Origin of the sequence: Knoellia altitudinis (assembly GCF_042666355.1) — a bacterium.
Classification (GTDB): domain Bacteria; phylum Actinomycetota; class Actinomycetes; order Actinomycetales; family Dermatophilaceae; genus Knoellia; species Knoellia altitudinis.
This window is the reverse complement of record NZ_JBHTDK010000001.1, coordinates 723,710-779,098: the sequence shown is the minus strand read 5'-3', so window position 1 is coordinate 779,098 and position 55,389 is coordinate 723,710. Positions and strand designations below refer to the sequence as shown.

Annotated in this window: 53 protein-coding genes and 1 pseudogene (1 of these 54 running past the window's edge); 23 read left to right on the top strand and 31 right to left on the bottom strand. The window is 69.2% G+C overall.

Going from position 1 to position 55,389, the window contains the following annotated elements:
• The 3 genes from rpsD to rplQ all read left to right on the top strand — a co-directional run.
• Window positions 1–233, top strand: the final stretch of a protein-coding gene (gene rpsD / locus ACFQW8_RS03580; RefSeq protein WP_009775925.1) for a 30S ribosomal protein S4. 376 nt of this gene lie to the left of the window's left edge; only the last 233 of its 609 coding nucleotides appear in the window; its start codon lies off the left edge, out of view; the stop codon is at window positions 231–233.
• A gap of 153 nt (window positions 234–386) precedes the next feature.
• Window positions 387–1,427 (top strand): DNA-directed RNA polymerase subunit alpha, encoded by a 1,041-nt coding sequence (locus ACFQW8_RS03575; RefSeq protein ID WP_380085604.1) that lies wholly within the window; start codon window positions 387–389, stop codon window positions 1,425–1,427.
• 29 nt (window positions 1,428–1,456) lie between these two features.
• Entirely contained in the window at window positions 1,457–2,194 is a 738-nt protein-coding gene (gene rplQ / locus ACFQW8_RS03570) for a 50S ribosomal protein L17, sunset domain variant (protein ID WP_380085603.1), read from the top strand.
• 121 nt (window positions 2,195–2,315) lie between these two features.
• Here the strand turns inward: rplQ and ACFQW8_RS03565 are convergent, their stop codons facing one another.
• Together ACFQW8_RS03565 and ACFQW8_RS03560 are read right to left on the bottom strand one after the other, a co-directional pair.
• Entirely contained in the window at window positions 2,316–2,618 is a 303-nt protein-coding gene (locus tag ACFQW8_RS03565) for a DUF2087 domain-containing protein (RefSeq protein ID WP_380085602.1), read from the bottom strand.
• A 39-nt stretch (window positions 2,619–2,657) separates the two neighbouring features.
• On the bottom strand, window positions 2,658–4,682 hold the full coding sequence (locus ACFQW8_RS03560; RefSeq protein WP_380085601.1) for a PQQ-dependent sugar dehydrogenase: 2,025 nt from the start codon (window positions 4,680–4,682) through the stop codon (window positions 2,658–2,660).
• Between the two features lie 94 nt (window positions 4,683–4,776).
• On the opposite strand from ACFQW8_RS03560, the gene ACFQW8_RS03555 reads away from it, so the two are divergent.
• Entirely contained in the window at window positions 4,777–5,628 is an 852-nt protein-coding gene (locus ACFQW8_RS03555) for a tRNA pseudouridine synthase A (RefSeq protein ID WP_380085600.1), read from the top strand.
• Window positions 5,629–5,637: 9 nt separating this feature from the next.
• On the opposite strand, the gene ACFQW8_RS03550 is transcribed toward ACFQW8_RS03555, so the two are convergent.
• Complete coding sequence (locus ACFQW8_RS03550) at window positions 5,638–6,300, bottom strand: LmeA family phospholipid-binding protein (RefSeq protein WP_380085599.1); 663 nt, start codon at window positions 6,298–6,300, stop codon at window positions 5,638–5,640.
• A gap of 163 nt (window positions 6,301–6,463) precedes the next feature.
• Between ACFQW8_RS03550 and ACFQW8_RS03545 the strand changes: the two genes are divergently transcribed.
• Window positions 6,464–9,565 carry a pullulanase X25 domain-containing protein gene (locus ACFQW8_RS03545; RefSeq protein WP_380085598.1) on the top strand — a complete coding sequence of 1,034 codons (3,102 nt, stop codon included), beginning with the start codon at window positions 6,464–6,466 and terminating at the stop codon, window positions 9,563–9,565.
• A gap of 2 nt (window positions 9,566–9,567) precedes the next feature.
• Here ACFQW8_RS03545 and ACFQW8_RS03540 read toward each other — a convergent pair whose 3' ends face one another.
• A complete protein-coding gene (locus ACFQW8_RS03540; RefSeq protein ID WP_380085597.1) occupies window positions 9,568–10,854 on the bottom strand; it encodes an MFS transporter in 1,287 nt (428 codons plus the stop codon).
• Window positions 10,851–11,462 (bottom strand): ArsR/SmtB family transcription factor, encoded by a 612-nt coding sequence (locus ACFQW8_RS03535; RefSeq protein WP_380085596.1) that lies wholly within the window; start codon window positions 11,460–11,462, stop codon window positions 10,851–10,853. Before ACFQW8_RS03535 ends, ACFQW8_RS03540 begins: the two co-directional genes overlap by 4 nt.
• A gap of 304 nt (window positions 11,463–11,766) precedes the next feature.
• Here ACFQW8_RS03535 and rplM point away from each other — a divergent pair, with 304 nt between their 5' ends.
• The 3 genes from rplM to glmM all read left to right on the top strand — a co-directional run bounded on the left by rplM (window position 11,767) and on the right by glmM (window position 14,228).
• Complete coding sequence (gene rplM, locus ACFQW8_RS03530) at window positions 11,767–12,210, top strand: 50S ribosomal protein L13 (protein ID WP_380085595.1); 444 nt, start codon at window positions 11,767–11,769, stop codon at window positions 12,208–12,210.
• The gene (rpsI, locus tag ACFQW8_RS03525) at window positions 12,210–12,728 is read left to right on the top strand and encodes a 30S ribosomal protein S9 (RefSeq protein ID WP_380085594.1); all 519 of its coding nucleotides are present in this window, start codon (window positions 12,210–12,212) and stop codon (window positions 12,726–12,728) included. The genes rplM and rpsI overlap by 1 nt, the downstream gene beginning before the upstream one ends.
• Before the next feature lie 153 nt (window positions 12,729–12,881).
• Window positions 12,882–14,228, top strand: a complete 1,347-nt coding sequence (gene glmM, locus ACFQW8_RS03520) for a phosphoglucosamine mutase (protein WP_380085593.1) — start codon at window positions 12,882–12,884, stop codon at window positions 14,226–14,228.
• A gap of 83 nt (window positions 14,229–14,311) precedes the next feature.
• Here the strand turns inward: glmM and ACFQW8_RS03515 are convergent, their stop codons facing one another.
• The 4 genes from ACFQW8_RS03515 to ACFQW8_RS03500 form a co-directional block, all read right to left on the bottom strand.
• Window positions 14,312–15,196: an amino acid ABC transporter ATP-binding protein gene (locus ACFQW8_RS03515; protein WP_380085592.1), complete on the bottom strand. Its 885-nt coding sequence runs from the start codon at window positions 15,194–15,196 to the stop codon at window positions 14,312–14,314.
• A gap of 5 nt (window positions 15,197–15,201) precedes the next feature.
• Window positions 15,202–16,026, bottom strand: coding sequence for an amino acid ABC transporter permease (locus ACFQW8_RS03510; RefSeq protein ID WP_380085591.1), 825 nt, complete (start codon window positions 16,024–16,026; stop codon window positions 15,202–15,204).
• A 93-nt stretch (window positions 16,027–16,119) separates the two neighbouring features.
• A complete protein-coding gene (locus tag ACFQW8_RS03505) occupies window positions 16,120–16,953 on the bottom strand; it encodes an ABC transporter substrate-binding protein (protein WP_380085590.1) in 834 nt (277 codons plus the stop codon).
• 142 nt (window positions 16,954–17,095) lie between these two features.
• A complete protein-coding gene (locus ACFQW8_RS03500; RefSeq protein WP_380085589.1) occupies window positions 17,096–18,463 on the bottom strand; it encodes a GH1 family beta-glucosidase in 1,368 nt (455 codons plus the stop codon).
• 45 nt (window positions 18,464–18,508) lie between these two features.
• Here ACFQW8_RS03500 and ACFQW8_RS03495 point away from each other — a divergent pair, with 45 nt between their 5' ends.
• Together ACFQW8_RS03495 and ACFQW8_RS03490 are read left to right on the top strand one after the other, a co-directional pair.
• Window positions 18,509–18,937, top strand: coding sequence for an Ohr family peroxiredoxin (locus tag ACFQW8_RS03495; RefSeq protein WP_380085588.1), 429 nt, complete (start codon window positions 18,509–18,511; stop codon window positions 18,935–18,937).
• A 2-nt stretch (window positions 18,938–18,939) separates the two neighbouring features.
• Window positions 18,940–19,593 carry an SDR family oxidoreductase gene (locus ACFQW8_RS03490; RefSeq protein WP_380085587.1) on the top strand — a complete coding sequence of 218 codons (654 nt, stop codon included), beginning with the start codon at window positions 18,940–18,942 and terminating at the stop codon, window positions 19,591–19,593.
• Window positions 19,594–19,596: 3 nt separating this feature from the next.
• On the opposite strand, the gene ACFQW8_RS03485 is transcribed toward ACFQW8_RS03490, so the two are convergent.
• The 5 genes and pseudogenes from ACFQW8_RS03485 to ACFQW8_RS03465 all read right to left on the bottom strand — a co-directional run.
• Window positions 19,597–20,445: an MOSC domain-containing protein gene (locus ACFQW8_RS03485; RefSeq protein WP_380085586.1), complete on the bottom strand. Its 849-nt coding sequence runs from the start codon at window positions 20,443–20,445 to the stop codon at window positions 19,597–19,599.
• Between the two features lie 10 nt (window positions 20,446–20,455).
• Window positions 20,456–20,971 carry a beta-class carbonic anhydrase gene (locus ACFQW8_RS03480; protein ID WP_380085585.1) on the bottom strand — a complete coding sequence of 172 codons (516 nt, stop codon included), beginning with the start codon at window positions 20,969–20,971 and terminating at the stop codon, window positions 20,456–20,458.
• Window positions 20,968–22,680 carry a fumarate hydratase gene (locus ACFQW8_RS03475; RefSeq protein WP_380085584.1) on the bottom strand — a complete coding sequence of 571 codons (1,713 nt, stop codon included), beginning with the start codon at window positions 22,678–22,680 and terminating at the stop codon, window positions 20,968–20,970. The genes ACFQW8_RS03480 and ACFQW8_RS03475 overlap by 4 nt, the downstream gene beginning before the upstream one ends.
• A 5-nt stretch (window positions 22,681–22,685) precedes the next feature.
• The gene (locus ACFQW8_RS03470) at window positions 22,686–23,621 is read right to left on the bottom strand and encodes a carbohydrate kinase family protein (RefSeq protein WP_380085583.1); all 936 of its coding nucleotides are present in this window, start codon (window positions 23,619–23,621) and stop codon (window positions 22,686–22,688) included.
• A 79-nt stretch (window positions 23,622–23,700) separates the two neighbouring features.
• Window positions 23,701–23,838, bottom strand: a pseudogene (locus ACFQW8_RS03465) (fructose-bisphosphatase class II); the annotation flags it as partial.
• A 117-nt stretch (window positions 23,839–23,955) separates the two neighbouring features.
• Here ACFQW8_RS03465 and ACFQW8_RS03460 point away from each other — a divergent pair.
• Window positions 23,956–24,510 (top strand): DUF4245 domain-containing protein, encoded by a 555-nt coding sequence (locus tag ACFQW8_RS03460; RefSeq protein WP_380085582.1) that lies wholly within the window; start codon window positions 23,956–23,958, stop codon window positions 24,508–24,510.
• A gap of 24 nt (window positions 24,511–24,534) precedes the next feature.
• On the opposite strand, the gene ACFQW8_RS03455 is transcribed toward ACFQW8_RS03460, so the two are convergent.
• Window positions 24,535–24,786 (bottom strand): exodeoxyribonuclease VII small subunit, encoded by a 252-nt coding sequence (locus ACFQW8_RS03455; protein ID WP_380085581.1) that lies wholly within the window; start codon window positions 24,784–24,786, stop codon window positions 24,535–24,537.
• Window positions 24,787–24,997: 211 nt separating this feature from the next.
• Window positions 24,998–26,242 carry an exodeoxyribonuclease VII large subunit gene (xseA, locus tag ACFQW8_RS03450; RefSeq protein ID WP_380085580.1) on the bottom strand — a complete coding sequence of 415 codons (1,245 nt, stop codon included), beginning with the start codon at window positions 26,240–26,242 and terminating at the stop codon, window positions 24,998–25,000.
• Window positions 26,243–26,436: 194 nt separating this feature from the next.
• Here xseA and ACFQW8_RS03445 point away from each other — a divergent pair, with 194 nt between their 5' ends.
• Complete coding sequence (locus ACFQW8_RS03445; RefSeq protein WP_380085579.1) at window positions 26,437–27,471, top strand: 4-hydroxy-3-methylbut-2-enyl diphosphate reductase; 1,035 nt, start codon at window positions 26,437–26,439, stop codon at window positions 27,469–27,471.
• Between the two features lie 16 nt (window positions 27,472–27,487).
• Here ACFQW8_RS03445 and ACFQW8_RS03440 read toward each other — a convergent pair whose 3' ends face one another.
• A complete protein-coding gene (locus ACFQW8_RS03440) occupies window positions 27,488–28,264 on the bottom strand; it encodes a TetR/AcrR family transcriptional regulator (RefSeq protein ID WP_380085578.1) in 777 nt (258 codons plus the stop codon).
• A gap of 138 nt (window positions 28,265–28,402) precedes the next feature.
• Here ACFQW8_RS03440 and ACFQW8_RS03435 point away from each other — a divergent pair, with 138 nt between their 5' ends.
• Window positions 28,403–28,819 (top strand): VOC family protein, encoded by a 417-nt coding sequence (locus tag ACFQW8_RS03435; protein ID WP_380085577.1) that lies wholly within the window; start codon window positions 28,403–28,405, stop codon window positions 28,817–28,819.
• Window positions 28,820–28,884: 65 nt separating this feature from the next.
• On the opposite strand, the gene ACFQW8_RS03430 is transcribed toward ACFQW8_RS03435, so the two are convergent.
• Together ACFQW8_RS03430 and ACFQW8_RS03425 are read right to left on the bottom strand one after the other, a co-directional pair.
• Entirely contained in the window at window positions 28,885–30,081 is a 1,197-nt protein-coding gene (locus ACFQW8_RS03430; RefSeq protein WP_380085576.1) for a DNA recombination protein RmuC, read from the bottom strand.
• Between the two features lie 41 nt (window positions 30,082–30,122).
• Complete coding sequence (locus ACFQW8_RS03425; protein ID WP_380085575.1) at window positions 30,123–31,049, bottom strand: DUF389 domain-containing protein; 927 nt, start codon at window positions 31,047–31,049, stop codon at window positions 30,123–30,125.
• A gap of 65 nt (window positions 31,050–31,114) precedes the next feature.
• On the opposite strand from ACFQW8_RS03425, the gene ACFQW8_RS03420 reads away from it, so the two are divergent.
• Window positions 31,115–31,660, top strand: coding sequence for an NUDIX domain-containing protein (locus tag ACFQW8_RS03420; protein ID WP_380085574.1), 546 nt, complete (start codon window positions 31,115–31,117; stop codon window positions 31,658–31,660).
• Between the two features lie 59 nt (window positions 31,661–31,719).
• Window positions 31,720–32,811: a redox-regulated ATPase YchF gene (ychF, locus tag ACFQW8_RS03415; RefSeq protein ID WP_380085573.1), complete on the top strand. Its 1,092-nt coding sequence runs from the start codon at window positions 31,720–31,722 to the stop codon at window positions 32,809–32,811.
• A gap of 13 nt (window positions 32,812–32,824) precedes the next feature.
• On the opposite strand, the gene ACFQW8_RS03410 is transcribed toward ychF, so the two are convergent.
• Entirely contained in the window at window positions 32,825–33,664 is an 840-nt protein-coding gene (locus tag ACFQW8_RS03410; protein WP_380085572.1) for a helix-turn-helix transcriptional regulator, read from the bottom strand.
• A gap of 130 nt (window positions 33,665–33,794) precedes the next feature.
• Here ACFQW8_RS03410 and ACFQW8_RS03405 point away from each other — a divergent pair, with 130 nt between their 5' ends.
• On the top strand, window positions 33,795–34,733 hold the full coding sequence (locus ACFQW8_RS03405) for an SDR family oxidoreductase (protein ID WP_380085571.1): 939 nt from the start codon (window positions 33,795–33,797) through the stop codon (window positions 34,731–34,733).
• Between the two features lie 9 nt (window positions 34,734–34,742).
• On the opposite strand, the gene ACFQW8_RS03400 is transcribed toward ACFQW8_RS03405, so the two are convergent.
• On the bottom strand, window positions 34,743–35,087 hold the full coding sequence (locus tag ACFQW8_RS03400) for a VOC family protein (protein WP_380085570.1): 345 nt from the start codon (window positions 35,085–35,087) through the stop codon (window positions 34,743–34,745).
• Window positions 35,088–35,180: 93 nt separating this feature from the next.
• Here ACFQW8_RS03400 and ACFQW8_RS03395 point away from each other — a divergent pair, with 93 nt between their 5' ends.
• Both ACFQW8_RS03395 and ACFQW8_RS03390 read left to right on the top strand, forming a co-directional pair.
• Complete coding sequence (locus tag ACFQW8_RS03395) at window positions 35,181–35,990, top strand: alpha/beta fold hydrolase (protein WP_380085569.1); 810 nt, start codon at window positions 35,181–35,183, stop codon at window positions 35,988–35,990.
• Between the two features lie 2 nt (window positions 35,991–35,992).
• Window positions 35,993–37,162, top strand: a complete 1,170-nt coding sequence (locus tag ACFQW8_RS03390) for a PP2C family protein-serine/threonine phosphatase (RefSeq protein WP_380085568.1) — start codon at window positions 35,993–35,995, stop codon at window positions 37,160–37,162.
• 33 nt (window positions 37,163–37,195) lie between these two features.
• Here the strand turns inward: ACFQW8_RS03390 and ACFQW8_RS03385 are convergent, their stop codons facing one another.
• On the bottom strand, window positions 37,196–37,915 hold the full coding sequence (locus ACFQW8_RS03385) for a PspA/IM30 family protein (RefSeq protein WP_380085567.1): 720 nt from the start codon (window positions 37,913–37,915) through the stop codon (window positions 37,196–37,198).
• A gap of 107 nt (window positions 37,916–38,022) precedes the next feature.
• Window positions 38,023–40,080, bottom strand: coding sequence for a TPM domain-containing protein (locus ACFQW8_RS03380; protein WP_380085566.1), 2,058 nt, complete (start codon window positions 40,078–40,080; stop codon window positions 38,023–38,025).
• A gap of 276 nt (window positions 40,081–40,356) precedes the next feature.
• Here ACFQW8_RS03380 and ACFQW8_RS03375 point away from each other — a divergent pair, with 276 nt between their 5' ends.
• From ACFQW8_RS03375 to malQ, 3 genes are all read left to right on the top strand, one after another.
• On the top strand, window positions 40,357–40,740 hold the full coding sequence (locus ACFQW8_RS03375) for a DUF3311 domain-containing protein (protein ID WP_380085565.1): 384 nt from the start codon (window positions 40,357–40,359) through the stop codon (window positions 40,738–40,740).
• Window positions 40,737–42,419 carry a monocarboxylate uptake permease MctP gene (gene mctP / locus ACFQW8_RS03370; protein ID WP_380085564.1) on the top strand — a complete coding sequence of 561 codons (1,683 nt, stop codon included), beginning with the start codon at window positions 40,737–40,739 and terminating at the stop codon, window positions 42,417–42,419. Before ACFQW8_RS03375 ends, mctP begins: the two co-directional genes overlap by 4 nt.
• 90 nt (window positions 42,420–42,509) lie before the next feature.
• Window positions 42,510–44,642, top strand: coding sequence for a 4-alpha-glucanotransferase (gene malQ, locus ACFQW8_RS03365; protein ID WP_380085563.1), 2,133 nt, complete (start codon window positions 42,510–42,512; stop codon window positions 44,640–44,642).
• A gap of 19 nt (window positions 44,643–44,661) precedes the next feature.
• Here the strand turns inward: malQ and ACFQW8_RS03360 are convergent, their stop codons facing one another.
• The 8 genes from ACFQW8_RS03360 to ACFQW8_RS03325 all read right to left on the bottom strand — a co-directional run bounded on the left by ACFQW8_RS03360 (window position 44,662) and on the right by ACFQW8_RS03325 (window position 52,789).
• On the bottom strand, window positions 44,662–45,384 hold the full coding sequence (locus tag ACFQW8_RS03360; protein ID WP_380085562.1) for a VIT1/CCC1 transporter family protein: 723 nt from the start codon (window positions 45,382–45,384) through the stop codon (window positions 44,662–44,664).
• A complete protein-coding gene (locus ACFQW8_RS03355; protein ID WP_380085561.1) occupies window positions 45,377–45,685 on the bottom strand; it encodes a 4a-hydroxytetrahydrobiopterin dehydratase in 309 nt (102 codons plus the stop codon). The genes ACFQW8_RS03360 and ACFQW8_RS03355 overlap by 8 nt, the downstream gene beginning before the upstream one ends.
• 145 nt (window positions 45,686–45,830) lie before the next feature.
• The gene (locus ACFQW8_RS03350; protein ID WP_380085560.1) at window positions 45,831–46,688 is read right to left on the bottom strand and encodes a trypsin-like serine protease; all 858 of its coding nucleotides are present in this window, start codon (window positions 46,686–46,688) and stop codon (window positions 45,831–45,833) included.
• An 88-nt stretch (window positions 46,689–46,776) separates the two neighbouring features.
• On the bottom strand, window positions 46,777–47,928 hold the full coding sequence (locus ACFQW8_RS03345; protein ID WP_380088578.1) for an ABC transporter ATP-binding protein: 1,152 nt from the start codon (window positions 47,926–47,928) through the stop codon (window positions 46,777–46,779).
• 20 nt (window positions 47,929–47,948) lie between these two features.
• Entirely contained in the window at window positions 47,949–48,986 is a 1,038-nt protein-coding gene (locus ACFQW8_RS03340) for an ABC transporter ATP-binding protein (RefSeq protein WP_380085559.1), read from the bottom strand.
• A gap of 7 nt (window positions 48,987–48,993) precedes the next feature.
• Window positions 48,994–50,004, bottom strand: a complete 1,011-nt coding sequence (locus tag ACFQW8_RS03335; RefSeq protein ID WP_380085558.1) for an ABC transporter permease — start codon at window positions 50,002–50,004, stop codon at window positions 48,994–48,996.
• A 5-nt stretch (window positions 50,005–50,009) separates the two neighbouring features.
• The gene (locus ACFQW8_RS03330; protein WP_380085557.1) at window positions 50,010–51,020 is read right to left on the bottom strand and encodes an ABC transporter permease; all 1,011 of its coding nucleotides are present in this window, start codon (window positions 51,018–51,020) and stop codon (window positions 50,010–50,012) included.
• Between the two features lie 98 nt (window positions 51,021–51,118).
• Window positions 51,119–52,789, bottom strand: coding sequence for an ABC transporter substrate-binding protein (locus ACFQW8_RS03325; RefSeq protein WP_380085556.1), 1,671 nt, complete (start codon window positions 52,787–52,789; stop codon window positions 51,119–51,121).
• 196 nt (window positions 52,790–52,985) lie between these two features.
• Here ACFQW8_RS03325 and ACFQW8_RS03320 point away from each other — a divergent pair, with 196 nt between their 5' ends.
• Window positions 52,986–53,441 carry a (deoxy)nucleoside triphosphate pyrophosphohydrolase gene (locus ACFQW8_RS03320; protein ID WP_380085555.1) on the top strand — a complete coding sequence of 152 codons (456 nt, stop codon included), beginning with the start codon at window positions 52,986–52,988 and terminating at the stop codon, window positions 53,439–53,441.
• A 25-nt stretch (window positions 53,442–53,466) separates the two neighbouring features.
• Window positions 53,467–55,368, top strand: coding sequence for a translational GTPase TypA (typA, locus tag ACFQW8_RS03315; protein ID WP_380085554.1), 1,902 nt, complete (start codon window positions 53,467–53,469; stop codon window positions 55,366–55,368).
• Window positions 55,369–55,389 lie beyond the last annotated feature (21 nt).

Here is a 55,389-nt window from a genome sequence, read left to right as displayed (position 1 = left end):
ACGTCCCGTCCTACCGCGTGGAGCAGTACGACATCATCACCGTGCGCAAGCAGTCGGTGGAGACGTTCCCGCTCCAGCTCGCGCGTGAGACCTTCGGCGACCGCCCGACCCCGGCCTGGCTGCAGGTCGTCCCGGGCTCGCTCCAGATCCTGATCCACTCGCTCCCCATCCGGGCGCAGATCGACTCGATCCTGACCGAGCAGCTCATCGTCGAGTTCTACTCGAAGAACTGATCCACGCAGCGGTATGCCGTGTGCGCACGTCGCGCACACGGCATACCCGCTGTTCGTCCTGACCACAGACAGAGGTGGGCTGGACAGCCGGGTTCGACCCCGGCAGTTTCACGAGGCGTCATATAGCGGTCGCCCGTGGGAAGGAAAATCACCGTGCTCATCGCACAGCGTCCACTCCTCTCCGAGGACGTCATCTCCGAGAACCGGAGCCGATTCGTCATCGAGCCCCTCGAGCCCGGCTTCGGCTACACGCTCGGGAACTCGCTCCGCCGCACCCTGCTCTCGAGCATCCCCGGTGCCGCCGTGACGAGCATCCGGATCGACGGGGTCCTCCACGAGTTCTCCACGATCCCCGGTGTCAAGGAAGACGTCACCGAGATCATCCTCAACATCAAGGGTCTGGTCGTCTCCTCGGAGCACGACGAGCCGGTGGTCATGTACCTGCGCAAGCAGGGCTCCGGCGCCGTCACCGCCGCGGACATCGCTCCGCCGGCCGGTGTCGAGGTCATCAACCCCGACCTGCACATCGCGACGCTCAACGACAAGGGCAGCATCGAGATGGAGCTGACCGTCGAGCGCGGTCGCGGCTACGTCTCGGCGCAGCAGAACAAGTCCGGTGACCAGGAGATCGGCCGCATCCCGGTCGACTCCATCTACAGCCCGGTCCTCAACGTCACCTACAAGGTCGAGCTGACCCGAGTCGAGCAGCGCACCGACTTCAACAGCCTCGTCCTCGACGTCGAGACCAAGCAGGCCGTCACCCCTCGTGACGCGCTCGCCTCTGCCGGCAAGACCCTCGTCGAGCTCTTCGGCCTCGCCCGTGAGCTCAACGTCGAGGCCGAGGGCATCGACATGGGCCCCTCGCCCACCGACGCTGCTCTCGCTGCCGACCTGGCGCTGCCGATCGAGGACCTCGACCTCACGGTCCGCTCCTACAACTGCCTCAAGCGCGAGGGCATCCACACCGTGGGTGAGCTCGTCGGTCGCAGTGAGGCCGACCTGCTCGACATCCGCAACTTCGGTCAGAAGTCCATCGACGAGGTCAAGGCCAAGCTGCACGGCATGAGCCTGGCCCTGAAGGACAGCCCCGCCGGCTTCGACCCGAGCCAGATCGCTTCCTACGACGACGAGTTCAGCTTCGCCGACGCCGACGACGCAGAGGACGCGTCGTTCGCCGAGGACGAGCAGCTCTGACGCTGACTTAACCCCTAGGAGATAAAGACATGCCTACGCCCACCAAGGGTCCCCGTCTCGGAGGCGGACCGGCTCACGAGCGTCACATCCTGGCGAACCTCGCGACGTCGCTGTTCGAGCACGACTCGATCACGACCACCGAGACCAAGGCCAAGCGCCTTCGCCCGCTCGCCGAGCGCCTCGTCACCTTCGCCAAGCGTGGCGACCTGCACGCCCGGCGCCGGGTTATGACGGTCATCCGCGACAAGGGCGTCGTCCACCGCCTCTTCGTCGAGATCGCACCGGACATGGCCGAGCGCCAGGGTGGCTACACCCGGGTCACCAAGATCGGCCCGCGCAAGGGCGACAACGCCCCGATGGCGGTCATCGAGCTCGTCCGCGAGCCCGTCGCCAGGAAGGCCACCGTCAAGGAGGCCGAGGGCGCGACCAAGCGTGCCGTCAAGGAGTCCAAGGCTGCCGAGGCCGAGACTGAGGTCACCCAGGCTGAGGTCACCGAGACCGAGGGCACGGACGCTCCGGCCACCGAGGACGCTGCCGCTGTCGAGCTGCCGAAGGGTGCTGTCGCCTCCAACGAGGACGGCTCCGCACCCGAGGGCTACTCGGTCAAGGGCAACGCCGACTCCGGCAAGTACCACGTCGAGGGTTCGCAGTGGTTCGAGCAGACCGAGGCCGAGTTCTGGTTCGCCTCGGCTGACGACGCCAAGGCTGCCGGCTTCGAGCCGGCTGGTGGCGAGGACAAGCAGCAGGTCGAGGACGACGACGCCTGACCCGCCCTCCACGGCACAGCGCAAAGGGCCGTTCACCTCGACGAGGTGAACGGCCCTTTCGCATGCCATCCGTCCGGGTCGGCTGGGCACGCGAGCCCCTCGATGAGTCGAACTCGGCGACTCAGTCCAGCGTGACGGTCCCGCCGGAGCGCCAGTAGGTCCCGTCGCGACGATCGAGGAAGCCTTCCTCGACGAGGTAGCGGCGCAGTGCCGCGTGATCGGGGTGGCGCCGTCGCAGGATCTCGGTGACGGCCGACTCCGGATAGATCTCGCCCAGGGCGAAGTCCTGCGCGACGAGGTCGAGCACGACGAGCCGCTTGGTGATCCTCGTCGGGATGGTGGCGAGCCGTCCGTCGGCGCCGACGAACGCGCGCAGGACGGCGTCTCGCCGCTCGAGCGCCGAAGTGAGATGGGGCCGGTCCATGGGTGGAAGCCTATGAACCAGACGCTGATCGCGCGACGGTCAGCCGAGTGCGCCGCCGACGCGTGACCACGTGTGCCGCCCGGGACGTCCGTCGTAGGTCCACAGCGCGCCGTCGTTGCCGCGACCGAACGCCACCCAGCTGTCCGTGCCCCGCGAGGCGACCGCCGGGGCGCCGGTCAGCTCGCCGCCGATCGCAGTGACGAACGAGCCGATGGCCACCACCGGGGTCACCCCGTTGCGGGTGAGCACGACGCCCGAGCCCGGTGTGACCGCCGGGGCCGACGAGGTCTGCCGGGAGCCCACGGCGGCCCAGCCGCGGCGGATGCCGGTGCTGGTGAGAATGCTGTCCCACAGGCGGCCGTCACGGCCTCGCACGAGCACGCGCACGGTGCCAGAGGTCCGGTCGGCGGCGGCAGCCGGTGCGCTGCTCACGCCTCCGTGGATCGTCGACCAGGGCGTCCACCGAGTGCCGTCCCAACGGATCCTCCACAGCGCATCGCCGCTGCGGGCCACCGCGTCCAGGGTTCCGGACGACAACGACGCCGCCGTGGGTGCTCCCCGGATCGAGCCGCCCAGGTTGCCCCACGGCGCGAAGGCGCCACCGTTGCTGTAGGTGTGCACGAGCGTGCCTGCTGGGCCACGGGCGAAGAGGTCGACCCGCGAGCCGCCCCAGGTGACTGCCGTCGGGGCCGAGGTGATGGTGCCCTGCACCATCTGCCAGGCGCCGAAGGCCCCGCCGGCGACGGCCTGCGTCGTGTGCATCACCCGCCCGTCGGTCGCCCGCACGAACACCGTCACGGCGCCGTTGCGCACGACCGCCGACACGCCGCTGGGGGAGACGTCGAGCCCGGACGTGAAGGGTTGCGGCGTCGCGGTCGGGTCGAGGCGCAGCACCCGGTCGCCGCTGCCGTTGCTCGTGCTCACGAACATCGAGCCGTTGGCGGCCGACTGCACGGTGCGGATCCGTCCCACAGAGCCGTCCAGTGAGTCCACCTGCTCGTCTCCTCGCACCCGGCCGTCGGGCGTGAGCGACAGCACCCGCACACCGGAGTTCTTCAGCTCCGCCACCGCGAGCGCACCCTCCCAGCGGCCCCACCGGCTGCCGGTGAGGAACGTCGCGCCACTCGTGGCGACAGTCGGGCGGCCGGACCGCCAGCGGGCCAGGACGGCCGAGGGGAACTTCGCCAGGTCGGTCATGGGGACGTTCTGGTTGTAGCCCGGCACGGGGTCCCACCCGTAGTTGCGGCCGGGGACCAGCCGGTTGACCTCGTCGTCGACATCCGGGCCGTGCTCGGCGCTCCACATCTCGCTGGTCCCGGGTCGCAGCGCAAGGCCCTGGACGTTGCGATGGCCGTAGGTCCAGACCTTCGCGGCGTTGCCTCCTCGTGAGGAGAACGGGTTGGAGCTCGGGACGACGCCGGAGCTGCTGACGCGCAAGGTCTTCCCGCCGAGAGAGCCGAGGTCCTGCGGGCTCGTGCCCACGATGGCGTCGCCGGTGCCGACGTGCAGGGTCCGGTCGGCGGCGAAGCGCAACCGGCAACCGCCGTGCTGCCCACTGGTGACCGGGATGCCGGTGACGACTGGTGAGCCGCTGCGGCTGGCCGAGGTGCCGCTGGCCGCAAGCACCCACCGCAGCACGCGGATGTCGACGGCGGAGGTGCCGCTGCCGCGGTAGGCCTGGCAGGTGTAGTATGTGCGGTTCGTGGCGAAGCCGGGATCGATGACGAGCCCCATGAGGCCGGACTCCGACCCGACGAAGAGGTCGCCCTGAGCGGTGCTGACGGTCTGGACGCCTCCGCTGGTGCGGATGATCCTCGTGGCGCCGCCGCGCTGGGTGAACAGCACCTCGCCGGACGGCAGGGGGGCGACGTCCCATGGGAGGGCGAGCCCACTGGCTACCGTGGTGAGGCGGGAGGCTGGCTCGGCCGCCGCAGCCAGCGCCGCAGCCTTCGCTTCCACACTCTGAGGCGACGCACCGGCATACGCCGCTCCGGGGGCCAGGGTCGCTGTAGCGGTCCCGGCAACAAGAGCGCCGACGACAAGGATGCGTGCGTACCGCCCCATGTCGGCAGCGTAACCGTGCACCGGTGCCCGCGCATCCGCTGCACGGCCACAGCAGGGTGTCTGGCCGTGAGCGCGTGGCCTAGGCTGCCGACCCATGACGTCGCTGCGCGTGCGGATCGACCTCGCCTACGACGGGACGGACTTCTCGGGCTGGGCCGCGCAACCGGGCCGGCGGACCGTCGAGGGAGAGCTGTCGACGGCCCTGGCAACTCTGCTCCGTGCGCCGGAACCGTTGCGGCTCACCGTCGCTGGGCGCACGGACGCCGGCGTCCACGCCCGCGGTCAGGTTGCCCACGCCGACGTCGACGCAGCCCTGTATGCCGTCCTGCCGGGTCGGTCGTCCCGCTCACCCGAGGAGGCGGCGAGAACCCGGCTGGCCGGCATACTCCCGTCCGACGTGGTGGTGCGGGCCGTCTCACGTGCGCCGGCCGGCTTCGACGCACGGTTCTCAGCGACGCAGCGGCGTTACCTCTATCGGGTCTGTGACCGCCCCGGCACGCTCGACCCGTTGCGTCGACGGGACACGGTGCTCGTCAAGGACGAGCTCGACGTCGAGGCGATGGACTTGGCGGCGGGGCGCCTCACCGGGCTGCGCGACTTCGCAGCGTTCTGCAGGAAGCGTGAGGGCGCGACGACCGTGCGCACGTTGCTGGACTATTCGTGGGAGCGCACGGCCGACGGCACCGTCGAGGCAACAGTCGTTGCGGATGCGTTCTGCCACAGCATGGTTCGCGCCCTCGTCGGGTCGGTCGTTCCTGTGGGGCAGGGGCGGGCTGAGGTCGGGTTCCCGGCCGAGGTGCTCACCGCGGGTGCACGTGACCCACGCGTCACGGTCATGCCGGCGCATGGGCTTTCGCTCGAAGAGGTGGCCTATCCGGCGGACGCGGACCTCGCCGCTCGGGCGAGCGAGGCCCGGGCCACGCGCACCCTCGACCCCGACCCCTGATCCTCACCCTCAGCGCGTGATGCTGACGTCGTCGCCGCGCAGGTGCGCACGGAACCCTTCGGCCTGGACGGACACTGCCGTGAGCGCCATGCCCTCAGGGACGCCCTGGACCGTGTGCCGGATGGTGACCAGCTGCCGCACGATCGTCGACGCGGCCGAGTCGAGCCAGTCGGGCCCGTCGAGGTCGATCGTCTCGGGCGTGATGACGAGCCGGCCGTCGACGGCACGCACCGCGCCCGTCGCGCGCACCTCGACGTCGCGACCCAGCACATTCACCCGGCGTCGCAGGCCCGCGAGCCCGTCGTCCGCGGCATACAGGGTCACGCCGTCACCGATCTGGGACGCGGCCGACTCGAAGGGAAGCAAGGCATCGATGTCGAGGCGTCCGGCACGTAGACCCTCCCCGTCCAACCTCACGGCCGACCCGATGGCGGTGACGTCACGCAGGCCGCCGTCGCCCGTGACGACCTGGGCGCTGGTCAGGCGCACGTCGCCGAGCCAGGTCTCGCCGCTGGCGAGGTCCGTCGGCGCGGACGGCCGTGGGGCGGCGCTCGCGGTCGGGGCAGGCACGTCGGCTCCCGACCCCGGACTGCCCACGGACCACACGAGCACGAGGGCGGCGACGACCAGGGCCGTGAGCATGGTGACTGCGCCCAGCACGAACTGCTTCACCCACCACATCCTGCCCTGTGTGCCTGAGCCCACGCCCAGACGTGGTCTCGGGCACACAAGGGGTGGTGATGGGCTTCATGTAAAGCGTTTACGCAGATAGCCTCCACACCAGTTCACGTCCGCGCGCCAACGGTGGCGCCGCGGCGACCTCGGAGGAGCAACGATGCCCAGTCCACGCCGCCTGTATGCCGTCCTGGCCGGGGCCGCTGTCGCCCTCACCCCGCTCGTGGGTGCCGCGCTTCCCGCTGCTGCGGAGACGACCTCGGTCGCGCTCGCCGGCTCGCTCCAGACCGAGCTGGGATGCTCCGCCGACTGGCAGCCCGACTGCAGCGCCAGCGAGCTGACCAGGGTCGGGGACACCACGGCATACAGCAAGACGTTCACCCTCCCGGCCGGGAACTACGCGTTCAAGGTCGCGATCAACGACTCGTGGGCCGTCAACTACGGCGCGAACGGTGCGCTCGACGGTGCCGACATCCCGCTCGTCCTCGAGGGACCGGCCACGCTGAAGTTCACCTATGACGACGTGAGTCACCTCGTGAGCGTGACGCCCCAGAACCTCTCCGGCGGCACGACGTCCGCCGACGCCGCGCTGGCCAAGAGCTCGCTGCGCTCCCCGCTCACCAAGGAACGCTTCTACTTCCTCATGGCCGACCGGTTCGCCAACGGCAGCACGGCCAACGACAAGGGTGGGCTCACCGGCGGGCCGCTCACGACCGGGTTCGACCCGACGCACAAGGGCTTCTACCACGGTGGTGACCTCAAGGGCGTGATCAACAAGCTCGACTACATCAAGGGCATGGGCACGACGGCGATCTGGCTCACGCCGAGCTTCAAGAACAAGCCGGTACAGGGCAGGCCGGGCGAGGAGAGCGCCGGCTACCACGGCTACTGGATCACCGACTTCACCCAGATCGACCCGCACCTCGGCACCAACGAGGAGATGAAGACGCTCATCGCGGCGGCGCACAAGAAGGGGATGAAGGTCTTCTTCGACATCATCACCAACCACACCGCCGACGTCATCGACTACGAGGAGCAGCAGTACACCTACCGCTCCAAGAAGAACTTCCCCTACGAGGACGCCTCGGGGACCGCCTTCGACGACCGCGACTACGTCAACAGGACCTTCCCGGAGATGGACCCGGCGACGTCCTTCCCCTACACCCCGGTCCTGCGCAAGGGCGACGAGGACGCCAAGACCCCGGCGTGGCTCAACGACCCGCTGATGTACCACAACCGCGGTGACTCCACCTTCGCGGGCGAGTCCTCGACCTACGGCGACTTCATCGGCCTCGACGACCTGTTCACCGAGCGCCCCGAGGTCGTCGACGGGATGGGCGAGATCTACAAGCAGTGGGTCGACTTCGGCATCGACGGCTTCCGCATCGACACCGTCAAGCACGTCAACCTCGAGTTCTGGCAGAAGTTCATGCCCGACCTGCTCGGCCACGCCGCCAAGAAGAACGAGGACTTCTTCGCGTTCGGCGAGGTCTACGACGGCAACCCCGCCGTCATGTCCGAGTACACGACGCGCGGCAAGCTCCAGGCCACCCTGGACTTCGGCTTCCAGCAGCAGGGCATCGACTTCGCCAAGGGCAAGCCGGCCGGCGCGCTCGCGGACTTCTTCGCCAAGGACGACTGGTACACCGACGCCGACAGCAACGCCTACCAGCTGCCGACGTTCCTCGGGAACCACGACATGGGCCGCGCCGCGATGTTCCTCAAGGAGGGTGTGTCGGGCGAGGCCGAGCACCTCGCCCGCGTGAAGTTCGCGGACTCGCTCATGTTCGCGACCCGAGGCAACCCGGTGACCTACTACGGCGACGAGCAGGGCTTCGTCGGCACCGGTGGCGACCAGCTCGCCCGCGAGGACATGTTCGCGAGCAAGGTCGACGTCTACAACACCGAGGACGTCCTGGCCGGGCCCGAGGGCTCGCGCGACCGCTTCGACACCACGCACCCGCTCTACGCGCACATCCGGGCGCTCTCGGCGGTCCGTGCGAAGCACCCCGCACTCGCGGACGGTGCGCAGGTCAACCGCTACTCCGCCGAAGGCGCCGGCGTCTTCGCCGTCTCCCGGATCGACGCGGGTCAGAAGGTCGAGTACATCGTGGCCGCCAACAACGACGAGAAGGCGGCGTCCGCGACGTTCCCGACCTGGAGCAAGGGCAAGGGCGTCGTGTTCACGCCGGTCTCCGGCACGGACACTGCGGTCAAGCCGGCCGCCGACGGCTCGGTCAGGGTGAGCGTGCCGCCGCTGACGGTCAGCGTCTGGCGGGCCAACAAGGCCATCTCCACGACGGGTGCCGCACCGACGGTCGAGCTGACCGCAGGCGCCGACTCGACGGTGTCGGGTCGGGCCGAGGTGGCCGCCGACGTGTCGGCGAGCACCTTCGCGCAGACGACCTTCCTCTACCGCCCGGTCGGGACGTCCGCGTGGCGTTCCATCGGGACCGACGACAACGCCCCGTTCCGCGTCTTCCATGACGTGGCCGGTATGCCGCTGGGCTCGGTACTTGAGTACCGCGCGGTCGTGCGTGACGCCGCCGGACGGGTGGCTGCGGACAGCACCTGGGCCTCGGTGGTCGCGGAGTCGACAGGCGGTTCGACGGAGGGTGAGATCGGTGACCCGCCGCCGACCCAGCCGACCGCGGTGTCGGTGCCGGGCACGCACAACTCCGAGATGGGCTGCCCGTCCAACCTCGGGGTCAACGGCGACTGGGCGCCCGACTGCGACCAGGCCCAGCTGACCCTGGACCCGGACGACCAGATCTGGAAGAAGACGTTCACCATCGCCCCCGGCCCCTACTCCTACAAGGTGGCGCACGACCGATCCTGGACCGAGTCCTACGGTGACGGTGGTGGCAGCGAGAACATCTCGTACGAGACCCCGGATGGCACGGTGACGTTCTTCTACGACCCGCGCACCCACTGGGGCACCTCGGACGAGCAGACGGAGATCATCACCGCGCCGGGGACCTTCCAGACCGCGCTCGGGTGTCCGGCGATCTGGGCCCCCGACTGCATGCGCCCCTGGTTGCAGGACAAGGACGGCGACGGCGTCTTCACGTGGGCGACCACGCGGATCCCGGCCGGCACCTACTCGTTCAAGATCGCCCATGACCAGTCGTGGGCGGAGAACTACGGCGAGGGCGGCACCCGCGACGGCGCCGAGATGAGCGTGACCGTTCCGAGCGACGGGGCGACGACGAACTTCGTCTACGACTCCTCGACCCACCGCACGACCGTCACGAGCCGCTGACCTCAGGCGGGCGCGGCGTCACCCTCCGCAGGGTCGACGCCGCGTCCGCGCTCGTGGCGCAGTGCCGGGAGGTAGAGGAAGGCCCCGAAGACACTCACCAGCCCGGCCACCACCATGGCGGTCTGCACGGACGTCGTTGCGGCCAACCAGCCGAGGGCAGGCGCCGCCACTGCGCCCCCCGCCTGCATGACCATCGAGTTCATGGACAGGACCGTGGCGCGGTTGCGCGCGCTCGCCTCCCGGTGCAGGAGCGCGGAGTGGGGCGCTCCGCCCGCGCCGTGCAGCATGTAGGTCAACAGATAGGCCCCGACGAGTCCGACCGGCCCCAACATGAGGCCCATGGCTGCCGCGCCGAGTCCGTTGAGGATCCGAGCGGCAATGGCAGCACGAACCACGCCCCAGCTGCGCATGGCCCGCCCGGCCGATGCCGACCCGAGGGCGAACACCGCCCAGCCACCAGCGGCGACCGGTCCAAGAAGGGCCCCCGCCTCAGCCGTGGTGCCAAGCATCTCGGCGAGCCGGATGGGCAACATCGTCTCGAAGACCATCATGCCGATCACCCAGAAGAGCTCGACGCCGACGAGGCCAGCCAGGACTCGGTTGTGGCGCAGGAGCTTCAGGCCGTCGCCAATGACCTTGGGGGTGTCCTTGGCCGAGTCGATGGCCTGGCGCGCTCGGGTGTGCTCTGACAGTTCGACGGGCTCGTGCACCATCGCCATCGTGAGCACGAGGTGAATCAGTGCAAACACGACCGAGACCACGATCGGCACGGCGATGGCGCTGTAGTCGGCAAAGGGGTGCCACAGGATGAGTCCACCGGAGGCCAATGACCCACCGGCGATGGCGACCCCGACGATGGTCCCCTGGGTGGCGAGGGCCTGGTCGACGTCGGCGCCGGGTTCGCTGAGGTGGACGGTGTCGACGAACCAGGCCTCGAGCGGGCCGGAGTCCAGGGCCCGATAGATGCCCAGGAACGCCGCGGCGAGCGCGAACTGCCAGAACGTCGTCGCGGTCAGGTAGAGCACCCCCGCGATGATGTTGACGACACCTGCGGCGACGAGGACTGCCTTGCGCCCGAAGGCGTCGGCGAAACCACTGGTGGGCAGCTCGAGCAGGAGGACCATGACGCCCTGGGCTGCTCCGTAGGTCAGGGTCTGCTGGACCGTCAGGCCGCGCTCAATGGCAAAGAGGGTGAACACCCCGATGACGAAGCCGACGGGCAGCCACCGGGTGGCACTCAGGATGAGGAAGACCCGCTTGGCAGCAGCGGGGGAGAGGTGGTCGCTCACTGGTCTTCCCCACGGGGGATGCGGTCCAGGTCCAGGGGGTAGGACACGGTGTAGACCGCAAGGCGGCGGGCGGCCGGGTTGCCCTGTCCTACACGGCGATAGCGCGCAACCACCTCATCGAGCTCAGCCTTCATCGCCTGCAGCTGTGCCGGGGTCGCGACGACGTAGGAGTCGCTCATACCGGCTGCGTCACGCCACGCGATCGGCCAGGCGGCCTCGACGTCGAGCCACCTCTCGAACTGTTCGGCGAAGTGGCGGGTGTAGTCGCGCACGAGCCAGTTGAGCGCCGTCTCGGAGTCCTCGTCGCCGGCGAAGTCGCTGGGCTCGTAGGTGTGGCTCTCCGTGGCGGCCCGCCACAGGCGTCGCTTGCCCTCGCCCTCACCGGTGTCGGTCACGAGGCCGACGGACTCGAGCCTGCGGAGGTGATAGCTCGTCGCCCCCGAGTTGGTCCCGAGCGAGGTGGCGAGGGTGGTCGCAGTCGCCGGGCCGCCACGACGCAGCGCGGACAGGAGACGGGAGCGGAGCGGGTGGGCGAGCACCTTGAGCGAGGCCGCGTCGAGCCGGAGGCCGGTGAGCTGGTGGTCCGCGGAGGGGGAGTCGGAGGGCATGCTGTGCACAATACCTCTGCACATTTCGTTTGCACAACATTTGTGTATGCCGTCGGTTATCCTTCGTTTGTGCAGGTCAAGGCTACTTTCTGACCCGGACGTGGGCGATTTGGGCGCGAAGCCGGTCGCCCGTAAACTTGAGGACTGTTGTGCCGTGCGCCCTTCCCAGGGTGACCCGAGAGGTCTCATAACCTTGGCGGGAGCACACGGCATACCCCTGAGGTTCTGGTCCGGCACGGACGAAGGCTGTCCCGTCGACACAGACCGCAGGTCATCCCGTTCCATCCACACGTTAGGCAACACCGTGCGTACCTTCACCCCGAAGCCGGGCGACATCACCCGCACGTGGCACATCATCGATGCCACGGACGTCGTGCTCGGTCGCCTCGCCGTCCAGACGGCGACGCTCCTGCGCGGCAAGCACAAGCCGACCTTCGCCCCCCACGTCGACGGTGGCGACTTCGTCATCATCATCAACGCCGACAAGGTGGCCCTCACCGGCGCCAAGCTCGAGCAGAAGCGCGCCTACCGCCACTCGGGCTTCCCGGGTGGTCTGCGCAGCCGCACCTACGTCGAGATGCTCGAGAAGTTCCCCGAGAAGGCGGTCGAGAAGGCCGTCCGTGGGATGCTCCCGCGCACCACGCTGGGCCGTCAGCAGCTCACCAAGCTCAAGGTCTACGCCGGCTCCGAGCACCCCCACGCTGCGCAGCAGCCCAAGCCCTTCGAGATCACCCAGGTGGCCCAGTAATGACCGAGAACATCACCGACGCCACTGAGGCAGAGTTCGGCACCGACACCGAGGACCAGGAGATCACCGAGTACACCTCGGAGTCCTCCGCCGACTCGGCCACCGAGCCGGCCCGTCGTCCCACCGCCTCTGCTCCCGGTGCAGCCACCGGTCGTCGCAAGCAGGCCATCGCCCGCGTGCGCATCGTCCCCGGCACCGGCGAGTGGAAGGTCAACGGCCGCACGCTCGAGGCCTACTTCCCCAACAAGGTCCACCAGCAGATCGTCAACGAGCCCCTGAAGGTGCTCGAGCTCGACGGCGCCTACGACGTGCTCGTGCGCGTCCACGGTGGTGGCCCCTCCGGCCAGGCCGGCGCCGTGCGTCTTGGTGTCGCCCGCTCGCTCAACGGAGTCGACGAGGAGCTGAACCGTCCGACCCTCAAGAAGGCCGGCTTCCTCTCGCGTGACTCCCGCGTCCCGGAGCGCAAGAAGGCCGGTCTCAAGAAGGCTCGTAAGGCACCCCAGTACAGCAAGCGCTGATCCAGCGTTCTTGGCGTGCGCGTCCTCGTGGCGCGCCCCGCATGGAGGCGGCATCCCTCAGGGGGTGCCGCCTTCGGCGTGCGGGGGTAGGTTGACTCGGCGGCCGTCAACACGACCGGCGCCCTGAAGGACGACGAAAGGCACGGCATACGCATGGCACGACTGTTCGGGACCGACGGAGTCAGAGGACTCGCCAACGTCGACATCACTGCCGATCTCGCCATGCGTCTCGCCATGTCGGCCGCCACGGTCCTCGGGCGGGGCGCGCGCGAGGCTGGTCGCAAGCCCAAGGCCGTCGTGGGGCGGGACCCCCGGGCCTCCGGTGAGTTCCTCAGCGCTGCCGTCATCGCCGGACTGGCCTCGTCCGGGGTCGACGTCCACGACGTGGGCGTGCTGCCCACACCGGCGGTCGCCTTCCTCACGGCCGACATGGATGCCCACTTCGGCGTCATGCTCTCGGCCTCACACAACGCCATGCCGGACAACGGCATCAAGTTCTTCGCGCTCGGCGGGCACAAGCTCCCCGACGCGCTCGAGGACGAGATCGAGGCCGGGCTCGACTCGCCCGCGCCGTTGCCGACCGGCGCCCAGATCGGTCGGGTCCACCAGAACCGGGCCGGCCAGGCCCGCTACGTCGCGCATCTCCTGGAGGCCATCCCCAACCGTCTCGACGGGCTCACCGTCGTCATCGACGGAGCCCACGGTGCGGCCTCGTCGGTCTCACCCGAGGTGTTCCGGCTGGCCGGTGCCGAGGTCATCGAGATCGGCACCGAGCCCGACGGCCTCAACATCAACGACGGCTACGGCTCGACCCACCTGACGCACCTCAAGGACGCCGTCATCCGCCGGGGCGCCCACCTCGGCATCGCCCATGACGGTGACGCCGACCGCTGCCTCGCCGTCGACGCCGAGGGCAACGAGGTCGACGGCGACCAGATCATGGGGATCCTGGCGGTCGACATGAAGTCACGTGGCGCGCTGCACGAGGACACCCTCGTCGCGACGGTCATGAGCAACCTCGGCCTCATCCAGGCCATGGAGCGCGAGGGCATCAAGGTCAAGCAGACCGGCGTCGGCGACCGCTACGTGCTCGAGGAGATGCGCCGGTCCGGGCACACGCTCGGGGGCGAGCAGTCCGGCCACGTCATCATGCTCGAGCACGGCACCACGGGCGACGGTGTCCTCACCGGGCTCATGCTGGCCGCTCGCATGGTCGCGACCGGGCGCACCATCGCCGACCTCGGGACGGTCATGACACGCCTGCCGCAGGTGCTCATCAACGTCAAGGGCGTCGACAAGGCACGCGTCGAGAGCGACGAGCACGTGCAGGCGGCCGTGGCCGAGGCGGGGGTGCGGCTCAACGGGTCGGGACGGGTGCTGCTGCGCAAGTCGGGCACCGAGCCGGTCGTGCGGGTCATGGTCGAGGCCGCCACCAAGGACGACGCCCAGCTGGTCGCCGACCGCCTGGTCGAGGTCGTCAAGGAACGCCTCACCCTCTGACTGCACCGCCCCAAGCAGTCGAGAGTAGAGAACGCGCCGCCTCCGAAGTTCCGGAGACGGCGCGTTCTCTACTCTCGACTGGGTCAGCCGAGGCCGCTGCCGCCGGTGTAGCGACCGTGCGTGCCTGGGAGGGATTCGTCGACGCCTCCGGCGGCGTCGGCGACGTGGCGCTTGAGGTAGGCCTCGTCCTCGGCTCCCGGCTCGACATGCGTCGGGTCGAGGACGCGCTGGAGGAAGACCTTGGTCCGCTCCTCGGTGGGGGTGCCGATGACCTGCTCGGGGGAGCCTTCCTCGACGATGTTGCCGCCGTCCATGAAGATCACCCGGTCCGCGACCTCGCGGGCGAAGGCCATCTCGTGGGTGACGACGAACATCGTCATGCCCTCGCTGGCCAGCCGCCTCATGACCGACAACACGTCACCGACGAGCTCGGGGTCGAGCGCCGAGGTGGGCTCGTCGAAGAGCATGAGCTTCGGGTCCATCGAGAGCGCCCGGGCGATGGCGACGCGCTGCTGCTGGCCGCCGGAGAGCTGGGCCGGGAACGCCGACTCCTTCTCGGAGATGCCGACCTTCTCGAGGTTCTCGCGGGCCTTGGCCTGGGCCTCGTCCTTGCTGCGTCCCAGCACCGTGGTCTGCGCGATGGTGCAGTTGTCGAGAACCGACAGGTGCGGGAAGAGGTTGAACTGCTGGAAGACCATCCCCATGTTGCGGCGGATGGCGTCGATGTCGCAGTCCGGGTCGGTGACCTCGTCGCCGCCCACCTTGATCGAGCCGCTCGTGGGCTCCTCGAGGAGGTTGATGCAGCGCAGGAAGGTCGACTTGCCCGATCCGGACGGGCCGATGACACAGACGACCTCACCCTGGCGGATGGTGGCGTTGAGTCCCTGCAGGACGTGGTTGCTGCCGAAGGACTTGTGGAGGTCGACGACCTCGACGACCGTGGAGCCGGCGGTGGTGGACGCAGCCATGGTGCTCAGCGCTCCTTCTTCTGACGGGCTTCCATGCGGCGCACGAGGATGGAGAGCGGGAGGGTGATGATCAGGTAGCAGAACCCCGCGACCATGAGCGGCGTGAGGTTGGCGTTCGAGCTGGCCAGGTCGCGGCCGTACTTCGTCAGCTCGTAGCCCGTGGCCGACAGCCCGAGGACGTAGACGAGCGAGGAGTCCTTGACGAGAAGGATGACCTCGTTGGTGAGCGGCGGGGTGATGATCCGGAAGGCCTGGGGAAGCACGATCTTGCGCGTGGCCGTCCCAGAGGGCATACCCAGGGAACGCGCCGCCTCGATCTGTCCCGGTGGGACCGCCTGGATTCCCGCTCGGATGGTCTCGGCCATGTAGGCCGAGGCCACCAGGCCGAGAGCGACCCAGACCGTGCCGTAGGGGTCGTAGGGGATGATGAGCCCTTCGAACGCCAAGGGCAGAAGGCTGAACGCGAGGAAGACGACGATCGCCGGCAGGCCGCGGAAGAACTCGATCCACACGGTCGCGATCCACCGGTACGGACCGACTGACGACAGTCGCATCAGGGCGAGCACAGTGCCCAGCACGAGACCGATGAGGAACGCACCAGCGGTGTAGACGAGCGTGTTCTTGAAGGCGGTGGGCAGGCCCTCGGTCAGCGTGAGCTTCACGAGGTCTGTGCGGAAGAAGACGTCCTGGAGCTGGCCCCAGTTGGCCGTGAAGAGCACGACGAGGACGATGATCGCCAGCACGGCGTACTGCGCCCACCGGATCCGTTGTGCCCTGCGGCGGGGGGACAGCTTCTTCTTCGGTGCCGTTTCAGTGGTGGTGGTGCTCATGAGTTCTCCTGCCGACCTGCGGGTGCGGGCTCAGATGCGCCGGGGCGGCGGCCCGGTCGAAACCGTACCGCCGCCCCGGCGCCCCGAGAAAGGTCACTTCGGGGCGTCGACTCCGAACCACTTCTTGTAGATCGTGTTGTAGCGGCCGTCCGCCTTCGAGTCCGTGAGGATCTTGTTGGTGAGCTCGGCGAGCTTGGTGCCGTTGGGATCGTCCTTCTTGAACATCAGGCCGTACTGCTCGCCGGTGTCGAACTCCTTGACGACCTCTGCGCCCGGGTTCTCCTTGGCGTAGTCGAGAAGAGGACCGTTGTCGTTGATCGCTCCGTCGACGCGGCCGGACAGGACGGCAGCGAGCTGCGAGGGGAGGTCCTCGAAGACGACCGGGGTGAACCCGTTGGCGGCCTTCTCCTTCTCGCCGAACTCCTGGCCCGTGGTGTCGGTCTGCACGCCGAGCTTCTTGCCCTTGAGGCCGGCAAGATCGGTGATGCCCGAACCCTTCTTGACGATGAGGGCCGCGGTCGAGTCGAAGTAGGGGTCCGAGAAGAGGACGGCCTTCTTGCGCTCGTCGTTGATCGTCGTGGCGCCGTAGCCCATGTCGCACTTCTTGGCGGCGAACGCCGCTCCGGAGGTGATCGTCGCGAACTCGATGTCGACGACCTCCTGCTCGACCTTGAGCTCCTTGGCGACGAGGTCGGCGAGGTCGACGTCGAAGCCGACGACCTTGGAGCCTTCCTTGTGCTCGAACGGCTTGTAGGACAGGTGCGTGCAGGCCTTGAGCTTGCCGTCCGTGATCAGGGTGATGCCGCTGGAGTTCGAGGCAGCGGGCTCGGCGTCCCCGTCACCGGAACCGCAGGCGGCGAGGGCGAGAGTGGACATGAGCGCGGCGGCAGCGAGGGCGCTGGCGCGGCGGGTACGTGAGGTGGTCACCGGGGGACTCCTTGGCGGTAGTGGACGTGGTCGACCCACGTCTGACTAGTCGCTGACCCTACCCAGCGCTGAGCCGGATGCAGCGACTTTGTCGCATGAGACCCCCGAATCGTGACCTGTGTCGTGCCTCGCCGGCCCCCGATCAGGACTGGTGCGAGGCGATGATCCGGGCGTACTCGAGCCCCGAGTCCTTGATGGTGCGCTTCTGGGTGTCGTAGTCCACGTGGACGATGCCGAAGCGCTTGCTGTAGCCGAACGCCCACTCGAAGTTGTCCATGAGGGACCACGCGAAGTAGCCGCGGATGTCGGCGCCGTCGTCGATCGCTTGCTTCGCGGCGTCGAGGTGACCGTGCAGGTATGCCGTCCGCTCCGGATCGTGGACCGCCGCGCCCTCGGGTCCGGTCTCGAGGGTGTCCGGCCAGGCGGAGCCGTTCTCGGTGACATAGATCGGCAGCCCGGACTCCTCCCACGAGCGCATGAGGATGTCGTGATGGCCCTCGGGCGAGATCTCCCAGCCCATGTCGGTGAGTGGTGGGCGTGGCTCGGCGTCCTCGACGCCCTCGCCGCCCGGGAGCGGATGGACGGCACCTTCCGCGTGGCGGACGCGGGTGGGGAAGTAGTTGTTGACGCCGAGGTTGTCGAGGGGGGCGTTGATGACCTCGAGGTCCCCCTCCTGGATGTAGGCGTGGTCGGTGAGGTGGGCCGTGTCCTCGAGCAACGTCGCCGGGTAGGAGCCGTGGAAGAGCGGGCCGAAGAAGACACCGTTGAGGACGTTGTCGGCCCGACGCACGGCATCGAGATCGCGTTCGTCGCCGTCCTCGGGTCCCCAGACCTGGGTGGGGTTCAACGTGATCGACACCTCCGCGTCGGCGCACTTCTCACGGATGACCGGGACCGCGGTGCCGTGGGCGAGCATGAGATGGTGCGCGGACACGAGTCCCTCGACGGGGTCCGTGTGCCCGGGGGCGTGTTGTCCGAGCGAGTAGCTGAGGAAGGACGAGCACCACGGCTCGTTGAGGGTGGTCCAGTTCTTCACGCGGTCACCCAAAGCGTCCACGACGGCCCCGGTGTAGTCGGCGAACCAGTCCTTGATGTCACGGTTCAGCCAGCCACCACGATCGCCGAGGGCCTGCGGCAGATCCCAGTGGTAGAGCGTGACAAAGGGGCGAATCCCGTTGTCGAGCAGCGTGTCCACGAGGCGTGAGTAGAAGTCGATGCCGGCCTGGTTGACCGCGCCCGTGCCGGTCGGGATGACTCGGGGCCAGGCGACGGAGAAGCGGTAGGCACCCAGACCCAGCTCCTTCATGAGCGCGACGTCCTCGGGGACGCGGTGGTAGTGGTCGCACGCCACCTCGCCGGACTCGCCGCCGTGGACCTTGCCGGGCTCGGCGCTGAAGGTGTCCCAGATGGACGGAGAGCGCCCGTCCTCGGCGACGGCCCCCTCGATCTGGTAGCTCGCGGTGGCTGCGCCCCACAGGAATCCGTCGGGGAAGGTCGTCTCGAAGGTCATGGACCCAACGTAGTCCGCACACGAGTGCTGAGGCATGGTGTTCATATGCCATACGAAGCAGTCAACGAGACCCTGTACACGATCGCCGCGACCGCCACGGGTGGGCGTGAAGGCACCGTCAAGAGCGAGGACGGCGTCGTCGACCTTCCTCTGGGCAAGCCGGGCAGCCAGGCCAACCCGAAGGCCAACCCCGAGACCCTCTTCGCCTCCGGATACGCCGCCTGCTTCACCGGTGCCCTCAACCTCGTCGCCAAGAAGGACGGCCTCGACACGAGTGCGTCCGTCGTGACGGCCGACGTGACGTTTGGCAAGACCGACAGTGGGGCCGGCCTCGCGGTCGCGATCGAGGCGGTCATCCCGGGTGTCGACGAGGACAAGGCCCAGGAGCTCGTTGAGAAGGCCCACGAGGTGTGCCCCTACTCCAAGGCCACCCGCGGCAACATCGATGTCACCGTCACGGGACGCGCGGCCTGACCATGGCTGCCGTCACGGTCATCGGTGGCCACGGCAAGATCGCGCTGCGGCTTGCCCAGCAGCTGTCCGACGCGCGCCACGAGGTCACGTCGTGGATCCGCAACGCCGACCAGAGCGCTGACATCGAGGAGGTCGGGGCGACCCCGGCGGTCCTCGATGTCGAGTCGCTGTCGGTCGAGCAGATGACGGAGGCGTTCGCTGGAGCGGACGTCGTCGTGTGGTCCGCCGGTGCCGGCGGTGGCAACCCCGAGCGCACCATCGCTGTGGACCGTGATGCGGCCATCCGCTCGATGGAGGCGGCCGTCGCCGCCGGGGTGCCGCGTTACGTCATGGTGTCCTACATCGGCTCTGGCCCCGATCACGGTGTGCCGCAGGACAACCCGTTCTTCACCTACGCCCAGGCCAAGACCGATGCGGATGCCCACCTCCGCGAGACCTCCCTCGACTGGACGATCCTCGGACCGAGCACGCTGACCGATGACTCGGGCACCGGACGCATCGAGGTCGGTGACGATCTCGAGCCCGGCCATGTCACGCGTGACGACGTGGCGACCGTGGCGGCATACGTCGTCAAGCACGACGTCTTCGCGCGCACCACGGTCCTGTTCAACAACGGAGAGACACCGATCAAGCTGGCGCTCGACGCCATCGTCTGAACCTCAGCCCGGCAGGACCTCATCCCCGACGCGCACCACACCGGTGCTGTCGGGGATGAGCTGCATCGCGAACCAGGTCTTGCCGTTCCAGCGACGGTGCCGGGCCAGGGTGCGGATGGGTTCCTTCGATGTCGCGAGGGTGCCAGGGTCGATGGTCGTCATGACGCACCTGTCGACGGGCTTCGCCACCCGGAAGGTCACCTCGCCCAGCCGGACGGTCGACCACCTGTCCTCGACGAACGCCTCCAGGTCACCGCCGATGACGACGTTGGGCCGGAAGCGCTCGATCGACAACGGCTCGGGCACCGGCTCGCCACGGTCCACAGCGCCCTCGGCGATCCAGTCGTTGAGCCGGCCCAGCGACCGTTGGCTGGCGAGGGTCACGGGATAGCCGTCGGCGTATGCCGTGTGGTCACCTCCCTGGCTGAAGTCGGGGTTGAGCGCCCGACGCGTCGGGTCGACGCATCGCACCAGACGCAGCCCGGGAACACCGGCGACACGGCTCACCCACTCATCGGCCTCGGGCGCCTCGAGAGCGCCGGTGAGGTCATGACGGTGCAGTCGAACCGGGAGCACCTCGGAACCAGTCCCGGGCAGCTGCAGGTCCGGCATACCGGGAGCGCGCAGTCGCAGCGTCGCCGTGACCTCGCTGCTCGTCTCAGGGGTGTCCGCCGAGATGGAGAACAGGCGGGGCAGCTCGCGGGCCGAGACGAGAACTCCCTCGGCGTCGATGACCATCCAACGTCGGTCACCAGCGAACCCCGGCAGCTCGACGGCGGCCGACCTCACCGGCCGAACTGCCGTGCTCTTGACCGGATGCACGTTGAGCCCGACGACGTGGATGGTCGACATCGCTCGACCTTCACGCGCGCTGTTCGAGGAGGCCGGTGTCGACGTCGTAGATGAACCCGCCCACAGCGACGCTGTCGGGGATGAGCGGGTGGGCGCGCACGGCCATGACGTCGGCCTTGAGAGCGGTCTCCTGGTCGGCGATCACGTGGAAGCCCTGCCACGAGGCGTCGGAGCCGGCCTTCTCGCCGATGAGCGCGCGCAGCTCGGTCTCGGAGTACTTCGTCATCGCGCAGCGGGTGTGCGGCACCACGAGCACGCGCTGGACATTGAGCAGGTGCACACCGAGGACGAGCGCCTCGAGTGCCGCGGCCGTCACGCGCCCACCGGGGTTGCGGAAGATCTTGGCGTCACCGGGGGAGAGGCCGAGCATGCCCAGCGGGTCGATGCGCGAGTCCATGCAGGTGACGACGGCGACGCCCCTGTGGGCGATGCCGTCGAAGCCACCGAGGGTGAACTGAGTCGCGAAGGCCTCATTGGCCGCGAGCAGATCATCGAATTCCGGTGTGGGGAAGGGGTTCTCACTCATTTCAGTCCTGGTCGTTTGGGGATGGTCATGGCCAGCGGTTTGGTCACTGAGGCAAAGAAGTCGTTGCCCTTGTCGTCGACGACGATGAAGGCCGGGAAGTCCTCGACCTCGATCTTCCAGATCGCCTCCATGCCGAGCTCGGGGTACTCGAGCACCTCGACGCTCCTGATGCAGTCCTGGGCAAGACGAGCGGCCGGACCTCCGATCGAGCCGAGGTAGAAGCCGCCGTGCTCGTTGCAGGCGTCCGTGACGACCTTGCTCCGGTTGCCCTTGGCGAGCATCACCTTGGATCCGCCAGCGGCCTGGAACTGCCCGACGTAGGAGTCCATGCGACCGGCGGTCGTCGGACCGAAGGAACCGGACGGCATACCCTCGGGGGTCTTTGCGGGACCGGCGTAGTAGACCGGGTGGTCACGCAGGTAGCCCGGCATCTCCTCCCCGGCGTCGAGTCGCTCCTTGATCTTGGCGTGGGCGATGTCGCGGGCGACGACGAGCGGTCCGCTGAGTGAGAGGCGGGTCTTGACGGGGTATGCCGTCAGCTCACCGAGGATCTCGTCCATCGGCCGGTTGAGGTCCACTTCGACGACGGCACCCTGGCCGGTGGAGCCGGCGCCGGTGGCCTCGTCGTGGCTCTCGAGCGCGCCGTGCGTCGTGTCGGGGAGGAACCGGGCCGGGTCGGTCTCGAGCTGCTCGATGAACACACCCTCGGCCGTGATCTTGGCGAGGACCTGGCGGTCCGCCGAGCACGACACGGCGATGGCGACAGGAAGCGAGGCGCCGTGCCGAGGGAGGCGGACGACGCGCACGTCGTGGCAGAAGTACTTGCCGCCGAACTGTGCGCCGATGCCGAACTCGCGGGTCAGGCCGAGCACCTGCTCCTCGAGCGCGGTGTCGCGGAAGCCGCGACCCGTTGCTGCATCGCCCGTCGTGGGGAGGGCGTCGAGGTACTTGGCGCTCGCGTACTTCGCTGTCTTGAGGGCGAACTCGGCGCTCGTGCCACCGATGACGATGGCCAGGTGGTAGGGCGGGCACGCCGCCGTGCCGAGGCTCCGGAGCTTCTCGTCGAGGAAGCGCATCATCGCGGACTCGTTGAGGACGGCCTTGGTCTCCTGGAAGAGGAACGACTTGTTGGCGCTGCCGCCACCCTTGGCCATGAAGAGGAACTTGTAGGTGCTCTCGTGGCCCGGGGTCGTGTCGGCATAGAGCTCGATCTGCGCGGGCAGGTTGTTGCCCGTGTTCCGCTCGTCCCACATGTTCACCGGCGCCATCTGCGAGTAGCGCAGGTTGAGGCGCGTGTAGGCGTCGTGGATGCCGTGGGAGAGGGCCTTCTCGTCGATGCCGTCGGTGAGCACGTGCTGGCCGCGCTTGCCCATGACGATCGCCGTGCCCGTGTCCTGGCACATCGGCAGCACACCACCAGCGGCGATGTTGGCGTTCTTGAGCAGGTCGAGAGCGACGAACTTGTCGTTGCTGCTGGCCTCGGGGTCATCGAGGATGTCGCGCAGCTGCTGCAGGTGAGCCGGCCGCAGGTAGTGCGCGATGTCGTGCATCGCCGTCCCGCTCAGCAGACGCAGCGCCTCGGGTGCGACCTGGAGGAACTGGCGCCCGCCCGGGCCGTCGAGGACCTCGACGCCGTCCGTGGTGAGCAGTCGGTACGCCGTGTCGTCACGACCGACCGGAAGGAGGTCCTCGTAGGCGAACTCGGCCATCGTCGTCAGATCTCCCCTCGCGTCGGTGCATAGGCGCCGGCCCGCCCGACCGTGATCGCGCTCGTCGCCAGCGCCCGGCTGACCGAGCCGGCCACGGCGTCGAGCGTGGCTTCGCGGAGCCGCTGCCGAGCGTCGGCGTCGCCGAGCAGCCCGGCGTCGAGCATCCCGGACACCAGCCCTGCCATGAAGGAGTCGCCGGCGCCCACCGTGTCTGCGACCGTGTCGACTCGGGCGGGAGCCTGCGCGAGCTCGCCGGTGGCTGAGACGCGGTAGGCGACGCCGTCGCCACCGCGGGTGATGACGACGAGTCCCGGTCCCAGCCGACCCCATGCGGCCATGACGTCCGGGAGGGACTCCCCGGCATACAGCCACGCGACGTCGTCCTCGCTGGCCTTGACCACGTCGCTGAGAGCGATGAGCTCCTCGACACGGTCTCGCACCTCGTCGACGGTGCCCATGATCGAGGGGCGGACGTTGGGGTCGTAGGAGATCGTCGCGTGCTCACGGGCTGCGGCGAGGGTCTGGGTGACCACGGCCTCGCCGGGTGTGAGCGTCGCCGCGATGGAGCCGGTGTGGACGTGAGCGACCCTGTCGAGACCGGTGACGGGGCGCAGGTCCCAGTGCAGGTCGAAGTCATACTCAGCCGCGCCGGAGTCGTCGATCGTCGCGAGCGCCGTCGACGTCGGATGCTGGCCGGCGTCGAGGTTCTCGATGGTCACGCCGTGCGAGGTGATCTGCTCGGTGCAGCGCGTGCCGTGGTCGTCATCGCCGAGGGTCGTGGCGAGGACGGTGTCGTGACCGAGCCGAGCGATGCCCATGGCGACGTTGGCGGGGGAGCCGCCGACGTGCTCGGCGACCGCACCGTCAGGGGTGTGGACGATGTCGACGAGGGTCTCGCCGACGACGAGGACGCGCTGCTCCGTGGTGAGGTTGTCAGCCATGTCAGGCATCTCCCTGCGGGAGGCCCGCGGTGCGGCCGACGACGTGGTGGCTCTCGACGACCCGGACGGTGCCCGACTTGACCGCTGCGCCGTCGGCGCGGTTCTTGTCGCCCCTGCCGACCCAGCGGCCACCGGCCATGGCGGCGGCCTCGGTGACGCGGACGAGCTCGAGCGCGAGGTTGCGGTCGGGGACGTTCGCGGACGGGGCGTCGGGCATGGGAGACCTGTCTTCCTTGACGTGGCGCGGTGGCTGAATCGGGCTGGGATCCTGCGCGCCCGACTCTATCGCCGACCCGATACGTCGATCCCCGGGGTTATCGGCGACGATGGAGGTGTGAGCACGACGCCGACCAAGAGCCGCTACTCGATGGGTTCCGCCCCCAACATGCTGCGGTCGCTCCTCGTCATCGGCGCCCTCATGGCCCTCATCTGGTTCATGACCCCTCGCGTCAACACGCTGGGTGGACCGGTCGTGGACGTGCACGGCACGGCCCTGTCCGTCGCGAAGGAGAGCGGGTGGCCGATCTCCGAAGCCGTCGACCTGCCCGCGGACTGGAAGACGACGAGCGCGCGCTACGTCAAGGCGACCGACGGTCTCATGACCTGGCACGCGGGGTACCAGGCGCCCTCGGGCAACTACGTGGCCGTGGAGCAGACCCGGGACGCCACCCAGGGGTGGGTCGATGCCCAGACCAACCGGGCGCGTCGCGTCGGCGAGCTCCAGGCGGCGGACATCACGTGGATCAAGTTCGAACGCGGCGGCAAGGTCCAGAACAGCCTCCTCGACCGGCGCAAGGGGGCCGGCGAGCTGACGACGCTGCTCACGGGCACCGGCACGTTCGAGGAGCTCACCTTCGTCGCCGAGCACCTCGGCCCCGTCACCGAGTGACGGCTGCTCGACCCGCGACGGCGGCTACTCGCTGAGCTTGGCCTCGGCCTCGTCGAGCCACTTCGCGCAGTGCGCGGCCAGGGCCTCGCCGCGCTGCCACAGTCCCATGCTGTCCTCGAGACCGACCTGCCCGTTCTCGAGTCGCGCGACGATGTCGACGAGCTCGTCACGCGCGGCCTCGTAGCTCATCTCCGCCACATCGGCGTTGGCGCCATCGGGGGTCGCGACAACGCTCGCCTCGTCGACGCTCTCGGGCTGCGGGGTGCTGTTGGCCATGCGCAGCACCATAGCCGCGGACGAGGACAAGGCCCCCGTGGAGCAGTGTGGTCGGCGCCTGCACGACGCGGTTCGCGAACCGGGCGCTCACTGGTGGACCGGATCGGTCCGGTTCACGAAGGACCTGATGGTTCACGAACCGCTTCGGGCTTGCAGTGGCGCCGCGCTGCGGGACACGCTCGCCGTGGTGAGGCTTCAAGTCCCGGTCGGCTCAACCCTCGGTGCGGACGCCGAAGTCTCCGCGAGCCACCGTCACGTGGAGCAGCTCCCGGACGCTCAGCTCGGCGGGGTCGTGCACGACGGCTCCGTCGACCTGCTGGACGATCGCGTATCCCCGGTCGAGCGTCGACTGCGGTGAGAGCGTGCGCACCTGGGCCCGGAGGTGTCGGACACCGTCGTGGTGACGGTGCAGCTGGGCCTCGACGCGGTGCCGTGCCCGGGACCGAAGCGCTGTCACCACCTCCCGCTGCACGCGCACGAAGGCTCCCGGATCGGCGAGCACCGGGCGCGACCGCAGCTCGACGAGTCGCCGCCGCTCGTGGTGCAGTCGCCCCTCGAGGGCTCGCCGACCCCGCGTGCGTGCCGCCTCGACGACCTGGTGCTCGCGGTCGGCGTCGGGGACGATCGCCTTGGCCGCGTCGGTCGGCGTGGAGGCGCGGTGGTCGGCGACGAGGTCGAGCAGGGGTGAGTCGACGTCGTGGCCGATGGCGCTCACGACCGGTGTGCGCGTGGCCGCCACAGCGCGCAGAAGCGCCTCGTTGCTGAACGGCAGCAGGTCCTCGACCCCGCCCCCACCGCGCGCGATGACGATGACGTCGACGTCCGGTATGCCGTCCAGCTCGCGGAGTGCCCCCGTCACCTCGGTGACGGCGTTGCCGCCCTGGACGGCCACCTGGCGGATCTCGAACTGCGCCGTCGGCCAGCGGCGCCTGGAGTTCTCGACGACGTCCTTCTCGGCGGCGCTGGCCCGGCCACAGATGAGGCCGATGCGGCGCGGGAGGAAGGGCAGTGCTCGCTTGCGGTCGGAGTCGAAGAGACCCTCGCTCGCGAGGTTGCGCTTGAGGTACTCGATGCGGGCGAGCAGCTCGCCCACGCCGACGGGACGGATCTGCCGACCGTCGAGCATGAGGCTGCCGCGCTGGGTCCAGAACGTCGGCTTGGCCTGGACGACGACCCGCGCACCCTCGACCAGCGGTGTGCCCATCGCGTCGAGGGCATTGACCTGGATCGCCACCGACAGGGACATGTCGACGTCGGGATCGCGCAACGTCACATAGGCCGTGCGCGCACCGGGGCGACGGTTGAGCTGGACCACCTGGCCCTCGACCCAGAGGACCGACATCTTGTCGACGTACTCGGCGATCTTCATCGAGAGCAGGCGGACCGGCCACGGCTGCTCGGCGGTGGTGTCGCCGGCCCGCTCGGGGAGAGCCGGGCGCGCATCGGGGCTGGTCACGGAGCCACTGTAGGAGGTGGGTCCGTCAGCGCTGCCGGCGTCGCCGTCAGGACCGCAGCGTCGCCCGCCGGCGCGAGCGGCTGGCCGTGGTGGGCGACCACGACGCAGGGTCGCGTACGCCGTGTGGTGCGCACCCGGCATACGCGGGCTCGGGCGATTGGGGACGCCACGAACGGCGACCTACCATTGAAGACGTGACCGCCGCATATCTTCCCCATGACCAAGCCACCAAGCGCGTGCTCCTCGCGGCGCCTCGCGGCTACTGCGCCGGAGTCGACCGGGCCGTCGTCACGGTCGAGAAGGCGCTCGACCTCTATGGGGCACCGGTCTATGTGCGCAAGGAGATCGTCCACAACAAGCACGTCGTGACGACGCTCGAGAAGCGCGGCGCGATCTTCGTCGAGGAGACCGACGAGGTGCCCGAGGGCGCGACGGTGATCTTCTCGGCCCACGGCGTCGCCCCGGTCGTCCACGAGGAGGCCAAGGCGCTCGGCCTCAAGACGATCGACGCGACCTGTCCCCTCGTCACCAAGGTGCACCGTGAGGCCGTCCGCTTCGCCAGCGACGACTTCGACATCCTCCTCATCGGCCACGAGGGCCACGAGGAGGTCGTCGGCACCGCCGGTGAGGCACCCGAGCACATCACCCTCGTCGACGGACCCGAGGACGTCGACAACGTCGAGGTGCGCGACCCCGACAAGGTCGTGTGGCTGTCGCAGACCACGCTGTCGGTCGACGAGACCATGGAGACGGTGCGTCGCCTCCGCGAGAAGTTCCCGCTGCTGCAGGACCCGCCCAGTGACGACATCTGCTACGCCACCCAGAACCGCCAGCTCGCCGTCAAGCACATGGCGCCGGACTGCGACCTGATGATCGTCGTCGGCTCCCGCAACTCCTCGAACTCGGTGCGCCTCGTCGAGGTGGCACTCGAGCACGGGTCCAAGGCCGGTCACCTCGTCGACTATGCCGACGAGATCGACGCGTCGTGGCTCGACGGGGTCGCGACGGTGGGTGTCACCTCCGGTGCCTCCGTGCCGGAGCTGCTCGTCCGTGGGGTGCTCGACTACTTGGCTGAGCGGGGCTTCGAGGACGTGCGGCCGGTCGTCGCAGCGCAGGAGTCGCTGATGTTCTCGCTGCCCAACGAGATCCGCCGCGACCTCAAGGCCGCGGGGCTGTCCGACAAGATGGTGCACGACGCCGGGTTCACCGCGGACGGCTCACTCCGCTGACGGGGGCGGCCGCGCCTCAGGCGCGGTCGATGAGGGCGGCCAGGCCGTCCAGGGTGCGAGCGAGTCCGAAGCCCCACGCCGACTCGGCGCTCCACGCGCTGCCCTGCGCCTCGCCGGCTGCTGACCCGATGCGCGCGGCCCGCGGGTAGGCCTCGGCGTCGAAGGCCCTGGCGAGGACGGGCTCGTTGGCGGTCCACCACTGGGCATCGCTCATCGCGGTGTCGGTGGTCGCGCGGGCCGCGTCGTGCGCCGACCTCACGTGTGCCTGCACGAAGCCGAGCAGGTAGGTCAGCGCGGCGTCGGTGTCGACATCGGACAGGCCCGTGTCGTCGAACGCCGCAAGCTCGTGCTCGTACTTGTCCATCACGCCCGGCCCCAGCGGTGGGCGGCTGAGGGCCGCGACCTCGGTCAGCCAGGGGTGCTGGACGAGCAGCTCTCGGTTGGCCTGCGCGACCCTGGTGAGGCGCGTCCGCCAGCCGGATCGGCGCCAGGCCGGCCGGGGCATCCGGAGGTAGAGCGTGTCGACCATGAGGTCGAGCAGCTCGGCCTTGCCGGGGACGTAGGTGTAGACCGACATCGCTGACACCCCGACGGCCTCGGCCACGGCACGCATCGTGACCGCCGCCAGCCCCTGCTCATCTGCCAGTCGAAGTGCCGCATCGACGACCTGCTCGACGGTCACCGACCGACCCGGCCCCCTGCGGCGGGGGGCGGCTGACGGGTCGCCCCAGAGCAGGGCGAGCGTGCGGCTGGGCTCGCCAGCGCCCGTGGCGGTGGGAGGTCTGGTGGCCATGGGAAGAATTCTGCCACGATCGTGTTGTACGCAGTACACCGTACGCCGTATAGTGTAAGGATCCGTACCGCAAAGTCGAGGAGACCAATGACTCAGAGCACCACCGCACGCCCCGCCCACCCATCGACAGGAGCCCCCGTGGAGTTCAGCAGCTTCACCGTGTCACTCAACGTCGTCGACGTCGAGGCCTCGGCCTCGTGGACGAAGCAGCACCTCGGGTTCACGGAGGCGATGGCCGCCGACGGGTTCGTCGCGCTCCAGCACGAGCAGACAGGGACGAGCATCGTCTACCTCCGCGTAGGTCTGTCGACGTTCAAGCCGGCGTCGGCAGCAGGGCCGGCGAACGGTCTGCTCCTCGCCCTCACGGTGGACGACATCGACGCGCAGTACGGCCGTCTGCAGGCCGAGGGCGTCTCGATCGTCACCCCGATCGAGACCGAGCCGTGGGGCGAGCGCTACTTCCAGATGGCCGACCCGAACGGGGTGATCTATCAGCTCGTGCAGTGGGTCGAACCGACCGACCCGCAGTACGCCCCCGTCGACGCGACGGCCTGACCCGTTGATCCGGCTCGCGAGCCACATCTCTCCTCGCGAGCCGGATCAACCAGGCTCGCGAGGACCTACCCGGCTCGCGAGCCCGACCGACCGTCGTCCTCAGGCACGGGCAGGTCGAGCAGCAGGTCCGGACGCTCGTCCTGCGCACCGACGGCCTCGAGGAGCTCGATGGCGGTGAGGACGCGAGGCCCGGTCTCGAGCGGTGCCAGCTCGGGAAGCTCGTCGGTGACGACGTCGAGCTCCTGCATCCGCCGGGCCGTGACGAAGACCCGGGACTCGAGGGCGCCGACGAACTGGTTGTAGCTCTCGACGGTGGCGTGCAGGGAGCGCCCCATCTTGGCCGTGTGGGTCCCGAGCGTCGCGAGCCGCCGGTAGAGCTCCTGCCCGAGGGCCAGCAGCTCGCGAGCACTCGAGCTCAGCGAGTCCTGCTGCCAGCCGAACGCGACCGTGCGCAACAGGGCGAGCAGGGTGCCCGGCCCGACGAGGACGACACGCGAGGCCATCGCCCGCTCGTGCAACCCCGGGTCGGCCGCGAGGGCCGCCCCCAGCATCGCGTCACTGGGCACGAAGCAGACGACCATCTCAGGTGTCGTGTCGAAGGCCGACCAGTAGTCCTTGGCCGCGAGGGCGTGGACGTGCTGCCGCAACGCCCGCGCGTGCTCCCGGAGCAGCTCAGCCCGCTCGTCCTCGGGGAGCTCCTCGGTCTGCGCGTCGAGGAAGGCGGCCATCGGGGCCTTGGCATCGATGACGAGGGAGCGCTCGCCGGGCAGTCGCACGACCACGTCGGGGCGCACCTCGCGGTCGTGCCGGCTGCGCGCGCGGACCTGCTCCTCGAAGTCGCAGCGCGCCAGCATGCCGGAGGCCTCGAGCACCCGCCGCAGCTGCACCTCGCCCCAGGAGCCCCGCACCGACGAGGACCGCAGTGACCCCGCGAGCGACTGGGTCTGGCGCCCCAGCTGCTGGGCCTCGGACTCGACCCGGCCCATGACCGCCCGGATCGCTCCGAACTGCTCCACGCGGTCACGCTCGAGCACACCCACCTGTCGCTCCACCCGGCCCAGGGCATCACGCAGCGGCGCGAGCAGCGATGCCGTCTCGAGGTCCTCGGCCAGCGAGGCCTCGAGGTCGAGCACCCGCTCGCGGAGCAGGTCACGCTCCGTGGCCACGGACGCTGCGCGGACGGAGTACGTCTGCCGGAGAAGCAGGTATGCCGTGAGCGCACCGATGACGATGCCCCCCACCAACGTGATCCACGGGTTCATGGGTGCCACCGTGCCAGTCGGCACCGACAGGGCGCGGGACCTCAGGAGCGAGCGACGGGGCGGAAGGCGCGTTGGAGCCAGACGGTCACGACGCCGGCGACGAGCATCCCGGCGATGTTGACGACGAGCTGGCTCACCGAACCCCTGATCTCGTCAGGCGACCAGAGGGCCAGCGCGAGTGCCAGGTTCCCTGCCGCCGGGACCGTGGTGACGGAGATGAAGACCCCGACCATGGCTGCTGACTTCGCGGTCGTCATCGCCAGGACTCCAGCAGCGCCTGCGACGAGCGCCACGATGAACGACCACCGGTCCGGGTGCCAGATGAAGCCGGTCAGTGGCCACGGACGCGTCACCATCTCCGACGTGATCAACCCGGTCGCCCGGGCGACCAGGGCCAGCAGCATGACCGCGACGATGGCGACGAGGAATGCGGCCACGAGTCGTGACAGCCCTCGCGCCGCCTGACCCCACCGACCGAACGCCATGGCCACGCACGCCCCCGCGATGGACGCGAACTCCGGGCCGACGACCATCGCCCCCACGACGAGGACGGCCGAGTCGGTGATGACCGCGATGGCGGCAAGGATCGTCGCGAGGACGAGGAACGCCAGGTAGGTCGCGCTGGGCCGCGCGCTCGTGCGCGCCCGGTCGAGCACCGCGCCCCAGAGCACGGCATCGTCCGGGTCGCCCGGTGCTGCGCGACCGACCGCAGAGGCCGCGTCGAATCGGGAACCGTCCACATCGCTGAAGGCCAGACCACCACGCGCGGGCAGTCCCGTCGCGCAGATCGCGTCGATGACGTCGCTGGCCGCTTCGCGTGCCACGTCGGCCTCGATCGCATCGCCCACGGGTTGCACCGACACGCCGCGCATGACGACGACGTTGGTGACGCGGTCGTCGGTGACGAGGAGGTCCTCGATCGTGGGGGAGAGGTCCGTTGGAACCGTCATCCTCAGGTGGACGAGCATGACGTGCAGGCTATGCCGCACGGTCGCCTCCGCGCGGTGGCGGACCCGCAAGTTAGCCTCGATGCATGGCAGACCGCGGGCGACCCGACCCATCCTCCAAGGGTGCAGCTGACTCCGGTCGGGGGTCCCATGTGCACTTCCTCAACGCCAAGCTCCCACGCAAGCGCAACATCGCCCAGGGCCTGCTGCGCAACGAGGACGGCGAGATCCTGCTGTGCGAGCTGACCTACAAGTCCGAGTGGGACCTGCCCGGGGGCGTCGTCGACCCCAGGGAGTCGCCGGCCGCGTGTGTCGTCCGTGAGATCACCGAGGAGCTCGGGGTCGCGCTCGGCATCGAGTCCCTCCTTGCCGTCAACTGGCTGCCGCCGTGGCGCGGGTGGGACGACGCGGTCCTGTTCCTCTTCGGAGTGGGCGTGGTCCCGCGCTCGTTCACCGACGACCTGACCCTCCTGCCGCGTGAGATCAAGGGGGTGCACTGGGTGGCTCCCGAGGCGCTCGTCGACCACGTCGCGCCCTACACCGCACGGATGGTGGAGCAGGTCCTCGAAGGTGGACGGCCGGCATACCCGATGTATCTCGAGAACAGCGAAGTCCCCGCGAGCCTGCAGTGACCAGCGCAAGGAGCCGTGTGGTGAAGGCACGCGCCCTGCGCCAGTAGACTCCTGTCCCCGTGGCACTCACCATCGGAATCGTCGGGCTCCCCAACGTCGGCAAGTCGACGATGTTCAACGCCCTGACCAAGAACAACGTCCTCGCCGCGAACTACCCGTTCGCGACCATCGAGCCCAACGTCGGCGTCGTGCCGCTGCCGGACGACCGGCTGGCCAGGCTCGCCGAGATCCACGGGTCCGAGAAGATCCTGCCGGCCACGGTGTCCTTCGTCGACATCGCCGGCATCGTCCGTGGCGCCTCGGAGGGGGAGGGGCTCGGCAACAAGTTCCTCGCCAACATCCGCGAGGCGGACGCGATCTGCCAGGTCGTGCGCGCGTTCGAGGACGGTGACGTCGTCCATGTCGACGGCAAGGTCTCGCCCGAGTCCGACATCGAGACGATCCACACCGAGCTGATCCTCGCCGACCTCCAGACCCTCGAGAAGGCCGTGCCGCGCCTCGAGAAGGAGTCGCGGATCAAGAAGGAGTCCAAGCCGCTCCTCGACAACGCCCTCGTCGCGCAGAAGGTGCTCGAGGAGGGCACGACCCTGTATGCCGTCAAGGACGACACCAAGGTCGGTCTCGACTGGGCTGCCACCACCTCCCTGGGCCTGCTCACGACCAAGCCCTTCATCTATGTCTTCAACCTCGACGAGGACCAGCTCGCGGACGCCGAGCTGCAGGCTTCGCTGCGCGCTCTCGTAACCCCGGCCGACTCCGTCTTCCTCAACGCCAAGCTCGAGATGGACCTCATGGAGATGGACGCGGCCGAGGCGATGGAGCTGCTCGAGTCGTTCGGTGCGACCGAGTCCGGCATCAGCCAGCTCGCGCGCACGGGCTTCCACACCCTCGGGCTGCAGACCTACCTGACCGCCGGGCCCAAGGAGTCGCGGGCGTGGACGATCGGGCAGGGCTGGACCGCGCCCCAGGCTGCCGGTGTCATCCACACCGACTTCCAGCGCGGGTTCATCAAGGCCGAGATCGTGTCCTTCGACGACCTCGACGCCGCTGGGTCGATGGCCTCGGCCAAGGCCGCCGGCAAGGTCCGCATGGAGGGCAAGGAGTACGTCATGTCCGACGGCGACGTGGTCGAGTTCCGCTTCAACGTCTGAGGCCCCGCGCCGGTCAGGTGGCGGGTGCGCTCCCGACCACCGAGAGCAGCTGCAGGCGTTCGTAGCTCTCGCTGCCGGGCGCGGCGGTGTAGACGAGCAGCATGTGCGCCTGCTCGGGGTCGAGCAGGATCTGACAGCTCAGCTCGAGGAGCCCGACTGCCGGGTGCTGGTAGCGCTTGACCTCTCTCGGTCTGATGCCGACCTCGTGCTCCTGCCAGAGGCGCCTGAACTCCTCACTCTGAGGGGCGAGCAGGTCCGCGAGCTGGGCGGCCCTGGAGCCCGGTCCGCGCAGCGCCATGACTCCACGCAGGCCGGAGGCATACATGCGGGAGTAGAACTCGTGGTCCTCGGCGGGGTGCAGCTCGCGGGCGGAGGGGTCGGTGAACCACCGGTAGCCGATGCTGCGCGACGGGCCGGAGTGCCGGCCCAGGTCACCGACGAGGGCAACGCCGAGCGGGGTCTGGCGCAGCGTCTCACCCAGCTCGGTGACGATCTCTGCCGGTGTGTCGCCCAGCCGGTCGAAGATGCGCAGCATCCCGGGACCGATGTGGTCGCCGCCGGGGCGCCGTGCCGGGGGCTGGTGGCCAGCGAGGAGGAAGAGGTGGTCGCGCTCGTCCAACGACAGGTGCAGACCCTGCGCGATCGACGCGATCATCTGCTCGGAGGGCTGCGGACCCCGTTCGCGCTCCAGGCGTGAGTAGTAGTCGGTCGACATGTGGCACAGGACGGCGACCTCCTCACGGCGCAGGCCACTGGTCCGACGTCGGGCACCACGCGGCATACCCACGTCCTCCGGCTGGAGCGACTCCCGGCGGACTCGGAGGAAGCCGGCCAGCCCGGCGCGATCGATCATGCGGACATCCTCTCCCGGGGTGGCCCGCGCAGCCACGGATCGTCAGGCCGTGGCTAACTCCTTCGCCACCGCGGATGGTGGTCAGGTGCACCGATCCAGGGCACCTCACCGACCAGTCCAGGAGCAACGCATGGCAGGCACGAAGTACGACCTCTCCATCCCCGACCTCACCGGGAGGCGGGCGGTCGTCACGGGAGCGAGCGATGGGATCGGCCTCGGCATCGCGAGGGAGCTCGCGGCCTCCGGTGCCGAGCTCGTGCTGCCGGTCCGCAACCGGCGCAAGGGGGAGGCGGCGATCGCCACGATCAGGAAGCGGCATCCCGGCGCTGTCGTGAGCCTCGTCGACATGGACCTGTCCTCGCTCGAGTCCATCGCGACGGCGACGGAGCAGCTGCGCGCAGAGGGTTCGCCCGTCCACCTGCTCATCAACAACGCAGGAGTGATGACGCCACCCGAGCGACAGACCACCTCGGACGGGTTCGAGCTGCAGCTGGGCACGAACCACCTCGGCCACTTCGCCCTCACCGGCGGGCTGCTCCCCCTGCTCAAGGCGGGACGTGCGCGCGTCACGTCGCAGGTGAGCATCGCCGCACGAAGCGGGAAGTTCAACTGGGACGACCTGCAGTGGGAGCGCGAGTACGACGGCATGCGCGCGTACCGCCAGTCCAAGATCGCGGTCGGCCTCTTCGGCCTGGAGCTCAGCCGCCGCAGCGCCGCCGAGGGCTGGGGGCTGGGCAGCAACCTCTCGCACCCCGGCGTGGCTCCGACGAGCCTGCTCGCTGCTCGGCCGGAGCTCGGCCGGACGCAGGACACCCTCCAGGTGCGGATGATTCGCTGGCTCTCTGCACAGGGACTCGTCGCTGGCACCGTCGAGACCGCGAAGCTGCCCGCCCTGCTCGCCGCGACCGGAGCCGACGCGGGGGACGGTGGTTTCTACGGACCGCAGTGGCCCGGCAAGGCCGGTGGTCCTCCCGGTGAGCAGAAGCTCTGGGCCCCGCTGCGCAGCACGGAGGACGCGTCGCGCCTCTGGTCGACATCGACCGACCTGACCGGGGTGGAGTTCGTCTGACGCTCCGGTTCAGGAGTGGGTGCCGACGTTGACGACGCGACGGGAGGCGTCCCGGTAGAAGAACCGCGTCACGCCCCAGGGTTCGTCCGTCAACGGATGGACGACGTCGACAGCGAGAGCCAGCGCCGCGGCATACGCCGCCTGCACGTCGTCCACGAACACCGACACGTCCGGGTTGACAGGTGCGCTCGCATCCGTCGTCAGAAGTCCGAGCTGGTGCCCGGAGTCGTCGGCGAGCACCACGAACCAGCCGAGGTCCATGGCGACGTGCATGCCCAGGACCTCGGTGTGGGTGCGCACCGCCTCGGCCAGATCGTCGACGGTGAGGTCCGGGACGATGCGCTGGATCTTCATGGCGCCCAGTCGATCACGGTCGGGACTCGGAAGGTGCCTCTCGAAGTGGCCGAACAACCTCGGCCGCGAGAGGTGAGGGTTAGGGTTCGGGACATGGATCCGCTCGCCCGGCACAACGTCGTGACCTCAGGGGCGGAGGGCCGGCAGCCGATGCTGTTCGCGCACGGGTTCGGCTGCGACCAGACCATGTGGCGCCACGTCGCACCGGCGTTCGCCGACCGCCACCGGGTCATCACCTTCGACCACGTCGGGGCGGGAGGCTCGCACCTCGCGGCCTACGACCCGCAGAAGTATGCCGACCTGCGCGGCTACGCCTCGGACGTCCTCGACATCGTGCGGGAGCTGGACCTGCACGACGTCGTCTTCGTCGGGCACTCGGTGTCGGCGATGATCGGCGCGCTGGCGGTCATCGAGGCACCGGAGCGGTTCAGCAGCCTGGTCATGGTGGGGCCCTCGCCGCGCTACCTCGACGACGGCGACTACGCGGGGGGCTTCTCCCGTCAGGACATCGACGAGCTGCTCGAGTCACTCGCCTCCAACTTCCTCGGCTGGTCTGCGGCCATGGCGCCGGCCATCGTCGGCAACCCCGACCGGGCCGAGCTGGGCGCCGAGCTGACCGCGAGCTTCTGTCGGATGGACCCGGACATCGCCCGTCAGTTCGCGACGGCGACGTTCCTCTCGGACAACCGCGAGGACCTGGGACGCATCCCCGTCCCCACCCTCGTGCTGCAGTGCGCCGAGGACTTCATCGCGCCGGACTCTGTCGGGGCCTATGTCGCGAACGCCGTGCCCGACGGGACGCTGGTCCGCATGGCGGCCACGGGGCACTGCCCCAACCTCAGCGCGCCCGAGGAGACCATCGCGGTCATCGACGACTTCCTGCGTCGACGCGAGGCGGCCTGACCGTGGAGGACCCGGACCACGCCTTCCCAATGGTCCCGCTCGACGACGACCCTGCGCTGCTCTACGAGCAGGCCCCCTGCGGCTACCTCTCGACGACCGACGACGGCAGCATCGTCAAGGTGAACGCGACCCTGTGCACCTGGCTCGGCCGGGAGCCCAGTGGGCTGCTCGGTCGTCGTTTCGCCGAGCTGCTGACACCGGGGAGCCGGATCTATCACGAGACGCACTACGGCCCCATGCTGCGCATGCAGGGCTTCGTCCGCGAGATCGCCGCAGACATGGTGCGGGCGGACGGCAGCAGGTTGTCCGTCCTCCTCAACGCCTCGACGGCCCCGTCGGCCGACCACTCCACCCACCTCGTCCGTATGGCGATCTTCGATGCGACCGAACGCCGCTCCTACGAACGTGAGCTCGTGCGGGCCCGCGATGCCGCGCGCGAGGCCGAGCTGCGCGCCGAGGCCCTGACCCACACACTGCAGCAGAGCTTCATCCCGCCGACCGCTCCGGAGATACCCGGATTGGCCATCGCGACGGCATACCGGCCCGCTGGTGACGGAACCGAGGTCGGAGGCGACTTCTACGACATCTTCCCGACCGGACCACAGGACTGGGTGGTGGCCCTCGGGGACGTCAGCGGCAAGGGCGTCGAGGCTGCCGTCGTCACGTCGATCGTGAGGCACACGGTTCGTGCCCTGACGGTGCTCGGGCAGGGCCTGCCGGAGGTCCTCGACGGGGTGGACCGGGTCGTCGCCCAGCACGAGACCGACAAGTTCTGCACGCTCGTGGTGCTCCGGCTGCGCCGCGACGGCGACGGCTGGATGAGCACCGTGGCCGTGGGTGGGCACCCGCCGCCGATGCTGCTGCGGCCCGGCTGCGAACCCCGGATGGTCGATGCCCGCGGCCCGGTGCTGGGCCTCCTCCCCGACGTCGCCTTCTCGGAGTGGCCGGTGGACCTTCGGCCCGGCGACACCCTGCTCCTCTACACCGACGGGGTGACCGAGGCCCGGCTGGACGGTGAGTACTTCGGCGAGGAGCAGTTCCTGGCCTGGGCAGCGGCGCGCGAGTCGGATGACCCGTCGGTCCTCGTCGAGTCGCTGCTCGAGGAGGTGCTGCGCTTCCAGTCGGGTGAACCCCGCGACGACATCGCGGTCGTGGCGGTGCGACACACCTGACGGGGAGCACCCCTCGCCGAAGGGTCCGTCTGCTCAGCCCGACTGGTTCTTGAGAGCGGCGAGACGGGCAGTGGCCTCTGCGTCGTCAGCAGAGTCGTCGAGCTCGGCGAACTGGTCCTCGAGAGTCGTGGCCTGGGCCTCGGCGCGACCTTGGACCATGGCCTCCTGCGTGCGGATCCGGTCTTCGAACCGGGACAGCTCACTGGTCGGGTCCATGACGTCGATCGCACTCATGGACTGCTGGACCTGAGCCTGGGCCTGGGCGGCGCGAGAGCGTGCGACCAGCTGCGATCGTCGGTTCTTCAGGTCCTCCAGCTTCGTGTGCATGACGGTGAGCCCGCTCTTGAGCTCGTCGACGGTCGCGTTCTGCTGGGTGATCCTCGGTTCGCCGTCTCGCACCTCGCGCTCGTAGCCGATCTGGCGGGTCAGCGCGACCTTGGCGAGGGCGTCGAACTTGTCCGCACCAGCGGAGTCGCCGGCCGTGCGAAGCTCGTCGGCCTTGTTCGATGCGGCGGCTGCTTTGCGTCCCCACTCCTCTGCCGCCTCACGGTCGATCCGCAGGTCCTCCTCAGCCATTCGTGTGTTCGCGATGGTCTGCGCCACTGCCTCCTCCGCGTCGGCGATCGAGTTCGTGAAGTCCGCGACGAGTTGGTTCAGCATCTTCTCGGGGTCCTCGGCGCGCTCGATCATGGCGTTGATGTTGGCCTTCGCCAGCTGGCTGATGCGGCCGAGGATGCTCGTCTTCTGGGTCATGGTTCTGCCTCCGGTTGGTGTGTGTACGGGTGCCTACAAGCGTGTGCAAGGTGCGCCATGAGTCGCGCTCTGTGGGGCGGGGTGCTGCCTCGAATCGGTGTGGCTGCTCAGAAGCGACCACCTCCTCCAAAACCGCCGCCGCCGCCGCCGCCGAAGCCCCCACCGAAGCCCCCACCCGATCCACCCCAACCCCCGCCGCGGCCTCCCAACCCTCCGCCGAAGCCGCCTGAACCAAGGATTCCGCCGAGAATGAGTGCCGTCGGGTCGAGGCCACGTGGACCGACGACGACCGTGCCGCCTCCCTGGCCGCCCCACGAGTCGAGGTCCTCCTGGGCCAGGGCAAGGGCCTGCTCTCCCTCGGCTTCGGCCTGGTCGAGCAGGGGCGCGGCGTGCCGCGGGTCCGCCTGGGCCGCTGCTGCGGCTTCGTGGAAGAGGCTTCTGGCGGTCGCGATCCGCGTTCGTGCACCCGAGCCAACGGCTCCGCGGCGGCTGGCGATGTAGTCGTCGATGCTGGTCAGGCGGGCGCCGACCTCGTCGAGGCGGCGCTGCAGCAGCTCGGTGGCGCGCTCCCTCTGCGCCTCCTCCTCGCGGTGGCGGCTCAAGGCGTTGTCGAGGTCCTGCTCCGCCCGGGTCAAGGCGCTGAGTGCGGCCAAGGGGTCTCCCGTGTCCCGGGCGACCACGCCGTTCTCGATGGCCGTTCGCGCAGCATCCAGTGCGGTTCGCGCCAGCTGGTCGTCAGCACCCAGCCGCTCGGCATCCGCAACGTCGGACGAGATGGACACGAGTGCTGCGTCAATACGGCTCGCGGCTTCGGCCAGCTCCGTGCGCGCTCGTGCGACCGACATGAGCAGCCCATCCGCCTGACCGACGGCCTCCTCCGCGGCTCGACCGGCGGCCACGGCGGCAGCACGGTCACCCGACTCCACGTGCCCCATGCCCGTCTCGACGAAGGCGTCGACCGAGCTGAGCAGCTCCCGTGCCTGTTCGACGCTCCCCAGCACGGTGCGCAGTGTTCCTGCGGCATACTGCGTCGCCAGACCGGCGAGCTCCTGCTCGGCCACCGGCAGACGACGGCGCACCTCCCCCGCCCGCACCCGGAGCTCCGCCAGGAACTCCGGGACCCTCGCCTGAAGGTCCCGGAGGCGCGTGAACTCCGCTTCCTGCTGGTCGAGGCTCTGGTCGGCCGATGATGCGAGCGAGATGATGCGTTCGAGGTGGTGACGACGTTGTGCCTCATCGAGGCCTCCCATCGCCTCAGCGTCATCCAGCTCTCGTTGCCAGCGGAACGCCTCTGCCGCATTGCGCCGAGCCTCCTCCAGTGCGACCTTGAAGGAGCGGGTCGCCTGCACCCCGAACTGTGCCTCGGCGAACGAGAGCTCGTCGGTCGACGAACGGATGGCATCGTCGACCTCGACCAGGGCCGCCGCAGCCCGCCGGCGGAGCTCCTCGGTCGGCACGACGTCGGGCGCGCCTTCCGGCCCGGTGCCGGCGTGACCACCGGGTGGCTGGCCGCGTCGCGCTGCTCGGCGGATGAGCCCGAACGCCACCAACCCGCCGACCGGCACAAGGAGCAGACCCCACGGAACGCCCGAACCGCCATCCGAGCCCGTGGAAGTGGTTGAACGCCCGCTTGCCGCACGCCCGTAACCCTCGGCGGCACCGCGCACTGCACCGGTCCAGTCGTTGTCCGCAAGGGCCGGCTCGATGTAGCGAGCGCGGACCTGGCTGTCCTCACCCGGCGAGACGCCCGACTCACTGGTGGTCCAGGTGCCGTACCGGCGCTCCTGCGTCGCGACGGCCACGAGGACGTCGTCACCGCCCATCCCCGAGGCGGTGAACGTCGCCTGCGTCCAGTCCTCCCCGGTGCGCCCGTCGAAGCTGGTGACGTAGACGAAGAACAGCTGGACTCCCTCATCGGCGCGCAGCTGCTCGAGCTCGGCGCGCAGCGCAGCAAGATCACCGCCCAGCACCCCGGCCTTGTCAGTGAGCTGGTCCGGGAGGTCGAAAGGTGCATCGGCAGGCGAGAGCTGGGCGATCACAGAGCCCGGTGCCGCCGTGGCGTGCGTGGCCGGAGCGCCGAGGAGCGCAGCCGGAGCGGAGGCGGCGAGGAGGCCGGCTGCCAGCGCGGCCCGCAGACTCCACGTCCGTCCTCTTCCGGTGGGCACTCGAACCTCCAGAACCTTTGCGGTCACGTCGAGGGACAGGGCGCCGACGACACGTGGCGACAGTACCCCCGGCAGCCCATCCTCACTCGGCTACCGCTCGCCGAGGTTGCCGACACCGGGCGGGAAGGAGAACCACGGACCACGGCGACACCCAGCGGGTGCGGATGGGGCGCGCAGAAGGGGCCGCGCGTCGGTGTGGCGCGGACCATGAGCCGGGTCTAGTGTTCGCGGGTGCGCGCAACGGCGCTCGCAACGCAGACGAAAGAGGTTGTTCTCGTGGACGAACCTGAGGTCGTGGACCATGACACGGTCCCTCCCGCCAACAAGAAGCTGCTGGCGGCCGCCGGGGTCCTGCTGCTGCTCCCCATCGTCGCGCTCATGTGGGTGAGCTCCTACGCCAGGGTCGAGCCGAAGCTCTGGGGCTTCCCGTTCTTCATCTGGTACCAGTTCCTCTGGGTGTTCCTGTGCTCCGCCATGACGTATGCCGCGTACCGCCTTGTCCTCGCGGCTCGCCCGCACCGCCCCATGAGTGAGGCCGAGCGTCACTCCCGGCCCCATGGCCATCACGGCCGCCACGAGCGGGGAGCGTCGATCGGTGACACCACCGACGCCGACCTCCACGACGGCCAGCCCTTCGACGCCAAGGACGGCGACCGATGACCACCCTGACCACAGCACTACCCGCGGCGAACCCCGAAGGCGTCAACTACGTCGCCCTCACGATCCTCGTCGTGCTGTTCCTCGTCGTCACCGTCATGGGCTTCCTGGCGACGCGCTGGCGCCGACCGGACAGCATGGAGTCCCTCGACGAGTGGGGCCTCGGCGGACGCTCGTTCGGCACATGGGTCACCTGGTTCCTCCTCGGAGGTGACCTCTACACGGCATACACGTTCGTCGCCGTCCCGGCCGCCATGTTCGCCCTCGGGTCGGTGTCGGGGTTCTTCGCCGTGCCCTACACGATCGTGCTGTACCCGATCATCTTCGTCTTCATGTCCCGCCTCTGGTCGGTGAGCCACCGTCACGGCTACGTCACGCCGGCCGACTTCGTCAAGGGTCGATACGGCAGCCGTGAGCTCTCGCTCGCCGTCGCGGTCACGGGCTTCCTCGCGACGATGCCCTACATCGCCCTGCAGCTCGTCGGCATCCAGGCCGTCCTCGAGGTCGTCGGCGTCGGTGGCGGCGACAACTGGGTCGCCAAGGACGCGCCGCTCTTCATCGCGTTCGCCCTGCTCGCGGCCTACACCTACAGCAGCGGCCTGCGCGCGCCGGCCATGATCGCGTTCGTCAAGGACACGCTCATCTACCTCGTCATCATCGTGGCGATCATCTACCTGCCGTCCAAGGTCGGTGGCTGGGAGGCGGTCTTCGGCGCGGCCGAGGAGAAGATGACGACGCCCAACCCGGCGACGGGCAAGGTGCCAGGTGCGTTCATCCCGGGCAGCGAGCAGATGTGGGCCTACGCGACGCTCGGTCTCGGCTCGGCGCTCGCGCTGTTCATGTACCCCCACTCGATCACCGCGACCCTCTCGTCCAGCACCCGCAACACGATCCGCCGCAACGCCGCGATCCTGCCGGCATACTCCTTCGTCCTCGGCCTGTTGGCCCTCCTCGGTTGGGTGGCCATCGCCGCTGGGACCAAGCCGATAGGTCTCGACGGTGAGCCGAACGCGCAGCTCGTCATCCCCCAGCTGTTCGAGGACATGTTCCCGAGCTGGTTCGCGGGGGTCGCGTTCGCGGCGATCGCCATCGGTGCCCTGGTGCCTGCAGCGATCATGTCCATCGCGGCCGCGAACACCTTCACCCGCAACATCTACAAGGAGTGGATCAAGCCGCACGCGACCGCCAAGGAGGAGGCCAAGGTCTCCAAGCTCGTGTCGCTCGTCGTCAAGGGGTTCGCGCTGGTGTTCGTCCTGCTGCTCGACAAGCAGAACGCGATCAACTTCCAGCTCCTCGGCGGCATCTGGATCCTCCAGACCTTCCCAGCGATCGTGTTCGGCCTCTACACCCGCTGGTTCCACCGGTGGGCCCTGCTCGTCGGCTGGGCCATCGGCATGGTCTATGGCACGTGGTCGGCATACAACGTCGTCAACCCCGTCACCGGCAGCCACTTCGGTGGGTCCCTGGCCAACATCCCGGGCATCGCCCAGCTGGGCTACATCGCGATGACGGCGTTCGTGCTCAACCTCATCATCGCGGGCGTGCTCAGCGCCGTGTTCAACGCGATGAAGGTGTCCAACGGTCACGACGAGACGATCCGGGGCGACTACTTCGCCGATGCCGGCGACCCTCGGGTCGAGCGGCTGCAGGTGGGCCCGCACGAGAGCACACCCAACCCCTGACCCATGGTCGGAGCTGAGTCCAGGGGCGTCGTCGCGGTTGCGGCGACGCCCCTGGTGCATGCCCGCGCCGGGGACGGGCAGGATGGAGCCATGCCTCCCGTCGCGCCGTCCGACGCCCTCCTCGACCTCGCCCGCGCCCACGGGGTGGCGACCGAGTTCGTGGACTGGAAGGGCGCCCACACCGTCATCGCCGACGGACCCCTGAGGACCGTCCTGGGTGCCCTCGGCGTCGACGCCTCGACCCCTGAGGCGGTGGCGTCGGCGTTGCTGGACGTCGAGGACCGGCCCTGGCGGCGCACCCTGCCCGCAACCGTCGTATGCCGTGAGGGCTGGACCCCGTGGATCCATGCGCACGTGCCCCACGGCGCCGCCATCGCACTCACGGTCGAGCTCGAGGACGGCAGCAGCCGCGAGGTGCCGGCGGTCGAGCGCTGGGTCCACCCGCGGACCATCGACGGCCGCGAGATCGGCGAGGCGACCTTCGAGCTCCCGGGTGACCTGCCGACCGGCTGGCACACCCTCGTCGCCCACCTCGACCAGCCCGCAGTCATGGAGGGCAGCGAGGTCTCGACCCTCGTCGTCACACCCGGTCGGCTCGAGCTCCCGGAGGTTCTGCGCCACGGCGGCGTCACGGGCCTGATGACGCAGGTCTACCAGGTGCGTTCGGCGGGTTCGTGGGGCGTCGGCGACCTCGCGGACCTCGGTGACCTGGCCTCGTGGGCGGCGACGGACCTGGGGGCCGACTTCATCCTCGTCAACCCGCTCCACGCGGCGGAACCCGTGGCGCCGATGGAGGACTCGCCCTATCTGCCGGCGACGCGGCGGTTCGTCAACCCGATCTACCTGCGGGTCGAGGACATCCCTGAGCTGGTGCGGCTCGATGCCAGTGCCCGCACCCGCGTGGGTGAGCTCGCTGCCACGGCCCAGGCCCTCAACGCCGGGGAGACGATCGACCGTGACGCCGCCTGGACAGCCAAGCGGGAGGCGCTCGGACTCGTGCACGCTGTCGGGCTCGAGGGTCGCCGAGCGCGCGACTTCGTCCGGTTCCGTGAGCGCGAGGGAGAGGGTCTCACGACCTTCGCCACCTGGTGCGCGCTGGCCGAGCGTCATGGGCTTCCCTGGTCGCAGTGGCCAGCCGAGTACCACGACCCCACGAGCCCTGCCGTCGCCGAGTTCACCGCGAGCCACTCCGACCTCGTGGGTTTCCACATGTGGCTGCAGTGGCTCCTCGACCGTCAGCTCGGCGAGGTCCAGCGCGAGGCCAGGGCCGCCGGGATGTCGCTCGGCGTGGTCCACGACCTGGCCGTGGGTGTCCACTCGCGGGGAGCGGACTCGTGGGGCCTCGCCGGCGCCCTGGCCCGTGGAGTCACCGTGGGCGCCCCGCCGGACCAGTTCAACCAGCTGGGCCAGAACTGGTCACAGCCCCCTTGGCACCCCGAGCGGCTCGCCGAGCTCGGCTATGCGCCCTTCCGCGACATGGTCCGCACGGTGCTGCGCGACTCGGGCGGCATCCGCGTCGACCACGTCATCGGCCTCTTCCGCCTGTGGTGGATCCCCGAAGGCCTCACGCCTGCCGAAGGCACCTATGTCACCTACGACCACGAGGCGCTCATCGGGATCCTCTGCCTGGAGGCACAGCGCGCCGGTGCCGTGGTCATCGGCGAGGACCTCGGAGTGGTCCCGGCCATCACCCGTGACTACCTGCAGGAGCGAGGCGTGCTGGGGACGAGCATCCTGTGGTTCGAGAACACCGACGACGCACCCACCCCTCCCGAGGACTACCGCGAGCTCTGCCTGTCGTCGGTGACGACGCACGACCTGCCGCCCACCGCAGGGTTCCTCACCCTCGAGCACGTGGACATCCGTGAGCGCCTCGGGCTGTTGACGCGTCCTGTCGAGGAGGAGCGGGCGCACGAGGAGGAGTCGGTCGCCAAGGTCCGTGACGCCCTCGTCGCGCGGGGTTGGCTCGAGCCGGGCGCCGGGGTGCCGTTGGTCATCGAGGCCATGCACCGCTGGCTCGGCCACACCCCGAGCGCGCTTCGCGCCATCTCGCTGGCGGACGTCGTCGGGGACCGGCGAGCGATCAACCAGCCGGGCACCGACGACGAGTACCCCAACTGGAACCTGCCGCTGGCCGGCCCCGACGGCACACCACTCTCTCTCGAGGACGTGATGGAGTCCGAGCTCGCGGAGGTCCTCTTCCGCGCCACCGCCGGGGACTGACCGCCAGCTCTGCGGGTCGTCAGAGCTGGGTCCCCACGAGGGATCCGATCGCATAGGTCACGGCCATGGCGAGAACGCCTCCGACGACGTTGCGGCGGATCGCCGGCCCGACGGGGGAGGAGCCGAGCCGGGCGCTCAGCCAGCCGGTCCCGAGCAGCGCCGCGACGACTGCCACGACCGTGACCGGCACCCGGGCGCTCACCCCGACGAGCAGCATGGCGACCAGCGGCACCAAGGCACCGACGGTGAACGACACGAACGAGGCGTATGCCGCCTGCCACGGTCTCGTGAGCGCCTCCGGGTCGATGCCCAGCTCGGTCTCGGCGTGGGCGGCCAGGGCGTCGTGTGCCGTGAGCTGCACGGCGACCTGGTGGGCCAGCTCCGCGGAGAGGCCCTTGTCGGCATACATCTCGGCGAGCTCCTGGAGCTCGGCCTCGGGCTCCTCGCGAAGCTCGCGTCGCTCCTTGGTGAGGAGCGCCTCCTCGGTGTCGCGTTGGGTGCTGACCGAGACGTACTCACCCACAGCCATGCTCATGGCACCGGCGGCGAGGCCGGCCAGTCCGGCGGTGAGGATCGTCGAGCGCTGCGTCGTCGCTGCGGCAACGCCGATGACGATGCCTGCGGTCGAGACGATGCCGTCGTTGGCCCCGAGCACGGCGGCGCGCAGCCAGTTGAGGCGTTCGCCGATGTTTCCGTGGTGCGGTTCGTCGTGCTCGATGAGCTCGGTGGTGTGCTCACTCACCGGCAGCGGCACCGTGGCGTCGGGCGATCTCGAGGACCCGGTGGGCCTGCTCGATGTCGAGCTGGGTCAACCCACCGGCGTCGTGCGTGGTGAGCAGCCAGCGGGTCGTGCGCCACCGGATGTCGATGTCGGGGTGGTGGTTCATCTCCTCTGCGACCTCGGCCGCCTCGGCGACGATCCGGATGGCCGCCGGGAAGTCCGGGGCCTCGATCGTCGCGACGATGGCATCACCCTCGCGCGACCAGAGGGGCAGGTCGGCGAGTTGGCGCTCGATCTCTTCGTCGGTCAGCAGTCGGCTCATGGCCACCAGCGTGTCCTGAATCAGGGGGCCCGTCCAGCACGGTGAGCCTCACCTCGCAACGGGTGCGGACGGCATACGACAGGGCAGGTATGCCGCGGGCCGGCTCCGCGACTGCGGAACCGGCCCACGGGGGTTGGCGCGTGCGTCAGGCGGCGGGCGCGACGCCGAACGTGGCGAGCCAGTTCTGGACGACCGGGACGTCGATCCGCTGCATTCCGCCGAGGTAGCGGCAGTTCGACGTGTAGCTGTAGGACGTCACCGTGACCTGGTAGCCGCCCTTGAAGGTCGGGCCGCCCGAGTCGCCGAAGCAGGTGCCGCCGCCGCCGAAGGGGTCCTTCTCGTTGCCGTTGAGCTGCAGGATCTGTGGCGTCAGCTTCTGGCCCTTCGAGTCGGTGACCCGACGCAGCAGGGGGTAGGACTGCGGCGTCGGCTTCTGGGGCCCGGTCTCGGCCTGGCGCACCTCGGTGCCGTAGCCGACCGACGTGAACAACGTGTGGTTGAGGATGTTGGGCGTGAACTGGTCGAGGAAGCCCTCGGGTGCGACCTTGGCGGGCGCGATCGTCGTGATCGGCTCGTCGAGGACGATGACGCCCACGTCGTTCCAGTTCTTGAGGTCGGTGAAGTCGGAGTACAGCGGGTGGGTGTGCGCGGTGCCGGAGAGGTAGCCGGCTGCCTTGAGCTCCGCGGCGCTGTAGCCCGCGGTGGCGTCAGCCGCATCCGGGAGCGGGGACGGCGGGGCGTCGGCGAGCTTGGACCTGAAGGTCACCAGGGTCTTGCCCAGCGTGCCGTCGGTGCAGTGGGCGGCCGTGACGAGGACGGTCGGGGTGACCAGGGTGGCGGTGCAGCGGTAGCGGTCGGTCGCGTCGTAGTACGCGATGAGGCCGACGTTGGGGTGGCCCTCACCGTCGGGCTGTCCGCCGGTGATGGCGTGGGCAGCCAGTGCAGGACCGGCGACAAGGCCGGCGGCGACGGCAGCGGCTGCGGCCAGACGTCGAATGTTCATGTGCTCTCCTGGTCAGGATGTGGTGCGGTGGGGATGGTGCATGCCGTGCCGATGATGCCCGCTCGGCTGGTCGCCCGGAGGCCTTTGCTCACAACGCCTCCGAGAGGGACGCCGGGCCCATGAGCGACTCGGCGCCGGTGCCGAGGTCGCTCGCATCCGTCAGGGTGGGTGCGACCTCGTGGGGAGTGATCTCGCCGGACGCGATCTGCTCGGTCCAGTGGCACGCGACCCGGTGGCTCGGGCCGACGCCGGGGATGTCCGGCACGCGCAGCACGGGCCGCTCGGTGTCGCACTTGGTCTCCTGGCGCCAAGGGCAGCGCGTGTGGAAGCGGCACCCCGTGGGCGGGTTCGACGGCGAGGGAAGGTCGCCGGTGAGCAGGATCTGCTCGCGGGCGTCCTCGACGACCGGGTCCGGCACCGGGACCGCCGACATGAGCGCCCGGGTGTAGGGGTGGAGCGGCGCGGCGTAGAGGTCGTCCGCCTCAGCCTCCTCGACGAGTGCCCCGAGGTACATGACGCCGATGCGGTCGCTGATGTGCCGGACGACGGCGAGGTCGTGGGCGATGACGAGGTAGGTGAGCCCGAACTCCTCCTGCAGGTCCTCGAGCAGGTTGATGACCTGTGCCTGGACCGACACGTCGAGGGCGGAGACCGGCTCGTCGGCGACGATGAGCTTGGGGTTGACCGACAGGGCCCGGGCGATGCCGATGCGCTGTCGCTGCCCGCCCGAGAACTCGTGCGGGTACTTCGCGAGGGCCGCCTCGGGCAGACCGACCGCGTTGAGCAGCTCGACGAGTCGCGGCCGCGCCTCCTTGGCGCTGTTGGCGATGCCGTGCGCCTTCATGCCCTCGAAGAGCAGCGACTCCACCGACTGACGCGGGTCCAGGCTGGACAGCGGGTCCTGGAAGACCATCTGGATGTCCTGGCGCTTGCGCCGCAGCTCCTCACCCTTGAGCGAGGCGATGTCGATGCCGTCGAAGGTCACCGACCCGTCGGTGGGCGGCTCGAGGTTGAGGATGGCGCGGCCGAGCGTGGACTTGCCACAACCGGACTCGCCCACCAGCCCGTAGGTCTCTCCGTTGCGGATCGCGAGGTCGACGCCGTCGACGGCGTAGACGTGGCCGATCGTCTTGTCGAAGATCACGCCGCGTTTGATCGGGAAGTGGACCTTGATGCCGCGGACGTCCACGAGGACGTCGTCCTTGTCGGTGTATGCCGTTCGCTCACTCTGCGTGGTCATGTCGCCTTCAGGTCGGGCGCTCATCGGACCTCCTCCACGGGGTTGTGGCAGCGCAGCGCACGACCGTGCTGCTCCACGAGCTCGGGCATGACCTGCGTGCAGACGTCGATCTGGTTCGGGCACCGCGGCGCGAACGCACAGGCGCTCGTCCACGGAAGGTTGTCGGACACCGAGCCGGGGATGGGCGTGAGGCGCTGGCCGCGAGGGGCGTCGAGCCTCGGGATCGACGCGAGCAGACCGTGGGTGTAGGGGTGCTTCGGCGCAGCGAAGAGCTCGTGCCGCTCACCCCTCTCGACGATGCGGCCGCCGTAGAGGACGTTGACCTCGTCGCAGAGACCGGCCACGACGCCGAGGTCGTGGGTGATCATGACCAACGCCGTGCCCGTGTCCTGGACGAGCTCCTTGAGCAGGGCGAGGATCTGGGCCTGGATCGTCACGTCGAGAGCGGTCGTGGGCTCGTCGGCGATGAGCAGGCGTGGCTGGCAGGCCAGCGCGATGGCGATGAGCGCGCGCTGGCGCATGCCGCCGGACAGCTGGTGCGGGTAGTCCTTGAGCCGGCGGGTCGGATCGGGGATGCCCACGCGGTCGAGCAGCTCGCGGGCGACCGGGGTCGCTGCCTTGCGGGACATGCCCCGGTGGCGTTCGAGGACCTCGGTCACCTGGATCCCGATGGGGATGACCGGGTTGAGGGAGGACAGCGGGTCCTGGAACACCATGGCGATGTCCTTGCCCCGCTTGTCGCGCATCTGCTGGTCCGACAGGGACAGCAGGTCGGTGCCGTCGTACATGACGGTGCCGCTGACCTTGTTGCCCCGGTCGGGGAGCAGCCCCATGATCGCGAGCGAGGTCACCGACTTGCCGCACCCGGACTCGCCGACGAGGCCGACGGTCTGGCCGGGACGGACGTCGAAGTTGACGCCCTGCACGGCCTCGAACGGCTCCTGCCCCTGTCGCTGGAAGGTCACGCGCAGGTCGCGCACCGACAGCAGGGGTTCGGACGAGCTGTGCCTGCTCGAGGAACTCGAGTGTGTCGTTGGGGATACCGCGGTGTTCGTCATCTCCAGATCACCTCCGGCTCTTGGGGTCGAGTGCCTCGCGCAGCGACTCACCCATGAGGGTGAATCCGAGCGCGACGACGATGATGCACGCGGCCGGGTAGAAGGCCAGGTGCGGGTAGTCCGCGAGCCACTTCTGTGCCTGCCCCAGCATCTGGCCCCACTCGGGTTGGCGGTCGTCGGGGTTGCCCAGTCCCAGGAAGGACAGGGCGGCTGCGTCGATGATGGACGTCGCGAGGACGAGGGTGGACTGGACGATGACCGGGCCGAGCGAGTTCGGCAGCATGTGCCGGAAGACGATCGCACTCTGCTTCACGCCAAGGGCACGAGCAGCCAGCACGTGGTCGCTGGAGCGTTGGGCGAGCATCGAGCCGCGCAGAAGTCTGGCGAACACGGGGACCTGCACGGTCGCGATGGCGATGATGACGGTCCACTGAGACGGCCTTGGCGCCAGGGCCGCGATGGAGACGGCCAGCAGCAGCGAGGGGATGGAGAGCATGACGTCGACCACGCGCATGACGAGCGAGTCGACCCACCCGCCGAGGGCGCCCGCGAGGGTGCCGAGGACGAGGCCGCCCGCAAGTCCGAAGAGGGTCGCGAAGACGCCCACGATGAGGGTCTGGCGCGCCCCGACGATGAGTCGCGAGAGGAGATCACGACCGAAGTCATCGGCCCCCAGCGGATAGCCGGGAGCGGATCCGGGGACCGGGTTCGAAGGGCTCTGCTGCTCGAGCAGCGCCTGGATCCGCTGCGCCGGGTCGTTCGGAGCGATCCACGGCGAGATGAGGGCAAGGACGACGAACAGCAGGGTGATGGTCGCGCCGAACAGGAAGACCGGGTTGCGGCGCAGGCGGGCCCACGCGCTCGCGATGAGCGAGACGCCGCCGGTGTCCTTGACGCTTCCTGCGGTGTCGATCCGCACGTCCTTGACGGCCGTCCCGGTGGCGCCCGCGGTGGCCGCGAGCGAGTCGATCCGGTCCTTCCTGGCGTTGGGTCGAGGGTCCATGGGGGAGTTGGTCATCAGGGTCACCTCGTCCTGACTCGGGGGTCGATGACCGCATAGGCGATGTCGACCAGGAGGTTGACGATGACGTAGGTCGCGGCGGCGGCGAGGATGACGACCTGCAGCACGGGATAGTCGCGTTTGGTGAAGGCCTCGGCCAAGGTGCTGCCGATCCCTCCCCAGGAGAAGACCTGTTCGGTGAGCACCGCCCCGGCGAGGAGCCCGCCGATCTGCAGACCGATCGTCGTCGTCACCGGCAGCATGGCGTTGCGCAGGATGTGGCGGCCTCGGATGATCCGGTTGGTGAGGCCCTTGGACTCCGCCGTGCGGATGTAGTCCTCACCGACGACGTCGAGGACGGCCGCCCGCGTGATCCGGAAGATCACGGCGAAGGGGATGCTCGAGAGGGCCACCGCCGGGAGGATGAGGTGTTTGAACGCGTCCCAAGCGGCATCGAACTCGCGGGTGATGAGTCCGTCGAGGACGAAGAACCCCGTCACGCGGGTGGCCCCGAGCTGGCTGTCCTGACGCCCGGAGACCGGCAGCCAGCCGAGCTCGAGCGCGAAGATGTACTTGAGCAGGAACGCCAGGAAGAACACCGGGATCGCCACGCCGACCAGCGACGTGATGACCGAGAGGTTGTCGAGGAACGAGCCGTGGCGGCGGGCCGCGAAGTAGCCGAGCGGGATGCCGAGGGACACCGCGATGATCATGGCGAACGTGCTCAGCTCGATCGTGGCCGGCATGCGCTGAAGGAAGATGTCGAGGGCGTCACGTCCGATGAGGACTCCGTTGGACACCCCGAAGTCACCCTTGAGGATACGGCCGAGGAAGCTGACGTACTGCGACCAGAGGGGCTGGTCGAGGCCTAGCACCTTGGCAAGGGCGGCCCTGGACTCCGCGGTGGCGCGCTCGCCGAGCAGCGCGGAGACAGTGCCTCCGGGGAGCGACTTGAGCCACATGAACAACAACAACGAGAGGACCGCCAGGACAGCGACCATCTGAATCAAGCGCCTGACGATGAACCTCAGCACGCAAACCTCCCAGGGGAATGGCAGTGGTCATGACGGTGGCCGTCCCGGCGATCCTTCGCCGGGACGGCCACTGCGTCAATGCTGGTGAGCCGGAGCGGTCACTTGCCGCCGACGGTCACCGAGCTGAACTCCTCTGCCGTGAGGGGTGAAGCGATGACACCCTCGACTCCCTCACCCACGACGAGTGCCGGTGGGGAGTGGCTGATCGCGAGGGCCGGGAGGTACTCCTCCTGGATCTGCTGGTTGAGCTTCTCGTAGGCCGCGGTGCGCTCGGCCTCGTCGACGATCGAGTCAGCCTTGGCCAGGTCGGCCGCCAGGGTCTTACCGAAGCTCTGCTTGGCCAGACCGAAGTTGTTCTGGGCGAGGTTGCCGAAGAACGTCCCGATGAAGTTCGCAGCCGAGTCGTAGTCGCCGGTCCAGCCGAGCAGGAACGCGTCGTAGGCGCCTGCGTCGACACCGTCGAGGTAGCCGCCGTTCCAGGGCTTGGTGGACTGCTTGACCGTGATGCCAGCGGCCTCGAGGTCCGTGACCATGGCCTGGTACAGCTTCTGCGGGTTGGGCATGTAGGGCCGCGTGACCTCGGACGGGTAGGCGAAGTTCAGCGTCAGGCCACCGGCCGCAGCAATGGCCGCCTTGGCCGCTGCGGGGTCGTACTTCGTGGCCTCGAGCGACTTGTTGTAGCCGCTGACGGTGTCGGGCATCATCTGCGTCGCGACCGTGGCGCCCTCGGGCAGCTGGGTCTTGACGAGCTGCTCGCGGTTGATGGCCTGGTAGATGGCCTTGCGAACCTTGAGGTCGAGCAGCTTCGGGTTCTTGGCCGGGTTGAGCCCGACGTAGAAGACGTTGAACGGCTTGCGGATCTCGAGCTTGTTGCCTTCGCCCTCGAGGCCCTTCCAGTCGGCCGGGTTGGGCAGGTCGTAGCCGTTGATGCTCTTGGCCTGCAGCTCCTGGCGACGGGTGCTCTCGTCGGGGATGATCTTGAAGACGACCTTGGCGTTCTTGGCCTTCTCGCCGTAGTAGTCGTCGTTGCGCACGAGCGTGACCGTCTTGTTGGCCTCGTCGTACTTGTCCAGCTTGTAGGGGCCGGTGCCGACCGGGGCCGACGAGTAGGCCGGGAAGGTGAAGCCCTCGCCCTGCGCCGCGATCTCGTTGGCCTTGCCGGCCTCCATCGCCTTGGGCGACTGCATCGACAGCGACTCGAGCGAGAGGAAGGTCGGGAAGCCGGAGGTGGGACGGGTGACCGAGAGGATCACGGTCTTCTCGTCCTTGGCCTCGCAGCCCTTGTAGAGCGACTCGGCGGCCTTGGCCTTGAACGCACCGAAGGTGTTGGCCCAGTACTCGCCGCGGACCTGGCCGGCGTCGTTCTGGTCAAACATGCGCTCGAAGTTCTTGCACACGGCGTCGGCGTTGAACGGCTCACCGTCGGTGAACTTCACGCCCTCACGCAGGGTGAACGTCCAGTTGGTCCCCGAGGCGTCGGGTTCCCACTTCTCGGCGAGCTCGGGCTCGATCTCCGCGCTGCCTGCCTTGATGCCGACCAGGCCCTCGAACATCTGCCGGGTGACCCGGAAGGTCTCACCGTCAGTGGCATAGAACGGGTCCAACACGGCCGGGGCGCCAGCGGCGCCGAAGGTGAAGGTGGACGTGCCACCGTCACTGCTCGCGCCGGTTCCGGGGTCTTCTTCACGGTCGGACTGGGCGCAGGCCGTCATGGCCAGCGCGGCAGCCGTCAGCACGGCGATCGGGGTCGCCTTGCGCTTGAACGTCATCGATACCTCGCTTGGATGTGCGAACCTCGAGAGCCACGGTTGACCCCCGAAGGATGGTGCGACCGACTGCAGGGAAGCGGCTGTGGCGTGCCTCTCTGCACCGGTCGGGTTGACCATAGCGACATTCATCGGCGCTGGTCTGGCGCTCGCACATTGTTTATCGGAGTGAGACCCAGAGGTCAGGAGGAGCTGCCGCGTGAGCACGGACGACGCGAAGGACCCCGTCGAGGTCGTCGCAGGGGCGGTGGTCGACGACCTGGGGCGACCGGGCCTGCTGCTCGCGGCCCGCCGCACCGAGCCACCCGACCTCGCCGGTGGCTGGGAGCTGCCCGGTGGCAAGGTCGACCCGGGCGAGAGCCCGGTCGATGCCCTCCACCGTGAGCTGGCGGAGGAGCTGGGCGTCGAGGTCGTCGTGGGCGACCTCGTCGAAGGTCCTCTGGACCGGGGGCGCTGGCCGCTCGGCACGGCATACGCCATGTCTGTGTTCCTCGCCCAGATCACCGACGGCGTGCCCGAACCGCTCGAGGACCACGACGAGCTGCGCTGGCTGCCGGCGGACGACCTGTATGCCGTCGCGTGGCTCCCGGCGGACCTCCCGATCGTCCGTGCGATAGAGGCGCTGGCGGCAGATTGCCGCCGTTTTCGTCAATGAGGCAAGTCCTGAGAGACTTGGCATCATGCCCACCACTACTCGCGACGACATCCGTAACGTCGCCATCGTCGCGCACGTCGACCACGGAAAGACCACTCTGGTCGACAAGATGCTCTGGGAGTCAGGCGCCTTCGAGGCCCGTGCCACCGTCGAGTCCACCGGCGAACGCGTCATGGACTCCGGTGACCTCGAGCGCGAGAAGGGGATCACGATCCTCGCCAAGAACACCGCGGTGCACTACGCGGGCAAGGCCGCGGTCGACGCCGGCCTGGCCGACGGCCTGACGATCAACATCATCGACACCCCCGGTCACGCCGACTTCGGTGGCGAGGTCGAGCGCGGCCTGTCCATGGTCGACGGCGTCGTCCTCCTCGTCGACGCGTCCGAGGGCCCCCTGCCGCAGACGCGCTTCGTCCTGCGCAAGGCCCTCGCCGCGCACATGCCCGTCATCCTCTGCATCAACAAGGTCGACCGCCCCGACTCCCGCATCCAGGAGGTCGTCGACGAGGTCTACGAGCTCTTCATGGATCTCGACGCGACCGAGGAGCAGATCGAGTTCCCGATCGTCTACGCCTCCGCCAAGAACGCCCGCGCATCCATGGCGCGTCCGGACAACGGTGGCCTGCCCGACGGTGAGGACCTCACGGCACTCTTCGCCACGATCATCGACACGATCCCCGCGCCGACCTACGACACCGAGACGCCCCTGCAGGCGCACGTCACCAACCTCGACGCGTCCAACTTCCTCGGTCGCCTCGCACTGCTGCGCGTCTTCAACGGCGAGATCAAGAAGGGCCAGCAGGTCGCGTGGTGCAAGCACGACGGCAGCATCGAGCGCGTCAAGATCACCGAGCTGCTCATGACCGAGGCCCTCGAGCGCAAGCCGCTCGAGGACGGCAAGTCTGCCCGCCCCGGTGACATCATCGCCATCGCCGGCATCCCCGACATCATGATCGGTGACACGATCGCCGACGCCGAGAACCCCATCGCCCTCCCGATCATCACGGTCGACGAGCCGGCCATCTCGATGACGATCGGCACCAACACCAGCCCGATGGTCGGCAAGGTCCGTGGCTCCAAGGTCACCGCCCGCATGGTCAAGGACCGCCTCGACAAGGAGCTCGTCGGCAACGTCTCGCTCCGGGTCCTGCCCACCGAGCGCCCCGACGCCTGGGAGGTCCAGGGCCGTGGCGAGCTGGCGCTGGCGATCCTCGTCGAGCAGATGAAGCGCGAGGGCTTCGAGCTCACCGTCGGAAAGCCGCAGGTGGTCACCCAGCAGATCGACGGCAAGCTGCACGAGCCGGTCGAGCGCCTCACCATCGACACCCCGGACGAGTACCTCGGCGCCATCACCCAGCTCCTCGCGGCGCGCAAGGGCCGCATGGAGCAGATGACCAACCACGGCACCGGCTGGGTCCGCATGGAGTTCCTCGTGCCCTCGCGCGGCCTCATCGGGTTCCGCACGCAGTTCCTCACGGACACCCGTGGTGCGGGCATCGCGCACCACGTGTTCGAGTCCTACGAGCCGTGGTTCGGCACCATCACGACGCGCACGTCGGGCTCGCTGGTCGCCGACCGCACCGGCCCGGTGACCGCCTACTCCATGGTCAACCTGCAGGAGCGCGGCACGCTGTTCGTCGAGCCCGCGACCGAGGTCTACGAGGGCATGATCGTCGGCGAGAACTCCCGCGCCGACGACATGGACGTCAACATCACCAAGGAGAAGAAGCTCACCAACGTGCGTGCCTCCTCCGCCGACAACTTCGAGAAGGTCGTCCCGCCCCGCCGGCTGACGCTCGAGCAGGCCCTCGAGTTCTGCCGCGAGGACGAGTGCGTCGAGGTGACGCCCGAGGCCGTCCGCATCCGCAAGGTCGAGCTCGACCAGACGGTCCGCGGCCGCACGGCCTCCCGCGGTCGCAAGGCCTGACCTGACGCGCCACCACGACCC

What these genes read in the sequence shown, in the direction of transcription:
- rpsI (WP_380085594.1), top strand. Translation starts at nt 12,210, where the DNA reads ATGACCGAGAACATCACCGACGCCACTGAGGCAGAGTTCGGCACCGAC.
- ACFQW8_RS03400 (WP_380085570.1), bottom strand. Translation starts at nt 35,087, where the DNA reads ATGAAGATCCAGCGCATCGTCCCGGACCTCACCGTCGACGATCTGGCC.
- typA (WP_380085554.1), top strand. Translation starts at nt 53,467, where the DNA reads ATGCCCACCACTACTCGCGACGACATCCGTAACGTCGCCATCGTCGCG.
- ACFQW8_RS03555 (WP_380085600.1), top strand. Translation starts at nt 4,777, where the DNA reads ATGACGTCGCTGCGCGTGCGGATCGACCTCGCCTACGACGGGACGGAC.
- ACFQW8_RS03410 (WP_380085572.1), bottom strand. Translation starts at nt 33,664, where the DNA reads ATGATCGATCGCGCCGGGCTGGCCGGCTTCCTCCGAGTCCGCCGGGAG.
- ACFQW8_RS03395 (WP_380085569.1), top strand. Translation starts at nt 35,181, where the DNA reads ATGGATCCGCTCGCCCGGCACAACGTCGTGACCTCAGGGGCGGAGGGC.
- mctP (WP_380085564.1), top strand. Translation starts at nt 40,737, where the DNA reads ATGACCACCCTGACCACAGCACTACCCGCGGCGAACCCCGAAGGCGTC.
- ACFQW8_RS03490 (WP_380085587.1), top strand. Translation starts at nt 18,940, where the DNA reads ATGGCTGCCGTCACGGTCATCGGTGGCCACGGCAAGATCGCGCTGCGG.
- ACFQW8_RS03560 (WP_380085601.1), bottom strand. Translation starts at nt 4,682, where the DNA reads ATGGGGCGGTACGCACGCATCCTTGTCGTCGGCGCTCTTGTTGCCGGG.
- ACFQW8_RS03565 (WP_380085602.1), bottom strand. Translation starts at nt 2,618, where the DNA reads ATGGACCGGCCCCATCTCACTTCGGCGCTCGAGCGGCGAGACGCCGTC.
- ACFQW8_RS03325 (WP_380085556.1), bottom strand. Translation starts at nt 52,789, where the DNA reads ATGACGTTCAAGCGCAAGGCGACCCCGATCGCCGTGCTGACGGCTGCC.
- ACFQW8_RS03475 (WP_380085584.1), bottom strand. Translation starts at nt 22,680, where the DNA reads ATGGCCGAGTTCGCCTACGAGGACCTCCTTCCGGTCGGTCGTGACGAC.
- ACFQW8_RS03535 (WP_380085596.1), bottom strand. Translation starts at nt 11,462, where the DNA reads ATGCCCTCCGACTCCCCCTCCGCGGACCACCAGCTCACCGGCCTCCGG.
- ACFQW8_RS03430 (WP_380085576.1), bottom strand. Translation starts at nt 30,081, where the DNA reads ATGAACCCGTGGATCACGTTGGTGGGGGGCATCGTCATCGGTGCGCTC.
- ACFQW8_RS03545 (WP_380085598.1), top strand. Translation starts at nt 6,464, where the DNA reads ATGCCCAGTCCACGCCGCCTGTATGCCGTCCTGGCCGGGGCCGCTGTC.
- ACFQW8_RS03340 (WP_380085559.1), bottom strand. Translation starts at nt 48,986, where the DNA reads ATGACGAACACCGCGGTATCCCCAACGACACACTCGAGTTCCTCGAGC.
- ACFQW8_RS03440 (WP_380085578.1), bottom strand. Translation starts at nt 28,264, where the DNA reads ATGGCCACCAGACCTCCCACCGCCACGGGCGCTGGCGAGCCCAGCCGC.
- malQ (WP_380085563.1), top strand. Translation starts at nt 42,510, where the DNA reads ATGCCTCCCGTCGCGCCGTCCGACGCCCTCCTCGACCTCGCCCGCGCC.
- ACFQW8_RS03425 (WP_380085575.1), bottom strand. Translation starts at nt 31,049, where the DNA reads ATGCTCGTCCACCTGAGGATGACGGTTCCAACGGACCTCTCCCCCACG.
- rplQ (WP_380085603.1), top strand. Translation starts at nt 1,457, where the DNA reads ATGCCTACGCCCACCAAGGGTCCCCGTCTCGGAGGCGGACCGGCTCAC.
- ACFQW8_RS03485 (WP_380085586.1), bottom strand. Translation starts at nt 20,445, where the DNA reads ATGTCGACCATCCACGTCGTCGGGCTCAACGTGCATCCGGTCAAGAGC.
- ACFQW8_RS03335 (WP_380085558.1), bottom strand. Translation starts at nt 50,004, where the DNA reads ATGACCAACTCCCCCATGGACCCTCGACCCAACGCCAGGAAGGACCGG.
- ACFQW8_RS03350 (WP_380085560.1), bottom strand. Translation starts at nt 46,688, where the DNA reads ATGAACATTCGACGTCTGGCCGCAGCCGCTGCCGTCGCCGCCGGCCTT.
- ACFQW8_RS03510 (WP_380085591.1), bottom strand. Translation starts at nt 16,026, where the DNA reads ATGAGCACCACCACCACTGAAACGGCACCGAAGAAGAAGCTGTCCCCC.
- ACFQW8_RS03500 (WP_380085589.1), bottom strand. Translation starts at nt 18,463, where the DNA reads ATGACCTTCGAGACGACCTTCCCCGACGGATTCCTGTGGGGCGCAGCC.
- ACFQW8_RS03470 (WP_380085583.1), bottom strand. Translation starts at nt 23,621, where the DNA reads ATGGCTGACAACCTCACCACGGAGCAGCGCGTCCTCGTCGTCGGCGAG.
- ACFQW8_RS03455 (WP_380085581.1), bottom strand. Translation starts at nt 24,786, where the DNA reads ATGGCCAACAGCACCCCGCAGCCCGAGAGCGTCGACGAGGCGAGCGTT.
- ACFQW8_RS03420 (WP_380085574.1), top strand. Translation starts at nt 31,115, where the DNA reads ATGGCAGACCGCGGGCGACCCGACCCATCCTCCAAGGGTGCAGCTGAC.
- ACFQW8_RS03405 (WP_380085571.1), top strand. Translation starts at nt 33,795, where the DNA reads ATGGCAGGCACGAAGTACGACCTCTCCATCCCCGACCTCACCGGGAGG.
- ACFQW8_RS03345 (WP_380088578.1), bottom strand. Translation starts at nt 47,928, where the DNA reads ATGACCACGCAGAGTGAGCGAACGGCATACACCGACAAGGACGACGTC.
- ACFQW8_RS03355 (WP_380085561.1), bottom strand. Translation starts at nt 45,685, where the DNA reads ATGAGCCGACTGCTGACCGACGAAGAGATCGAGCGCCAACTCGCCGAC.
- ACFQW8_RS03495 (WP_380085588.1), top strand. Translation starts at nt 18,509, where the DNA reads ATGCCATACGAAGCAGTCAACGAGACCCTGTACACGATCGCCGCGACC.
- ACFQW8_RS03385 (WP_380085567.1), bottom strand. Translation starts at nt 37,915, where the DNA reads ATGACCCAGAAGACGAGCATCCTCGGCCGCATCAGCCAGCTGGCGAAG.
- glmM (WP_380085593.1), top strand. Translation starts at nt 12,882, where the DNA reads ATGGCACGACTGTTCGGGACCGACGGAGTCAGAGGACTCGCCAACGTC.
- ACFQW8_RS03515 (WP_380085592.1), bottom strand. Translation starts at nt 15,196, where the DNA reads ATGGCTGCGTCCACCACCGCCGGCTCCACGGTCGTCGAGGTCGTCGAC.
- ACFQW8_RS03480 (WP_380085585.1), bottom strand. Translation starts at nt 20,971, where the DNA reads ATGAGTGAGAACCCCTTCCCCACACCGGAATTCGATGATCTGCTCGCG.